The sequence below is a fragment of the Faecalicatena orotica genome (assembly GCF_905197545.1).
Lineage (GTDB): Bacteria > Bacillota > Clostridia > Lachnospirales > Lachnospiraceae > Faecalicatena_A > Faecalicatena_A orotica.
Map to the genome: position 1 here is coordinate 1 of NZ_CAJJZH010000003.1, position 57,671 is coordinate 57,671.

Annotated in this window: 48 protein-coding genes, 1 pseudogene and 1 riboswitch (1 of these 50 running past the window's edge); of the genes and pseudogenes, 39 read left to right on the top strand and 10 right to left on the bottom strand. The window is 46.6% G+C overall.

The annotated features are described in order from the left end of the window. Positions 1 to 121: 121 nt before the first annotated feature. The 5 genes from aroE to ABIN22_RS06810 all read right to left on the bottom strand — a co-directional run bounded on the left by aroE (position 122) and on the right by ABIN22_RS06810 (position 4,492). Complete coding sequence (aroE, locus tag ABIN22_RS06790; RefSeq protein ID WP_346907516.1) at positions 122 to 952, bottom strand: shikimate dehydrogenase; 831 nt, start codon at positions 950 to 952, stop codon at positions 122 to 124. Position 953: 1 nt separating this feature from the next. Next, a complete protein-coding gene (gene aroB, locus ABIN22_RS06795) occupies positions 954 to 2,009 on the bottom strand; it encodes a 3-dehydroquinate synthase (protein ID WP_346907518.1) in 1,056 nt (351 codons plus the stop codon). An 89-nt stretch (positions 2,010 to 2,098) separates the two neighbouring features. Next, the gene (gene aroF, locus ABIN22_RS06800; RefSeq protein ID WP_109731596.1) at positions 2,099 to 3,112 is read right to left on the bottom strand and encodes a 3-deoxy-7-phosphoheptulonate synthase; all 1,014 of its coding nucleotides are present in this window, start codon (positions 3,110 to 3,112) and stop codon (positions 2,099 to 2,101) included. A 140-nt stretch (positions 3,113 to 3,252) separates the two neighbouring features. Next, positions 3,253 to 3,492 carry a ribonuclease HII gene (locus ABIN22_RS06805; RefSeq protein ID WP_109731597.1) on the bottom strand — a complete coding sequence of 80 codons (240 nt, stop codon included), beginning with the start codon at positions 3,490 to 3,492 and terminating at the stop codon, positions 3,253 to 3,255. A gap of 91 nt (positions 3,493 to 3,583) precedes the next feature. Then, positions 3,584 to 4,492 (bottom strand): AraC family transcriptional regulator, encoded by a 909-nt coding sequence (locus ABIN22_RS06810; protein ID WP_109731598.1) that lies wholly within the window; start codon positions 4,490 to 4,492, stop codon positions 3,584 to 3,586. Positions 4,493 to 4,840: 348 nt separating this feature from the next. Between ABIN22_RS06810 and ABIN22_RS06815 the strand changes: the two genes are divergently transcribed. The 10 genes from ABIN22_RS06815 to ABIN22_RS06860 all read left to right on the top strand — a co-directional run bounded on the left by ABIN22_RS06815 (position 4,841) and on the right by ABIN22_RS06860 (position 14,025). Next, positions 4,841 to 5,200 carry a CidA/LrgA family protein gene (locus ABIN22_RS06815; protein WP_118620754.1) on the top strand — a complete coding sequence of 120 codons (360 nt, stop codon included), beginning with the start codon at positions 4,841 to 4,843 and terminating at the stop codon, positions 5,198 to 5,200. Further along, the gene (locus ABIN22_RS06820) at positions 5,200 to 5,877 is read left to right on the top strand and encodes an LrgB family protein (RefSeq protein ID WP_346907522.1); all 678 of its coding nucleotides are present in this window, start codon (positions 5,200 to 5,202) and stop codon (positions 5,875 to 5,877) included. Before ABIN22_RS06815 ends, ABIN22_RS06820 begins: the two co-directional genes overlap by 1 nt. Positions 5,878 to 5,968: 91 nt before the next feature. Next, on the top strand, positions 5,969 to 7,537 hold the full coding sequence (locus ABIN22_RS06825; protein WP_346907524.1) for a ClC family H(+)/Cl(-) exchange transporter: 1,569 nt from the start codon (positions 5,969 to 5,971) through the stop codon (positions 7,535 to 7,537). 69 nt (positions 7,538 to 7,606) lie between these two features. Next, positions 7,607 to 8,302, top strand: coding sequence for a UMP kinase (gene pyrH / locus ABIN22_RS06830; RefSeq protein WP_109731602.1), 696 nt, complete (start codon positions 7,607 to 7,609; stop codon positions 8,300 to 8,302). A 14-nt stretch (positions 8,303 to 8,316) separates the two neighbouring features. Beyond that, a complete protein-coding gene (gene frr / locus ABIN22_RS06835; RefSeq protein WP_118620751.1) occupies positions 8,317 to 8,868 on the top strand; it encodes a ribosome recycling factor in 552 nt (183 codons plus the stop codon). 87 nt (positions 8,869 to 8,955) lie between these two features. Next, positions 8,956 to 9,672 carry an undecaprenyl pyrophosphate synthase gene (uppS, locus tag ABIN22_RS06840; RefSeq protein ID WP_118620750.1) on the top strand — a complete coding sequence of 239 codons (717 nt, stop codon included), beginning with the start codon at positions 8,956 to 8,958 and terminating at the stop codon, positions 9,670 to 9,672. Further along, a complete protein-coding gene (locus ABIN22_RS06845; RefSeq protein WP_109731605.1) occupies positions 9,665 to 10,474 on the top strand; it encodes a phosphatidate cytidylyltransferase in 810 nt (269 codons plus the stop codon). Before uppS ends, ABIN22_RS06845 begins: the two co-directional genes overlap by 8 nt. Before the next feature lie 21 nt (positions 10,475 to 10,495). Further along, positions 10,496 to 11,638 carry a 1-deoxy-D-xylulose-5-phosphate reductoisomerase gene (gene dxr / locus ABIN22_RS06850; RefSeq protein ID WP_346907527.1) on the top strand — a complete coding sequence of 381 codons (1,143 nt, stop codon included), beginning with the start codon at positions 10,496 to 10,498 and terminating at the stop codon, positions 11,636 to 11,638. A 3-nt stretch (positions 11,639 to 11,641) separates the two neighbouring features. After that, entirely contained in the window at positions 11,642 to 12,676 is a 1,035-nt protein-coding gene (gene rseP / locus ABIN22_RS06855) for an RIP metalloprotease RseP (RefSeq protein ID WP_346907529.1), read from the top strand. Positions 12,677 to 12,762: 86 nt separating this feature from the next. Beyond that, on the top strand, positions 12,763 to 14,025 hold the full coding sequence (locus tag ABIN22_RS06860) for a peptidoglycan-binding protein (RefSeq protein WP_118620747.1): 1,263 nt from the start codon (positions 12,763 to 12,765) through the stop codon (positions 14,023 to 14,025). A gap of 113 nt (positions 14,026 to 14,138) precedes the next feature. Here ABIN22_RS06860 and ABIN22_RS06865 read toward each other — a convergent pair whose 3' ends face one another. Continuing rightward, a complete protein-coding gene (locus ABIN22_RS06865; protein WP_181368702.1) occupies positions 14,139 to 14,288 on the bottom strand; it encodes a hypothetical protein in 150 nt (49 codons plus the stop codon). Positions 14,289 to 14,821: 533 nt separating this feature from the next. Between ABIN22_RS06865 and ABIN22_RS06870 the strand changes: the two genes are divergently transcribed. The 3 genes from ABIN22_RS06870 to carB all read left to right on the top strand — a co-directional run bounded on the left by ABIN22_RS06870 (position 14,822) and on the right by carB (position 20,479). Next, positions 14,822 to 16,045, top strand: coding sequence for a transglutaminase domain-containing protein (locus ABIN22_RS06870; RefSeq protein WP_346907531.1), 1,224 nt, complete (start codon positions 14,822 to 14,824; stop codon positions 16,043 to 16,045). A gap of 160 nt (positions 16,046 to 16,205) precedes the next feature. After that, positions 16,206 to 17,276: a carbamoyl phosphate synthase small subunit gene (locus ABIN22_RS06875; RefSeq protein WP_109731675.1), complete on the top strand. Its 1,071-nt coding sequence runs from the start codon at positions 16,206 to 16,208 to the stop codon at positions 17,274 to 17,276. Beyond that, on the top strand, positions 17,276 to 20,479 hold the full coding sequence (gene carB, locus ABIN22_RS06880) for a carbamoyl-phosphate synthase large subunit (RefSeq protein ID WP_109731623.1): 3,204 nt from the start codon (positions 17,276 to 17,278) through the stop codon (positions 20,477 to 20,479). Before ABIN22_RS06875 ends, carB begins: the two co-directional genes overlap by 1 nt. Positions 20,480 to 20,569: 90 nt before the next feature. Here the strand turns inward: carB and ABIN22_RS06885 are convergent, their stop codons facing one another. Beyond that, positions 20,570 to 21,577, bottom strand: a complete 1,008-nt coding sequence (locus tag ABIN22_RS06885; protein WP_346907534.1) for a YeiH family protein — start codon at positions 21,575 to 21,577, stop codon at positions 20,570 to 20,572. A 222-nt stretch (positions 21,578 to 21,799) separates the two neighbouring features. Between ABIN22_RS06885 and ABIN22_RS06890 the strand changes: the two genes are divergently transcribed. The 5 genes from ABIN22_RS06890 to ABIN22_RS06910 are packed head-to-tail and all read left to right on the top strand — an operon-like array spanning position 21,800 to position 29,748. Beyond that, complete coding sequence (locus ABIN22_RS06890) at positions 21,800 to 22,693, top strand: LysR family transcriptional regulator (RefSeq protein WP_109731625.1); 894 nt, start codon at positions 21,800 to 21,802, stop codon at positions 22,691 to 22,693. A 27-nt stretch (positions 22,694 to 22,720) separates the two neighbouring features. After that, entirely contained in the window at positions 22,721 to 23,470 is a 750-nt protein-coding gene (locus tag ABIN22_RS06895) for an ABC transporter ATP-binding protein (RefSeq protein ID WP_109731626.1), read from the top strand. Then, positions 23,457 to 24,380, top strand: a complete 924-nt coding sequence (locus ABIN22_RS06900; protein ID WP_346907537.1) for a SufB/SufD family protein — start codon at positions 23,457 to 23,459, stop codon at positions 24,378 to 24,380. The genes ABIN22_RS06895 and ABIN22_RS06900 overlap by 14 nt, the downstream gene beginning before the upstream one ends. A 46-nt stretch (positions 24,381 to 24,426) precedes the next feature. Then, a complete protein-coding gene (locus ABIN22_RS06905; RefSeq protein WP_346907539.1) occupies positions 24,427 to 25,863 on the top strand; it encodes a DEAD/DEAH box helicase in 1,437 nt (478 codons plus the stop codon). Between the two features lie 24 nt (positions 25,864 to 25,887). Further along, positions 25,888 to 29,748, top strand: coding sequence for a PAS domain-containing protein (locus ABIN22_RS06910; protein ID WP_346907541.1), 3,861 nt, complete (start codon positions 25,888 to 25,890; stop codon positions 29,746 to 29,748). Between the two features lie 40 nt (positions 29,749 to 29,788). Here the strand turns inward: ABIN22_RS06910 and ABIN22_RS06915 are convergent, their stop codons facing one another. Continuing rightward, positions 29,789 to 31,492, bottom strand: coding sequence for a sensor domain-containing diguanylate cyclase (locus ABIN22_RS06915; protein ID WP_346907543.1), 1,704 nt, complete (start codon positions 31,490 to 31,492; stop codon positions 29,789 to 29,791). A 161-nt stretch (positions 31,493 to 31,653) separates the two neighbouring features. Continuing rightward, a riboswitch (TPP riboswitch) is annotated at positions 31,654 to 31,762 on the top strand. Between the two features lie 51 nt (positions 31,763 to 31,813). Here ABIN22_RS06915 and thiE point away from each other — a divergent pair. The 7 genes and pseudogenes from thiE to ABIN22_RS06950 all read left to right on the top strand — a co-directional run bounded on the left by thiE (position 31,814) and on the right by ABIN22_RS06950 (position 38,832). Further along, entirely contained in the window at positions 31,814 to 32,491 is a 678-nt protein-coding gene (gene thiE / locus ABIN22_RS06920; protein WP_346907545.1) for a thiamine phosphate synthase, read from the top strand. Positions 32,492 to 32,523: 32 nt separating this feature from the next. Next, positions 32,524 to 33,330, top strand: a complete 807-nt coding sequence (gene thiD, locus ABIN22_RS06925) for a bifunctional hydroxymethylpyrimidine kinase/phosphomethylpyrimidine kinase (RefSeq protein WP_346908163.1) — start codon at positions 32,524 to 32,526, stop codon at positions 33,328 to 33,330. A gap of 52 nt (positions 33,331 to 33,382) precedes the next feature. Next, positions 33,383 to 34,261, top strand: coding sequence for a DMT family transporter (locus ABIN22_RS06930; protein ID WP_109731632.1), 879 nt, complete (start codon positions 33,383 to 33,385; stop codon positions 34,259 to 34,261). Continuing rightward, positions 34,258 to 34,980: a FadR/GntR family transcriptional regulator gene (locus ABIN22_RS06935; RefSeq protein WP_346907547.1), complete on the top strand. Its 723-nt coding sequence runs from the start codon at positions 34,258 to 34,260 to the stop codon at positions 34,978 to 34,980. Before ABIN22_RS06930 ends, ABIN22_RS06935 begins: the two co-directional genes overlap by 4 nt. A gap of 156 nt (positions 34,981 to 35,136) precedes the next feature. Beyond that, a pseudogene (locus ABIN22_RS06940) lies at positions 35,137 to 36,390 on the top strand (alpha-L-fucosidase); the annotation flags it as partial. A 156-nt stretch (positions 36,391 to 36,546) separates the two neighbouring features. Further along, positions 36,547 to 37,611 (top strand): L-threonine 3-dehydrogenase, encoded by a 1,065-nt coding sequence (tdh, locus tag ABIN22_RS06945; RefSeq protein WP_118620736.1) that lies wholly within the window; start codon positions 36,547 to 36,549, stop codon positions 37,609 to 37,611. A 21-nt stretch (positions 37,612 to 37,632) separates the two neighbouring features. Next, a complete protein-coding gene (locus tag ABIN22_RS06950; RefSeq protein ID WP_109731636.1) occupies positions 37,633 to 38,832 on the top strand; it encodes a glycine C-acetyltransferase in 1,200 nt (399 codons plus the stop codon). 155 nt (positions 38,833 to 38,987) lie between these two features. Here the strand turns inward: ABIN22_RS06950 and pepI are convergent, their stop codons facing one another. Both pepI and ABIN22_RS06960 read right to left on the bottom strand, forming a co-directional pair. Then, positions 38,988 to 39,869, bottom strand: coding sequence for a proline iminopeptidase (gene pepI / locus ABIN22_RS06955; protein WP_346907550.1), 882 nt, complete (start codon positions 39,867 to 39,869; stop codon positions 38,988 to 38,990). 124 nt (positions 39,870 to 39,993) lie between these two features. After that, complete coding sequence (locus ABIN22_RS06960; protein ID WP_346907552.1) at positions 39,994 to 40,899, bottom strand: LysR family transcriptional regulator; 906 nt, start codon at positions 40,897 to 40,899, stop codon at positions 39,994 to 39,996. A 101-nt stretch (positions 40,900 to 41,000) separates the two neighbouring features. Between ABIN22_RS06960 and ABIN22_RS06965 the strand changes: the two genes are divergently transcribed. The 14 genes from ABIN22_RS06965 to ABIN22_RS07030 all read left to right on the top strand — a co-directional run. Further along, entirely contained in the window at positions 41,001 to 41,780 is a 780-nt protein-coding gene (locus tag ABIN22_RS06965; RefSeq protein WP_346907554.1) for a class I SAM-dependent methyltransferase, read from the top strand. A gap of 426 nt (positions 41,781 to 42,206) precedes the next feature. Beyond that, positions 42,207 to 43,118, top strand: a complete 912-nt coding sequence (locus ABIN22_RS06970; protein ID WP_346907556.1) for a hypothetical protein — start codon at positions 42,207 to 42,209, stop codon at positions 43,116 to 43,118. Positions 43,119 to 43,367: 249 nt separating this feature from the next. Further along, the gene (locus ABIN22_RS06975; RefSeq protein WP_109731641.1) at positions 43,368 to 44,384 is read left to right on the top strand and encodes a LacI family DNA-binding transcriptional regulator; all 1,017 of its coding nucleotides are present in this window, start codon (positions 43,368 to 43,370) and stop codon (positions 44,382 to 44,384) included. Between the two features lie 150 nt (positions 44,385 to 44,534). Further along, complete coding sequence (locus ABIN22_RS06980) at positions 44,535 to 46,055, top strand: sugar ABC transporter ATP-binding protein (RefSeq protein ID WP_243099315.1); 1,521 nt, start codon at positions 44,535 to 44,537, stop codon at positions 46,053 to 46,055. Further along, positions 46,045 to 47,031 carry an ABC transporter permease gene (locus ABIN22_RS06985; protein ID WP_207657862.1) on the top strand — a complete coding sequence of 329 codons (987 nt, stop codon included), beginning with the start codon at positions 46,045 to 46,047 and terminating at the stop codon, positions 47,029 to 47,031. Before ABIN22_RS06980 ends, ABIN22_RS06985 begins: the two co-directional genes overlap by 11 nt. A 17-nt stretch (positions 47,032 to 47,048) precedes the next feature. Further along, positions 47,049 to 48,065 (top strand): substrate-binding domain-containing protein, encoded by a 1,017-nt coding sequence (locus ABIN22_RS06990; RefSeq protein WP_109731642.1) that lies wholly within the window; start codon positions 47,049 to 47,051, stop codon positions 48,063 to 48,065. 46 nt (positions 48,066 to 48,111) lie between these two features. After that, positions 48,112 to 49,557: a M81 family metallopeptidase gene (locus ABIN22_RS06995; RefSeq protein WP_346907560.1), complete on the top strand. Its 1,446-nt coding sequence runs from the start codon at positions 48,112 to 48,114 to the stop codon at positions 49,555 to 49,557. Beyond that, the gene (locus ABIN22_RS07000; protein ID WP_346907562.1) at positions 49,554 to 51,677 is read left to right on the top strand and encodes a glycoside hydrolase family 20 protein; all 2,124 of its coding nucleotides are present in this window, start codon (positions 49,554 to 49,556) and stop codon (positions 51,675 to 51,677) included. The genes ABIN22_RS06995 and ABIN22_RS07000 overlap by 4 nt, the downstream gene beginning before the upstream one ends. 40 nt (positions 51,678 to 51,717) lie before the next feature. Continuing rightward, positions 51,718 to 52,050: an L-rhamnose mutarotase gene (locus ABIN22_RS07005; RefSeq protein ID WP_109731645.1), complete on the top strand. Its 333-nt coding sequence runs from the start codon at positions 51,718 to 51,720 to the stop codon at positions 52,048 to 52,050. Further along, positions 52,050 to 53,225, top strand: coding sequence for a M24 family metallopeptidase (locus tag ABIN22_RS07010; protein ID WP_346907564.1), 1,176 nt, complete (start codon positions 52,050 to 52,052; stop codon positions 53,223 to 53,225). Before ABIN22_RS07005 ends, ABIN22_RS07010 begins: the two co-directional genes overlap by 1 nt. 12 nt (positions 53,226 to 53,237) lie before the next feature. Next, positions 53,238 to 53,597, top strand: a complete 360-nt coding sequence (locus ABIN22_RS07015) for a sensory rhodopsin transducer (protein WP_181368705.1) — start codon at positions 53,238 to 53,240, stop codon at positions 53,595 to 53,597. Continuing rightward, the gene (locus tag ABIN22_RS07020; protein ID WP_346907567.1) at positions 53,598 to 54,782 is read left to right on the top strand and encodes an MFS transporter; all 1,185 of its coding nucleotides are present in this window, start codon (positions 53,598 to 53,600) and stop codon (positions 54,780 to 54,782) included. It abuts the gene before it with no gap. A 338-nt stretch (positions 54,783 to 55,120) separates the two neighbouring features. After that, a complete protein-coding gene (locus tag ABIN22_RS07025) occupies positions 55,121 to 56,692 on the top strand; it encodes a thioester domain-containing protein (RefSeq protein ID WP_346907569.1) in 1,572 nt (523 codons plus the stop codon). A 300-nt stretch (positions 56,693 to 56,992) separates the two neighbouring features. Beyond that, on the top strand, positions 56,993 to 57,671 hold the 5' portion of the coding sequence (locus ABIN22_RS07030) for a hypothetical protein (RefSeq protein WP_346907571.1). Its footprint extends 299 nt past the window's final position; 679 of the gene's 978 nt are visible here — the first part of the coding sequence; the start codon lies at positions 56,993 to 56,995; its stop codon lies off the right edge, out of view.

Below are 57,671 nucleotides of genomic sequence, written 5' to 3' on the forward strand. Positions count from 1 at the left end.
TCTCAACCATTTCTTTTGCCCGGTTTTGTATTATTTACATGGGTTAAAAAACCCCCGGGCAACGCGTTTAAAATTTCACCCATGGGCGCCAACGGGGGCCCCCCCCTTTTGCGCGCCATTGTCAGAATTGTTTTGCTAATTCGTCGTGAATATGATTTCCCATATTGTAATCCAGCTTTTTATTAAACCAGATTTCTTCTGATCCAATCGCCTGATCGACTAGCATCATCAGTCCGGTAACGATCTGCAGGCCTTCGTCTTTTGCGATTCTCAAAAATTCTGTTATCAGAGGATTATACACAATATCAGCAGCAGCATTGAATTGTCTGATAACGGAAGCATCTACAGGACTCTCACCGGCATTCGGATACATGCCGACAGGGGTAGTATTGATGAGAATGTCCCCCGCAGGAACCTGATCCAGATGACAGGTGTGTATATAAGGGAACAGGTCTTCCAGATATTGTGTTGCCTCATGGTTGCGGGCGGCGACAGTGATGTTGGAGGCCCCCTCCATGTGGAAACCGTAAATCAGGGCTTTTGCGGCGCCGCCGGACCCGAGGATAACAATATCTTTCCCGGACAGGCTGACCCCGGCCTTTTTAAACATGCTGACTACGCCGATGTAGTCTGTGTTATATCCGTAGAAAAGGCCGTCTTTCATGAAAATGGTGTTTACGGCCCCGATTTTTCTGGCATGTGGATCGAGTATGTCCACAAGGCGGTAAGCCACTTCTTTGTAGGGCATGGTTACGTTCATTCCGATGATGTTTTCCTCTTTCATGACGTCCAATATATGAAGGACTTCATTTTCATCCATCTCATATTTCTTGTAGATTCCCCGGATATTCTGTTGTTTCAGTAAGTCATAATGAATCTCGGGGGAAAGGCTGTGCCCTAATTTTTCACCCAGAACCCCGAGACGGAGTATGTTTTCATTTTCTGTATTCATATCAAATCATTCCTGCTGTTTTGAAAAAATCAAGGTTAGTCGGGTAAACATAGCTGTCACCAATGCTATGGAGGAGAACCACATTCAGATGATTATCCAGATTTTTTTTATCCAGTTTTATGGCATCTGTCAGGTCAGACACAGGCAGCCCGCACTGGAAGGGGAGCCCATATGTGTTCAGTACGCTTCGTATCCTTTCAGCCTCACCTGGCATGGTAAGTCCGGCTTTCTCAGATAATCTGGTGATCTGGTACATTCCTATAGCAACAGCTTCCCCGTGGCTTTCGCGTTCATAGTGGTAATATTGTTCTATGGTATGCGCCAGTGTGTGTCCAAAATTCAGAAGCATCCGCTCCCCGGTGTCGAACTGGTCATTTTCCACCACGGCACGTTTGATGTCCACGCAGCGGTAAATGATGGAAGAGAGCTGGTCCTTCAAGTCTTCGAAAGAGTGGCGGCTGTTTAATGTCTCAAATAATGCGGCATCCCGGATGCATCCGTATTTGATCACTTCGCCCATGCCGTCAGTAATATAACGTTCCGGCAGAGTATCCAGAACATCCGGATCAATCAGGACAAGTTTTGGATGATAAAAAGCACCGACCAGATTCTTGCCCTGAGGAAGGTCAACGGCCACTTTCCCCCCGACAGAGGAATCAACCTGTGCAAGGAGGGATGTCGGAATCTGTACCAGTTTTACACCCCTCAGGAAGCTGGATGCCGCAAAACCTGCCAGATCGCCTATAACGCCGCCGCCCAGTGCAATCACAAGGTCACTTCGCGTAATCTGGTTCTCCAGCATAGCCGTATATATCAGGGGAAGCGTCTTAAAACTTTTTGTCGTTTCACCATGAGGAAGAACAAGATGGCTGCACGCAAAAGACGGCAGTGCCTGAATCAGTTTCTGTCCATACAGGGGAAAGACATGGTCATCCGAAATAATCATGATCCGCTTTCCACGGAAGACTTGTGTGATATATTGTTCCGCTTTCTCAAGAATTCCAGATTCAATATAAATAGGATAGCTGTTTTTATCTAAATTAACTTTTAATTCCACAAATATTCTCCTTTTTATACAAAACGGTGTTCAAAGGGGTCAGACCCCTTTGCAGAAGGGTCTGACCCCAATGGCTCCCTGCAAGTTATTTAAACGATTTTTCCGACCACGGAAGCAATTTGTTTGATTTGTTTCAGCAATTGGTCATAATTTGAGGGCTTTAATGACTGGGCCCCATCGCAAAGTGCACTCTCCGGGTCGTTATGTACTTCGACCATGAGTCCGTCGGCCCCGGCTGCCACAGAAGCCTTTGCCATTGGTTCTACGAGCCACCACTTTCCGCCGGCATGACTTGGATCTATGATGACCGGAAGATGGGTCTTCTTTTTCAGGACAGGGATGCACTGTAAGTCCAGAGTATTCCTTGTATAAGTCTCGAAGGTACGGATTCCGCGTTCACAGAGGATGACGTTCTCGTTACCGGATGCCATGATATATTCAGCGGACATAATCCATTCTTCATAGGTTGCATTTAAACCACGTTTCAGAAGGATTGGGCGGTCGAGCTGCCCGAGCTGTTTGAGCAGGTCAAAGTTCTGCATGTTTCTGGCACCGATCTGGATCAGGTCAACCTTCTCGTTGAACACATCCAGATAGTCAGGAGACATCAACTCTGTTACAATAGGAAGACCGACTTCTTCTCTTACTGCACAGAGGATATCAAGACCTTCCATTCCCAGTCCCTGGAAAGAATACGGGCTGGTCCTTGGTTTGAAGGCACCGCCCCTTAACAGATTGGCACCGGATGCTTTTGCCGCTTTTGCGATCTCCAGAACCTGATCATGGGATTCTACAGAGCAGGGGCCCGCAATCAGGGCAAGGTGGTCGCCGCCCACTTTGACGCCGGATACATCAATGATGGAATCCTCCGGGTGAAAAGCGCGGTTGGCAAGTTTGTAAGGTTCCTGCACGTGCATAACCTTGTCGACGGATGCATCGACTTCAAACAGCTTCGCGTCGATTGCGGTTGTATCCCCAATACAGCCGATAATCGTCATCTCCGCGCCTCTGACGATGTGTGTGTCCAGTCCGCGCTTCTTAATCAGGCTTTCTACGCGGTTAACGTTATCTTCCGATGTGTGTGGTTTTAAAACGATGATCATATTTATTTCCTCCCAATTACAATGACTTCGCACTGTAAAATTTTAACTGTTTAAAGTGTGAAAACATATGTATCATAAAACATCCTTCGCAGAATGTCAATAAGTTTGGGGAAATAAAGTAGAAATATTTATCGGTCTCTTCAGCAGTCACCGGAGTAATAGTTTACAACATCTATGTAATCCCTTGGAACCGGGATATCGAGGCAGATTGTTGTGTATCTCTTGTTTTTCTCATGCTCTGACAGCAGGAGCTTCTGGATGCCGTATTTCTTATTGATATCAGTCTTTTTGCCATCCTGCGAGACCATATAGACGGATCCGGTACATGCGTTTACAGTTTCTAAAAATGATTTCATATTAATAATATTCATAATGATCATATTCATATCCTCCTGTCCATATCTTTTACTGCAATATCATTATAGTGCATAAAAAAACAGGAAGATATCAAATTACTGTACAATCATATCATTATTCCGCCATTTTCCTGCGGTACTCCATCGGCGTGCAGCCCATGCGTTCACGAAAGACCTTTCCGAAATAACTGCTGCTTCCCAGCCCGCAAAGCTGACAGATCAGGGTAACCGGTTCGTCCGTTCCGGCCAGCATATAGCAGGCCCTCTGCATACGGTATTCCAGAATATATTCTGCGGGGGAAGTGTTCAGGCAGTTTCTGAAAAGCCGGAAGCACTCGCGCTCACTGATAAAAGCAGCTCCGGCAATTTTTGCGACGGTGATTTTATCAGCATAATGTTCGTGAATAAAAATCAGCATGGCCTTAATCTTATCATTCACTCTGTCCGAATGCATGCTCCTTATACCAGAGTCTATCAGCGGGCGGGCCGTATCAAGCAGCTTACACCACATTTCTGAAAGAATGGTGCGAAGATGCAGCTCATAATCATAGCTCTTCTCGTCCAGCGAAAAAGATCCCTTCAGCATTTCAAGCAGGTGGCTGTGTGCCGGGACCTCTGGTGACAGACGAAAGATTTCCATCTGGGAGGCGGAGGTCAGCGGCAGGACGTATTTCTGGTCAATACGGCTGCCCTTTGATCCGCTGATCAGAACCGGATCGAATAAATGCAGCAGGGCAGTTACATTTGACTTGCTTCCGACACGGGTCATGTGCAGGACGTTGGAGTTGACGAAACCTCCTGAGCCGGCAGGGAAAAGCGTCTTTCCGCCGGGGCTGTTATATTCCACAGTTCCCTGTTCTACATAAAAAAGTTCGACTTCCTTATGCCAGTGCCACGGAGCAGAACCGCCGATGTAGCGGTCCAGTTCAACACGTGATGCAATATAAGGAAAATCTTCTGAAAAATCAGGGAGAACCTCTTCCTGGCTTCCCGGTTTTAATTCGATCCCCCGAATAATTTTCATAGCCATCCCTCCACGATAAATAAATCAGAAAAATAAGTTATTATAGAAAGAATAATCAATCATCATACGAAAAGCAAGCGAAAGTTGACAATTCCTTTCTACAGGTGTATTTTAAGTACTGTTCACAGGCAAGCCTGTAAACAGTAACACGCCTGCCCATTTAAAGTCGCCTTCGGCGAGGGGCAGGCTTATTGGCTGCTTTACGTTATTCCTCCCAGCCTATCACCGTAGTGATAGGCTGGGGAGTGAACATTAACATTTTAGTTTCTGTTCGTGAACATAGTCATGTACTATATTTACGATCCGCCGGCATCATACTTAAATATAAAACGAAAGAGAGTCTGAGGAATGAAAATTATTAAGCAAATCGGTATTATTTTTACAGTCTGCTGGCTGAGTCAGGTCATAGCACATTTCCTGCCGTTTGATTTTCCCGCCAGTGTGATTGGCATGATATTCCTGTTCCTGTGCCTGTTGACAGGGGTGCTGAAGATCAGCCACATTCAGGAAAAATCAGATTTCCTGCTGGGGAATATGGCGTTTTTCTTTGTGCCTGCAGGAGTGAGCATTATGAACTATTTTGACCTGCTTAAAAACAGTGCGGTCAAACTGATTATTATCTGTGTTGTATCAACAGTAATTACATTTGCGGTGACAGCATTCAGCGTCACATTTACAATAAAACTTATGAACAGGAGGAAGAAGTGATGGAAGTTCTATATACGTCCCCCTATTTTGGCGTGGCGCTCAGTGTCATTACCTTCGGGATTGGGGTGAAGCTGCAGCAGAAAACAAAATCAGCTGTCTGCAATCCACTGATTATTGCGATCGTTCTTACCATTGGAGTACTGCTCGTATTGAGAATTCCTTATGAATCCTACAATAAAGGCGGAGAGATCATCAACATGTTCCTCGCACCGGCCACGGCATGCCTCGCTGTTTCTATCTATACGAAGCTTTCTGTCTTGAAAAAATACTGGCTTCCTATTATAGTAGGATGTATAGCAGGTTCTCTTGCGTCTATGGGAAGCGTATATGTAATGTGCAGACTGTTTCGTCTGGATGAGAGCCTTACGATGTCCATGCTTCCGAAGTCTGTCACGACACCGATTGCGGTCGGCGTGGCGCAGGCCCACGGAGGCGTCATTCCGATTACGGTCGTTGCAGTTATTTTTACAGGCATTCTGGGGAGCATTCTGGCCCCCATGCTTATTCGACTGTTCCGTGTGTCCGACCCGGTGGCGGCCGGTCTGGCAATCGGGTCGTGCAGCCATGCCGTAGGAACGTCGAAAGCGATCGAGATCGGGGAAATAGAGGGTGCAATGAGTGGTCTTGCAATCGGCATCTGCGGGATCGTGACGGTTCTGCTCTCCATGTTCATCTGACGATGCCGCGGGGAAAATCCTTTCCCCGGACATCATCGGGTACAGGTATTGTAAAAGCAGGTTTCTAGGAAAAGATTAGGGGGAAAATATTTTGAAGAAGGATACTTCACATACGATTAAGAGGGCGCAGCGTTTTCCTGTGATTCTGATTAGTGAGGGGCTTCTGGTAGGCGCGGTCGGCGGCCTGATTGTGCTGTTGTATCGCGTTGCACTGACTTATGCAGGAATCTGGCTGGAAAAGATTCTTTCCTATGTGAGAGGGAACCCGCTGCGTATTGCGGCGTGGTTTGCGGTACTCATGCTGATGGCATTCATTGTGGGACGGCTCGTAAAATGGGAACCGATGATCTCGGGTAGTGGAATTCCGCAGGTAGAGGGGGAAGTAACAGGGAAACTGGCCCAGAACTGGAAAAAAGTGCTTCCGGCAAAGTTTATCGGTGGTTTTTTATGTCTGTTCGGCGGACTGTCCTTGGGACGGGAAGGCCCGTCTATCCAGCTTGGGGCGATGACCGGGCAGGGAATCTCCAGACTGCTTGACCGGGGGAAGACGGAGGAAAAATACCTGATGACATGCGGCGCCAGTGCAGGACTGGCAGCGGCCTTCCACGCGCCGCTCGCCGGGATGATGTTTGCACTGGAGGAGATCCATAAAGGGTTCTCGATGTCCATCCTGATCTCCGTCATGACGGCGTCTGTGACAGCAGATTATATCTCATCCTATATCATTGGTCTGGACCCGGTGTTCCAGTTTAGGCTTGACTATGTGCTGCCGCAGAGTTATTACTGGATGCTGATCCTTCTGGGAGCCATACTGGGAGTCATGGGGGCATTTTATAACTGGGCCATGTTAAAGGCGCAGGACCTGTATAAAAAGCCGAAATTCCTGAATGAAACAACCCGGCTGATGATCGCGTTTGCCGCGGCAGGGGTGCTGGGGCTTCTCATGCCGTCTGTTTTAGGCAGCGGGCACGAACTGATCGTTTCACTCACGAATGGGGAGATGGTTCTGGGACTGGTTGTCCTGACTTTTATTGTAAAATTCATTTTTTCGGCGGTCAGTTTCGGTTCCGGCGCACCGGGCGGTATTTTCTTCCCACTGCTTATTCTTGGGGCTATGATCGGCGGTATTTTTGCCATGACAGGGGTACAGTTTTTCGGTCTGGACCCGGTATACATCAATAATTTTGTACTGCTCGCGATGGCAGGATATTTTACGGCCATCGTGCGTGCCCCGATCACGGGGATTATTCTCCTGTTTGAGATGTCCGGTTCGGTCAGCCAGATGCTTTCACTTGCGATTGTGTCGGTTACCGCATATATTATCGCGACACTGCTGAAGTCGGAGCCGATCTACGAGAGCCTGCTCGACAGGATCCTGAAGAGCCATAAAAAGAATCAGGCAGGCGTCAAAGGGTCCAGCCAGAAGGTATTGAGCAATTTTGTCATCATGAATGGTTCCGTACTGGAAGAAAAAATGGTACAGGACATTACATGGCCGGATAACTGCCTTCTTGTTGCGCTTGAGCGCGGCGGAAAAGAGCTGATACCGAAGGGCAGGACGAAGCTGATGGCGGGGGATACGCTGACAACGATGACAGATGAAAGAGATGCCGGATATGTGCATGACAAAATGGAAAAGTTATGTTATACTTCATTTTAGAATAACTGTAACTGTCCAGAATTATGAACAGCTGCAGACTAACTACAGAATTTGAAGGAGCTAGGACATATGAAAAGAGTATTGTTAAAGCTGAGTGGAGAAGCACTTGCAGGAGATAAGAAGACAGGCTTTGATGAGGCTACCTGCATTGATGTTGCGAAGCAGGTAAAACAGCTTGCCGATGAAGGAATTCAGGTAGCGGTTGTGACCGGCGGGGGCAACTTCTGGAGAGGGCGCACGAGTGAGACAATAGACCGCACGAAGGCGGACCAGATCGGGATGCTTGCCACGGTTATGAACTGTATTTATGTATCAGATATATTCAGGCATGTGGGAATGAAGACAGAGGTTTTCACACCATTTGTATGCGGTGCATTTACATCTCTGTTTTCCAAGGACGCAGCGGTGGCTGCGATGGAAGAGGGAAAGGTTATCTTTTTTGCAGGAGGGACGGGACATCCGTATTTTTCAACAGATACAGGCGCCGTGCTCCGCGCAATCGAGATAGAGGCAGATGCCATGCTTCTTGCTAAGGCGATCGATGGAATCTATGACAGTGATCCAAAGGTAAACCCGGAAGCTAAGAAGTATGATGAGATCTCCATTCAGGAAGTCATTGACCAGAAACTTGCGGCAGTGGATCTGACCGCATCTATTCTCTGTATGGAGAACAAGATGCCGATGCTGGTATTTGGGCTGAATGAAGAGAACAGTATCGCAGAGACAATGAGTGGGACATTCACAGGGACAAAAGTGACAGTATAAGGAGGATATAAGACATGGATGAAAGATTAAACGTATATGAAGAGAAGATGACTAAGACACTGGCAAGTCTGGAGAGCGAACTGGTTACGATCCGGGCCGGACGCGCCAATCCGCACGTACTTGACAAGCTGGTAGTTGACTATTACGGATCACCGACACCGATCCAGCAGGTAGCCAATATTTCTGTACCCGAGGCGCGCCTGATCCAGATTCAGCCGTGGGAAAAGAGCCTGTTAAAGGCAATCGAGAAAGCAATCAATATGTCTGATATCGGGATCAACCCGACGAACGACGGTTCCACGATCAGACTGGTATTCCCGGAACTGACTGAGGAACGCAGAAAAGAACTTGTAAAAGACGTTAAGAAAAAAGGGGAGGCAGCCAAGGTTGCAGTCCGCAACATCCGCCGCGACGGTAATGAAGCCTTTAAGAAGCTCAAAGGCAGCGAGGTTTCCGAAGACGCGATCAAGGATATGGAAGATTCCCTTCAGAAGATGACTGATAAGTTTATCGAAAAGGTTGACAAGGCAATCGAAGCAAAATCCAAAGAAGTACTTACTGTTTAGAGAGTAGTCAGAGAATAAGAGGGGCTTGTAATATGCAGCCCCTCTTTTGCTCTTTGAAAAAACATACAGTTTTAGGAGGATATATCAATGAATGTACCGCAGCATGTGGCAATCATACTGGACGGCAACGGCCGGTGGGCAAAGTCCAAGGGGATGCCGAGAAATTACGGTCATGCACAGGGGAGCAAGAATGTAGAGCGCATCTGTGAGGAGGCATGGCGGATGGGGATTAAATATCTGACTGTCTATGCTTTTTCGACAGAGAACTGGAATCGTCCGAAAAGTGAAGTGGATGCTCTTATGAAACTGCTCCGCAATTATATGAAGACCTGTCTGAAGACTGCAGAGAAGAATGACATGAAAATCCGTGTAATCGGGGATGTTACTGCATTGGATGATGACATTAAGGGTAGAATAAAGGAACTGGAAGAAGCGAGTAAAGATAACGGCGGACTGAATTTTACAATTGCGATCAATTATGGAAGCCGTGATGAGATGATACGCGCAGTCAGGAATCTGGCACAGGACTGTGCTGATGGAAAGGTGGATCCGGCAGGCATCGATGAGGCGCTTTATGAGACGTATCTGGATACCCACGGGATTCCGGACCCGGACCTGCTAATCAGGACGAGCGGGGAACTCAGGCTTTCCAACTTCCTTCTCTGGCAGCTGGCCTACTCGGAATTTTATTTTACAGATGTTCTGTGGCCGGATTTCACAAAAGAGGAATTGGTCAAAGCTATCGGGCAGTATAATAGCAGAGACAGACGTTACGGAGGGATAAAGGAGGAACGGGATGTTTAAGACACGGTTATTGAGTGGAATACTTCTGGTGATCATTGCTCTTTTTACAGTTATTTCCGGCGGCAGCATCCTTTTTGCGACATTGTTCATCATCAGTCTGATCGGAATGTCAGAACTGTACAAGGTTTTTGATATCCATACAAAAGCACCGGGAATCTGTGGTTATCTGTTTGCGGCGGCATACTATGCGCTCATTTTTCTGAAGCCCGTCCTGCCGGAGACGACAGACTGGTTTTTGCTGCTGTTCATGGCGTTTTTAATCTGCATGATGGGAGTCCTTGTATTTTCTTATCCGAAGTACCGGACAGAACAGATACTGGCAGCATTTTTCGGGTTATTCTACGTGGCAGTGATGCTGTCCTATATTTACCAGACAAGGATACTTCCGGGAGGCGTCTTTACCGTATGGCTGGTATTCATCTGCTCCTGGGGCTGTGATACCTGTGCATACTGTGTGGGGATGCTCATTGGGAAACATAAGATGGCTCCGAAGCTAAGCCCGAAGAAATCCATTGAGGGCGGTATCGGCGGTATCGCGGGGGCGGCTCTTTTGGGAGTGCTCTATGCGTTGGCTATCAATAAGTGGGGGAATGCCGGAGCCGGTATTGTAAGATATGCCATCATCGGGGCGGCCGGCGGCGCGATCTCACAGGTTGGGGATCTGGCGGCATCCGCGGTCAAGAGGTTCCACGATATTAAAGATTACGGAAAACTGATACCGGGACACGGCGGTATTCTGGACAGATTTGACAGCGTGATATTTACGGCGCCGATCATTTACTATCTGGCAGTGCTGCTGTAGAAGACAAGAGAGGTTTTTGAGATGAAAAAGATAGCAATACTTGGCTCCACAGGTTCCATCGGGACCCAGACACTGGAGGTTGTAAGGGAGAACGGGGATATCGAGGTGACTGCGCTGGCTGCGGGAAGCAACATTGCACTTCTGGAACAGCAGATCCGGGAATTTTCCCCGAAGCTTGCGGCGGTATGGTCCGAGGAGAAGGCTCTGGAGCTGAAAGAGAAAGTCCGCGATCTGGACGTGAAGGTCTTATCCGGTATGGACGGACTTCTTGAAACTGCAGTGCAGCCGGATGCGGAGATTCTTGTGACGGCGATCGTGGGGATGATCGGGATTCTGCCGACCATTGAGGCAATCAAGGCAAAAAAAGATATCGCGCTGGCGAATAAGGAAACACTGGTTACGGCCGGTCATATTATTATGCCGCTTGCAAAGGAGTATGGTTCGGCCATACTGCCCGTGGACAGCGAACACAGTGCCATCTTCCAGTCCCTGCAGGGCGGACAGAGGAAGGCGCTGCACAAGATCCTGCTCACAGCATCGGGAGGTCCATTCCGGGGGAAGACAAGGGAAGAACTTGAAAACATTCAGGTTGAGGATGCACTGAAGCACCCGAACTGGGAGATGGGACGGAAGATTACGATTGACTCATCTACAATGGTCAACAAAGGGCTGGAAGTGATTGAGGCAAAGTGGCTCTTTGATGTGTCTGTCGACCAGGTGGAAGTGGTAGTTCAGCCACAGAGTATCATCCATTCGATGGTGGAATACGAGGACGGGGCAATCATAGCCGAGCTGGGAACGCCGGATATGAAGCTTCCGATACAATATGCACTTTATTATCCCGAGAGGAGATACCTGCCGGGTGACAGGCTGGATTTTTCAAGTCTCTCACAGATTACGTTTGAAAAGCCGGATATGGATACATTTTATGGCCTGAAGCTGGCATTTGAAGCGGGCAGACGGGGAGGTTCACTTCCAACTGTGCTCAATGCCGCTAATGAAAAAGCCGTGGCTATGTTTCTGGACAGGAAGATCCGCTACCTGCAGATTCCTGAAATCATCGGGACTTGTATGGAACATCATAAAATAATTGAGAATCCGTCCGTGGAAGAGATACTAAATACAGAACAGGAAACATATGAATTTATTAAAAACAGGTGGTAGTTTATGGGTATAATCTTAGCAATACTTTTGTTCAGCGCGATTATTATATTCCATGAGCTGGGGCATTTTACCCTGGCAAAGTTAAATGGAATACGCGTGGACGAATTTTCACTGGGACTTGGTCCTACAATCATAGGAAGGAAAATCGGGGGGACAAAGTTTTCATTGAAGCTTCTGCCGTTTGGCGGGGCGTGCATGATGGGTGAAGATGATGTGGATGACCAGTCGGAAGGCAGCTTTAATACGAAGTCTGTCTGGGCCAGAATCTCTGTTATCGCGGCAGGCCCTGTATTCAACTTCATCATGGCCCTGGTATTTTCCATCATCATGGTCGCATGGATCGGATATGATGCACCTGTACTGTCAGGGGTGGATGAAGGGTATTCGGCGATGGAACAGGGAATGAAGGAAGGGGACGTCATTACTGAGATGAACGGTAAGAGCATCCACCTCTGGAAGGAAGTGACCCTGTTTAATCTGATGAATGGAGACAGCGATTCAGTTACTGTAACTTACGAAAGAGACGGTCAGGAACATACTGTCACAGTGGAACCAAGGCAGCTGGAGGGTGATGCTAATAAGAGGCTCGGAATCCGGGGGACGGGAGAGTATACGAAAGCCGGTTTTCTGAAATCCGTGCAGTACGGGGCGTATACGCTGCGCTACTGGGTGGACTATACGTTTGACTGTCTGAAGCTGCTTGTGACGGGTCAGGTGGGCATCAAGCAGATGTCGGGCCCTGTGGGGATCGTCAACGTGGTAGATGGAATCTATAAAGAATCCGCCCCGGCAGGCTGGCAGGCCGTGGTGCTGAACCTTCTGAACATCGCGATTCTGCTGTCAGCCAACTTAGGGGTTATGAACCTGCTCCCACTCCCGGCGCTGGACGGCGGAAGGCTTGTGTTCCTTTTTGTGGAAGCTGTGCGTCGCAAAAGAGTGCCCCCCGAGAAAGAGGGTATGGTACATTTCGCGGGATTTGCACTGCTGATGATACTCATGGTTGTAGTTATGTTTAATGATATCCGGAACCTTTTCTGATGAAAGGGCTCCGGATTGTTTGAATTTGTAATCATGGGAAGGGATTCTGCATATATATAATAGAAATGATTTTTGCGAGGAAATCTATGACTTCTATAAAAGCAATGCAGAATAACGCCGTAGATAAAGGACGGCTGCAGATCAATGTGACATCGGACATTACATCTTTTCCTGTATCGGGTGCTAGTATCACGATATCATATACAGGAGTGCCGGACAGTACACTAGAACAGCTGAGCACGGATGCATCGGGTCAGACAGAAGAAGTGGAACTGGCTACACCGCCGCTTGAATACAGTCTGAATCCATCTATTGAAGAGATGCCATATGCTGAATACACATTTGATGTCAGCGCACCGGGATTTGAACCAGTCAGTATATCAGGCGCAGAGCTTCTGCCGGAAGTGAAGGCAATACAGAATGTAAGGCTGCGTCCGAGCGAACAGCAGCAAAATGAGGAAGTGTTCGTGATTCCCGCACATACCCTGTACGGAGAGTATCCGCCGAAGATAGCGGAGGAGGAGATCAAGCCGATCAATGAGACCGGGGAGATCGTGCTGAGCAGGGTCGTTGTGCCTGAATATATTGTTGTCCACGACGGATCTCCGAGAGACACCACGGCACAGAACTATTATGTAAAATATAAGGACTATATTAAAAATGTCGCATCCAGTGAGATCTACGCAACCTGGCCTGCCGACACCATACGGGCAAACGTGCTGGCTATTATGTCCTTTACATTGAACCGCGTATACACGGAGTGGTACAGGAACAAAGGATACGATTTTACAATTACATCCTCTACTGCATTCGACCACAAATGGATACCGGAAAGAAACGTATTTGATACGATTTCCGTGATTGTAGATGAGTTATTTGCCGACTATCTGTCCCGCCCAAATGTAAGACAGCCGATTCTGACACAGTACTGTGACGGCCGGAGGGTAAGTTGTCCAAACTGGATGACACAATGGGGTTCAAAAGCCCTTGGTGACCAGGGGTATACCCCGATCGAAATTCTCAGATACTATTACGGGGACGACATGTACATCAACACCGCTCAGGAGATATCCGGAATCCCGTCATCATGGCCGGGATATACCCTTGAGATAGGATCCAGCGGCGATAAAGTAAGACAAATGCAGGAACAGTTAAATGTCATAGCAGGGGCATACCCCGCAATTCCGAAAATAGAGGCCGACGGAATATACGGCCCGGCAACGGCAGCATCCGTAGAAGTATTTCAGTCCGTATTCGGATTACCACAGACAGGAACAGTTGATTACCGGACATGGTACAAAATATCCGAGATATACGTTGGAGTATCAAGAATAGCAGAATTAGTGTAAAAGAGTGTTATGGCTTCTTAAATACAACTAAGAAAAAACCTGAAAACGGAACATTTTCAAATCATCCGTTTTCAGGTTTTTTAAATTACACGGCCTGAACATGCGGGAGCGTACTACTCACCGCCAGGCCCCTCCCTTGGCGGCACTTCATCAGGAATGATATTCTTCAGACCATTCTTCCCGGGCAGGTCAATCTCCGGAATATTATCATCATCGTATACATTCGCTTCTGTAGCCTTGGAGGGCAGTTTGATTTCTCTCATAATCATTCACCTTACCTTTTTCATATATTGTGTACAAAAGCAGTGTGAATATGTATAAAAGGGTGAAAAAGTAAAACGATAGTCCTATTTTGCCAAAGAATAAAGCTGCAGAAAATTCTCTCGTTCACTCTTATTCATCCTGACAAATTCTGTGAAATCTACATCTACATAATACATGGGCTGTTCACAGCAAAGAGCGTGCGATTTATTATTAGTATAGTGGTATTTCTTGCATTTTATACAATAAAATACATGCATCATTGGTATCACCCCCTCACAGTATAATAACATAAAAATAACAGAGAGGAAATTAAAAAGTTGTTAAGAAAGGTGGATAATTGACACATTATAGAGAATAAAAAGTGGAAAAATAATAAAAAACTACAAATGGGTACACCACTGAAAGCGTTCTGGTACACCACAAAACTCAATTAGGGACGTAGTAAACTTGAACTTTATTACGTCCTGAACTATAATGATTGCAGGCAGCATTTTGTTGCGGTGAAGGCGGGGGTCCGGGAAGGGGTAAATATATGGCGAGAAGAAGGAAGAGAAGGAAATGGCCGGTGTTTCTGGCCATATTGATGATAGTTTGTATTTTTGTAGGCTTGGGGGGAGTCGTGAAGAGACTGCTCCCGGATATTTTTGCTTCTACAGGGGAAGTGATCCAGACGGTCAGGGAGAAGGCATCCGGGACGGCGGGGGTGCCTTTTGAGGCGGTCAGTGTCCAGGAAGAGGATGTTTCAGACGGGTATTATTACCGGCAGTTGAATGAAGAGGAACAGGCGCTGTATAAAGAGCTGTACCAGGGGCTGATGGATACTTCGGATGTGATATATATGCACACCCCGGATATGGAGGCAGTCAAGACGGTCAGCCGGTACATCCTGTGTGATATGCCCCAGCTGTTCTGGTGCAGCGGGGAGATGCAGATGACAGGTTACGAGGCGTATTCCGAGGTCCGGCCGGTCTATACTTATACGGGCGGGGAAAAGGACCAGAAGAAGGCGGAAATAGATTCGGCCGTGCAGGAATGTTTTACGGGGATCAGCGGGGACATGTCTGAATATGATAAGATCAAATATGTTTTCGAGTATCTCGTGAACACGGTGGATTATAATCTGGATGCTCCGGATAACCAGACGATTTACAGCTCACTGGCAGGCAAATCGTCTGTCTGCGCCGGGTATTCCCGGGGGGCCCAGTACCTGCTTAATAGGCTTGGCATAGAATGTATTTATGTAACAGGAAATATCCCGGGTCAGGGCGCACATGCATGGAATATCGTGAATTGCGGCGGGCAATACTATCAAATGGATGTTACTTTCGGAGACCCTGTTTTTATCGAGGCTGAGGGTGGCAAAGCGCCCCCGGAGCAGAGCATCAATTATGATTATCTGTGCTGCAGCGATGCGGAGATCATGAAGAACCATACGGCGGATACTTTTGTCACATATCCCCAGTGCAATTCGATGGATTTAAATTATTACAGACTGAACGGCATGTATTATGAAACATTTGACCCGGACCAGCTCCTTTTGGACATGAATAATTCTATCTATAATATGGAGAGTTCTTTTACCTGTAAGTTTGCCAGCGACAGTCTCTATGAGGAGGCGCATGACATGGTTCTGGATGACCTGGTGAAGAGGGCCGTGCAGAATCTGCTGGATTATTACGGACTGGTGTCTGTACAGTATACGTATATCGAGGATGCGGTAATGGACAAAATAACAATTTACTGGAATTATGAATAGCACGCAGGAACAGCATGGAAATAATTCACGTAAAAAAAATGTTGAAATATGATTTGAATTGTAGTATAATCTTTACAATTTGAGCACATGGGCGCTCTGGACACAAGAAGACTCCACGAGTGCCTTTGTTTTGTAAAATATGAAGGGAATAGGTGAACATATGAAAGCGTTTCTGATATTAGAAGACGGAACCGTGTTTACAGGAATAAGCATAGGTTCGAAGAGAGAGATGATTAGTGAAATCGTGTTTAATACCTCTATGACTGGGTATTTGGAAGTACTGACCGACCCTTCTTACGCGGGACAGGCAGTCGTCATGACCTATCCGCTGATTGGGAATTACGGGATTACGCCCGACATGGAATCTAAAAAAGCATGGCCGGATGGTTATATTGTAAGAGAATTATCCCGTGTGCCGAGCAACTTCCGCTGTGAAGGTACGATACAGGATTTTCTTGAGAAGCAGGACATTCCGGGAATTGCAGATGTAGATACCCGTGCACTCACCAAGATACTGAGAGAAAAGGGTACCATGAATGGGATGATCACGACGAATGAGAATTATGACCTGGAAGAGATCCTTCCGAGATTGAAGGCCTACAAGGTAGGGGATGTTGTTTCCAAAGTGACATGTTCTGAGAAATATGTTCTCGAAGGAAACGGGAAAAAAGTTGCTCTCCTTGATTTAGGCGCAAAGAATAACATTGCCAGCTCTTTAAATAAACGTGGTTGCGAAGTGACTGTTTATCCGGCCCGCACAACTGCTGAAGAAATCATTTCAGCTAATCCTGACGGTATTATGCTTTCGAATGGTCCCGGAGACCCTGCCGACTGCATTTCTATTATCGAAGAAATCAAGAAATTATACAATACAGATATTCCTGTTTTTGCTATTTGTCTGGGACATCAGCTGATGGCTCTTGCTACGGGTGCGTCCACACATAAGCTGAAGTATGGACACAGGGGAGGAAACCACCCGGTGAAAGACCTGAAGACAAACCGCGTGTATATTTCATCCCAGAACCACGGATATGTCGTGGATACAGACAGTGTGGATGAGAATGTGGCCGTGCCGGCATTCACCAATGTAAATGACGGGACAAATGAAGGCCTGGAATATCTGGGAAAGAATATCTTTACCGTACAGTTCCATCCGGAGGCATGCCCGGGACCGCAGGATTCAGGGTACCTTTTTGACAGATTCATAGAAATGATGGGAGGAACGAAATAATGCCAAGAGATAAAAGTATAAAGAAAGTATTAGTCATCGGTTCCGGTCCGATTATTATCGGACAGGCGGCAGAATTTGATTACGCCGGAACACAGGCGTGCCGTTCCCTGAAAGAAGAGGGAATCGAGGTTGTTCTTCTGAACTCCAACCCGGCTACCATCATGACGGATAAGGACATCGCGGACCGTGTATATATCGAACCGCTTACCGTAGAAGTTGTGGAACAGCTGATTAAAAAAGAAAAGCCTGACAGCGTGCTCCCGACACTCGGGGGACAGGCAGGCCTGAACCTTGCTATGGAGCTGGATGAGGCAGGATTTTTTAAAGAAAATAATGTACGCCTGATCGGAACAACATCAGAGACGATCAAGAAGGCCGAAGACCGTCTGGAATTCAAAGCGACAATGGAGAAGATCGGCGAGCCTGTTGCAGCCTCTCTGGTCGTGGAAAATGTCGAGGACGGCCTTGCATTTGCAAATGAGATCGGCTATCCGGTCGTACTGCGTCCTGCCTATACATTAGGAGGAAGCGGCGGCGGTATCGCAGACAACTCTGAACAGCTGGTAGAGATCCTTTCAAACGGACTCCGCCTCTCACGCGTGGGACAGGTTCTGGTAGAGCGCTGCATCGCCGGCTGGAAGGAAATCGAGTATGAAGTGATGCGTGATTCCAATGGAAACTGCATTACCGTTTGTAATATGGAAAATATTGACCCGGTCGGCGTACACACAGGGGACAGTATCGTTGTGGCCCCGTCCCAGACACTGGGGGATAAAGAGTACCAGATGTTGCGTACGTCCGCACTGAACATCATCAGCGAGCTGAATATCACCGGTGGGTGCAATGTACAGTATGCACTCCACCCGGAGAGTTTCGAATACTGTGTTATCGAGGTAAACCCCCGTGTAAGCCGTTCCTCTGCACTGGCATCCAAGGCGACAGGTTATCCGATTGCGAAAGTAGCGGCAAAGATTGCACTGGGATACACGCTGGATGAAATCAAAAACGCGATTACCGGAAAGACATACGCAAGCTTTGAGCCGATGCTGGATTACTGTGTTGTCAAGATCCCGAGACTTCCATTCGATAAATTTATCAGTGCCAAGAGGACACTGACCACACAGATGAAAGCGACAGGGGAAGTCATGAGTATCTGTGACAACTTCGAGGGCGCATTGATGAAGGCTATCCGTTCACTGGAACAGCATGTGGACAGCCTGATGTCATATGATTTCACAGGTCTGAGTGTGGATGGATTGACAGAGGAGCTTGCGATTGTGGATGATATGCGAATCTGGAGAATCGCGGAGGCACTGCGCCGTGGCATCAGCTATGAGACCATTCACGCTATCACGAAGATTGATAACTGGTTTATTGATAAATTAGCCATCCTTGTGGAAATGGAACAGGCCCTGAAAACGCAGGAGCTTACTCCGGAGCTTTTAAAACAGGCGAAGAAGATCGAATTCCCGGACAATGTGATTGCACAACTGACAGGAAAAACAGAGACGCAGATACACAACATGCGCCATGAAAACGGAATCGTGGCTGCTTATAAGATGGTAGACACCTGTGCGGCAGAATTCGCGGCAGCGACACCTTATTACTATTCCGTATATGGAAGAGAGAATGAGGTAGAAGAGACAAGGGACAGGAAGAAGGTGCTTGTACTTGGTTCAGGCCCGATCCGCATCGGTCAGGGAATCGAGTTCGATTTCTGTTCCGTTCACTGTACATGGGCATTTTCGAAAGAAGGTTATGAGACGATCATCGTAAATAATAATCCGGAGACCGTGAGCACTGATTTCGATATCGCTGATAAGCTGTACTTTGAGCCATTGACACCGGAAGATGTCAAGAGCATTGTGGATCTGGAAAAACCGGACGGCGCGGTAGTGCAGTTCGGCGGGCAGACAGCAATCAAGCTGACAGAGAGCCTGATGAAGATGGGCGTTCCGATCCTCGGGACCTCTGCCGAAAATGTAGACAAGGCAGAGGACAGGGAGCTGTTCGATGAGATTCTGGAAGAGTGTCAGATCCCGCGTCCGACAGGCGGAACCGTATATACGGCTGAGGAGGCAAAGGAAGTTGCAAACAGGCTGGGCTATCCGGTACTGGTAAGGCCGTCCTACGTACTTGGCGGTCAGGGAATGCAGATTGCCATCAATGACCATGATATTGATGAATTTATTGGAATCATTAACAGAATTGCACAGGATCATCCGATCCTCGTAGATAAATACCTGCAGGGCAAAGAGATCGAAGTAGATGCCGTATGCGATGGCGAAGACATCCTGATTCCGGGAATCATGGAACACATCGAGCGTGCAGGAATCCATTCCGGTGACAGCATTTCCGTGTATCCGGCACAGAGCTTAAGCAGTGCGGCAAAAGAAAAAATCGCCGAATACACAAGAAGGCTTGCAAAGTCCCTCCACGTGGTCGGACTGATCAATATCCAGTTCATCGTATGCGGGGAAGAGGATGTATACGTGATCGAAGTAAACCCACGCTCCAGCCGTACTGTGCCTTACATCAGCAAGGTGACGGGAATCCCGATCGTACCGCTTGCGACGAAGGTGATTATCGGAAGTAAGATCAGGGATCTGGGATATACACCGGGACTTCAGAGGGAAGCAGATTATGTGGCGGTCAAGATGCCTGTATTCTCCTTTGAGAAGATCCGCGGTGCAGACATCAGTCTCGGACCGGAGATGAAATCAACGGGAGAATGCTTAGGTATCGCAAAGACGTTCGACGAAGCACTATATAAGGCATTCTTAGGGGCAGGAATTAACCTGCCAAAATACAAGAACATGATCATGACCGTGCGTGATGAAGACAAGCCAGAGGCTGTGGAGATCGGACGCAGATTCGAAAAGATCGGGTACCGTATTTTCGCTACGAAGAGTACTGCCAAAGCTTTGAATGAGGGCGGAGTCAAGGCGATTCCGGTCCGCAAGATCGAACAGGAATCCCCGAACCTGCTTGATTTGATCTTAGGACATGAGATCGATCTTGTCATCGACACACCGGCACAGGGCGCGGAACATTCAAGAGACGGATTCGTGATCCGCAGAAATGCAATCGAGACAGGTGTAAATGTACTGACTGCAATGGATACGGCAAGGGCACTGATTACAAGTCTGGAGAATACAGATATCCAAAAACTGACCCTGATTGATATTGCTACCGTACAATAATAAGCAAAAAGATCATGAAGCTGACAGATAAAAAGAAGACCGGATTCAGACAATAACGTCTGATTCCGGCCTTTCTCTTATGCAGAATTTTTACCAGATACCCATGAAATGCTGCATCAGCAGACTGATCCCGGTAATCCCGACCCAGCAGCAGAACCCGGTGAAGATCGGTTTTGCCCCGGTCTTGACGAGCGTGACAATATTTGTATTCAGTCCGATTGCTGCCATCGCCATGATGATCAGGAACTTACTCAGTTCTTTTAACGGCGCTGTGACACTGACCGGAAGATGGAATACGGTCGTTACAACAGCCGCAAGGATAAAGAACAGGACAAAATACGGGAACGTTTTTTTGAGACTGAAGGAAGATCCTTCGGTCTTTTTTTCCTTTCTTTCCCCATAGATGGCAAGGGCAAGGGTGATCGGGATAATCGCCAGAGTTCTTGTCATTTTGACGATTGCGGCAGCTTCCAGTGTGTGGCTGGCATGAATGCCGTCCCATGCCGCAGCCGCCGCGGTGACGGAAGAGGTGTCATTGATGGCGGTTCCGGCAAAGAGCCCGAAGCCTTCATTGCTCATGTGGAGCAGCCCGCCCAATGTCGGAAAGATCAAAGCGGCCAGTACATTGAACAGAAAGATGACAGAAATAGACTGTGCGACTTCTTCATCTGTTGCGCGGATGACCGGCGCTGTTGCCGCGATGGCCGAACCACCGCAGATTGAGGAGCCGACTCCGACAAGGATGGCATTGTTCGGATCCAGTTTTAAAGCTTTATACAGGATAAAGGCAATAATCAGGGATGTGCTGATTGTGCAGATAATGATGGGCAGTGACTGCCGCCCTTTTGCAAGGATTTCTGTCAGGTTCATGCCGAATCCCAGAAATACGACGGCAGCCTGCAGAATTTTTTTGGAAGTATAGGTGATACCCGGTTGTACGGTATCCTTCTGCCTGATCAGAAGTGTTAAGACCATGCCGATTAATATAGAAAAAACAGGACCTCCGATGACCGGCACCGCTTTTCCTAAAAACCAGGATGGCACCGCAATCATCAGACAAAACAAAAGCCCCGGTCCGTTCTTTTTCAAAAAGTTCATAATAAATATCCTCCATTCCTCTTACTAAGATAACATTTAAATTTCGCGGCAGTTGAGCTGATGGTATACAGTAACCATATGCATAAACTGGATAATTCTGGATGTATCCTGCCGTGTTCTTATAGTAGCATAAAAAAATTATAAAATAAAATTATATATCTTTATTTTATCATAAAAATATATTATGATAGAAATAGAAAAGCAGTGAGACGAGGGGGAACTATGCAGGATTTCCGGATGGAGACATTTTTGACCGTATGCCAGTGCATGAATTTTACAAGGGCGTCAGAAGAACTGAATATCACACAGCCAGCTGTATCGCAGCATATACGGTATCTGGAGAAGCACTATCAGGTCAAGCTGTTCCGCTATGAGGGGAAGAAGCTGAAGATGACTCCGGCCGGAGAGATGCTGCGCAGTGCGGCTATGACTATGATGCATGACGAGATTTCTCTGGAAAACCAGATCCGGCATTTGTCGGAAGGATTTCAGGATATCCGGTTCGGCGCCACGATGACGGTCGGGGAGATCGTTATGGCGCGGATCTTGAAGCGGTATCTCAGCGTGTATCCGGATGCGCATCTCCACATGGAGGTTGCGAATACACAGGAGCTGCTCCACAAACTGGACCACGGAGACATCGATTTTGCAATTGTAGAGGGGTTCTTTAAAAAAAGCGAATATGATTTTCTGCATTATTCAACTGAAGATTACATCGCAGTGTGCAGTCCGTCTTATCCATTTCACAGAAAGGTGAAGAGACTGGAGGACTTGTTTGACGAAAGGCTGCTTCTTAGGGAGCCGGGATCAGGAACACGTGAGGTGTTGGAACGCTATCTTGACTCTAAGAACTTTTGTGTGGAAGATTTCGTGAAAACAGCAGAAATAGGGAGCCTCCATACGATTAAGGAGTTGACAAAAGAGGGCTTAGGGATTACATTTTTATATGAAGTCGCAGTTCGTGAAGAACTGGAAAACGGTGAATTAAAGCAGATTGAACTAAAGGATTTTCAGATCAGCCATGATTTTACATTTATCTGGAGGCGCGGAAGTATCTACGCAGATACTTATCAGGCTTTATTCAGGCGTTTTTCTGAATTGGAAGCCAAACTGTGATTATCATGGAGAAAAGGAAGTGCAAAGATGTTAAAGGTAGAACATTTATCATATGACGTATCCGAAGAAGGCCGGCAGTCTGAGATTCTCTCTGATGTCAGCTTCTCGGTGGAAGACGGAGAGATGCTCGTTATCACCGGCCCGAACGGGGGCGGCAAGTCCACACTGGCTAAGCTTTTGATGGGGATCAACAGGCAGACGGCAGGGAAGATTTATCTGGATGGGACGGATATTACGGACATGTCGGTCAATGAACGGGCAAAAGCAGGCATGGGGTTCGCATTCCAGCAGCCGCCGCGTTTCAAGGGGATGACCGTAAGACGGCTTTTATCTCTGGCGGCAGGAACAAAGCTTTCCGAAGATGAGTGCTGTTCACTCTTAAGCAGCGTGGGATTGTGTGCGATGGAATATATTGACAGGGAGGCAGATGCGACGCTTTCCGGCGGGGAGATGAAGCGTATCGAGATTGCGACGGTACTCGCAAAGAAACACGACATCTGTATCTTTGATGAGCCTGAGGCAGGAATCGATCTATGGAGCTTCTCCATGCTGATCAAACGTTTTGAGAAGATACACAAAGCCAAGAAGGAGAGCCTGATCCTGATTTCCCATCAGGAGCGTATCATCCAGATGGCTGACCGTATTATGGTCATTTCAGACGGAAAGGTAGAATCTATAGGGGCTGCCAAGACGGTCATGCCGCAGCTTTTTGGGCAGGAGGCAGAGTCATGCACATGCGGCATGCAAAAGGGAGGTGAGATCTGTGAAGCTGAATGAAGTAGCGGAAAACGTACTCAAAGTCATTGATTCTTATGGTTTTAAACAGGAAGGGGCCTTTAACCTCCGCCTGAACGGCATGGCAGTGTGCCACGGTGACAGCCGCCATATCAGGATCGTAAAAAAAGAAGATAAGCCGGGGATTGATATTTATATCAGTGGGGAGGCAGAACAGGAGCAGGTCCACATACCGGTCGTTATGTCCGAGCCGGGCATGAAGGATGTTGTTTATAATGACTTTTATATAGAAGACGGGGCGGACGTCACAATCGTGGCCGGCTGTGGAATCCATAACGACGGATGCAGCGAGAGCCGCCATGATGGAATACACGCCTTCCATGTAGGGAAGAAGGCGAATGTGAAATACGTGGAGAACCATTATGCGGAAGGAACGGGAAGCGGGGATAAGGTGCTGAACCCTGTCACCAAGATTTATGTGGGCGAGAATTCAGTATTTACGCTGGAGACCACGCAGATTAAAGGCGTAGATTCCACAGAGCGGGAAAGCTTTATCGAACTGGCAGAGGGAGCGAAGCTGTATGTAACAGAGAAGCTTATGACGCACCGGGCACAGACCGCGGTTTCGAATATGGATGTGCAGTTAAATGGTGAGAACAGTTCAGCCAGAATCGTTTCACGATCCGTTGCGAAGGGGACATCCAGACAGGTATTCCACCCGAAGGCAGTAGGAAATGCCCTGTGCCACGCCCATGTGCAGTGTGATTCCATCATCATGGATCAGGCCCGGATCAGCTCGATCCCGGAAATCAATGCGAATCATGTAGATGCCCAGATCGTGCATGAGGCCGCGATCGGAAGGATCAATAGTGAGCAGCTGACAAAGCTCATGACATTCGGACTGTCAGAGGAAGAGGCAGAGGCGGTAATCATAGAAACATTCCTGAACTGATCCATGCAGGAAGGAGCAGTGCCAGGAATGAAGAAGGAAAAAGTGAATGACAAATGAATTTAACAATTACAGGCTCTCAGAAGATATTCTGGAAGCACTAAACGGTCTGGGATACAGAGAACCGACCAGAATACAGCGGGAAGTGATTCCGCCTATGCTTGCGGGGAAGAATGTTATCGTAAAAGCCCCCACAGGCAGCGGGAAAACGGCCGCGTTTGCCATCCCTGTCTGTGAAGACATTAGGTGGGAGGAAAATGCACCCCAGGCACTGGTGCTGGAACCGACCCGTGAGCTGGCAGTTCAGGTCAGCGAGGAACTGTTCCATATCGGAAGAAAAAAGCGTCTGAAGTCAGTGGCAGTGTTCGGCGGTTTTCCCATCGACAAGCAGATCCGGTCGCTGCGCCAGAAGTCCCATATCGTGACAGGGACGCCCGGGCGTATGATGGATCACCTTGAAAGAGGGAGTCTGAAGCTTGCTAAAGTAGAATGGCTTGTAATAGATGAGGCGGACCTGATGCTTGACATGGGATTTATAGACGAAGTGAAGAAGATTCTCTCTCTGGTCCCGGCAGGCTGCAGGGTATCGCTGTTTTCTGCAACACTGAAACCGGAGATTCAGGAACTTGCCGATGGATATATCCCGGATGCAGATCTTGTGTTTCAGGAAGCAGAAAATGTGCAGGAACCAGTAATTACTGAGAAACTGTATGAGACAGACCAGGAATGCAAGTATGAAACCCTGCTTGATGTCCTTATCGACGAGAACCCGCAGAGCTGCATGATTTTCTGCGGTACAAGGGAGATGACAAATGTCCTTTTCCAGAAGCTCCGGAGAAGGCGGATATTCTGTGGGATGCTGCACGGCGAGATGGAGCAGAGGGAGCGCCTGAAGACAGTAGACGCATTTAAGAGGGGCTGTTTTCGTTTCCTGATTGCAACAGATGTGGCGGCAAGGGGGATTGATTTTGAACAGATCACCCATGTGGTGAACTACGATTTCCCGACCGGGAAGGAAACCTATGTGCACCGGATCGGCCGGACAGGCAGAAATGGCAGATGCGGTACGGCCGTCAGCCTTGTGACTGTTGATGACAGAAGGATGCTGGAACAGGTGGAGAGGTATACAGGGAGGGAGCTTCCGGTAATTAAGGTGCCTCTGGCAGGGGAAGAAAAGGAAAAAGCATTCTGGAAATCCCAGCGTATCAAAACAGAAGCAAAACCCAAAAAAGGAGCTGCCCTGAATGAAGGGATCACCCGCCTGTCAATCGGGGGCGGTCGTAAATCCAAGATGCGTGCCGGAGATATTGTAGGGACGATCTGTAGTATTGAGGGGATGGAGGCGTCCGATATCGGCATTGTGGATATCAGGGAGAGCATAAGCTATGTGGAAGTTCTGAACGGGAAAGGAAATCAGGTGTTAGAATCTCTGCAGGCGAAACCAATCAAAGGGAAGATACGTAAAGTCAGAAAAACAAGGCTGTAGCCAGCCTGAGAAAGAGGTGGGGATATGATCCAGCCAGGAGATGCAGTCAGAGCGGTCAAGAGGTTTTTCGACGCGTATCTGACCCAGAGAGATATAGAAGCAACAATGGACTGCCTGACAGAAGAGGTACAGTGGGTCGGGACAGGCAGGTCGGAAATGGTTTACGGAAGGGAACAGGCAAAGCAGGCTCTGCTTATGGAGTTCTCACAGGCACCGGGATCATGCCATATTGAATATGAAAGTCTGGAAGAGGTCCTGATCTCAGAACGCTGTGCCGCTGTTCTGCTTACAGCATCTGTATATCCGGACGAAATGGACGCGGATATAATCTGGTTCCGGGTCAGTGCGGTCTGTGTGTCACAGAAGGATGAAGAATGCCGGATTGCAGCGGTTCATGCGTCAACCCCCGACAGCCGGCAGGAGGAAGGGGAATTCTTCCCGGCCTCAGGTCTCAGCCGTTTCGAGATGGAATACCAGCTGGGGAGCAGGGCACTTGACATTATAGGAAGGAGCATCCCCGGGGGAATGATGGGTGCCTATATGGAGCCGCCGGATTTCCCTCTTTATTATATCAATGATTTTCTGCTGGATTATCTGGGATATACATATGAAGAGTACACAGAAGCCATTGATGGTAAACTGATTAATTGTGTACACCCGGAGGACCGCGGGCTGGTTGAAAGTATTGTGACAGATGCCTGTCTGGGGGACAGGCCTTATGAAGTGCAGTACCGGATGCGGAAAAAGGACGGCAGTTATATCTGGGTGAATGATGTAGGAAAACTGGGGCGTTCCGAGGACGGGCGTGATATCTGCCTCAGTGTAGTGCGTGACATTACTGTGGAAATAGAGTCGAGGCAGCGCCTTGAGGAGCAGGCAGAAGAACAGAAACGGCAGGCAGGACAGTATGACCATCTGTTCCAGTCAGTCCTGTGCGGGATCGTACAATACCGGCTCACTGACGGCCGGGTTGTTTTCATAAGGGCGAACAGGGAGGCAGTCCGTCTGTTCGGTTATACGGAAGAAGAATTCTGGAAGATCAAAGAGTGGGATCTGGCGGGCCTGGTTGTGGAGGAGGACCGTGACCAGGTTCTCCGGGAGGCACGCGGCCTGCAGAAGCCCGGTGATATGAGGCGGTTCGAGTACAGGGTACGCCAGAAGGACGGCACCCCCTGCTGGATCATCGGAAGTGCGGAGGTGCTGGAAGATAGAGAAGGCAATGTATATATCCAGAGTGTATATCTTGATATTGATGCCCGGAAAAAAGCGGAACTGCGCAGCAGCAGGCTGTCGGAGCAGGTAAAAGCCAGCAATGAGATCATCCACCTCGCACTGGAACATACGACCACCTGTGAATTTTATTACTATCCCGAGACAGAAAAATGTGTGGTACCGAAAAGAACATGCGAAATGTACCAGTGTCAGGAGCTTTACGAGAATATGCCTGAGAGTATCGCCCGGGATCTGGTGGACGCAGAATTCAGACCTGCTTTTTATGAGATGTACGAGAAGATTCATAAGGGGGCTAAGACAGCTTCCTGTGAATTCCGGGGGAGGAACGGCTCTTTCTGGTGCAGGGAGACCATGTCTGTAATTATAAGTGAGGAAGACAAAACCCCCAGACTTGTGATTGGGATTGTAGAGGACATCACCCGCCAGAAGGAGGCAGAGGCGGCCCTTCTGGAGACCCGTTCAAGGGACAGCCTTACCGGGCTGTACAAAAAAGAAATCGGCATTGCCTGTGTTCTGGACTTCTTAAACAACAGAGAACCCGGTGACCACGGGGTCATGATGCTGCTTGATATGGACAATTTCAAAGATATCAATCATAAGGAAGGCAGTATTTTTGCAGATGCCATCCTGCAGGAGGTCGCGGACATCCTCCGTGCGGAGAGCGGGCCGGATGATATTCAGGTTCGTCTCGGCGGTGACGAGTTTATGCTTTTTTATAAACACAGCAATAAGTGTGAGGCCACTGTCAACGGCCCGCGCATCGCAGGGTTGGTCCGCAATATCCTGACGAACACGGAAAAAGACGTTCATGTATCAGTCAGCATCGGAATGTGCAGTACCGAAGTCTGTGATGATTACAACGGGCTTTACCGGTGTGCAGAGAGTACCTTGAAATATGTAAAGGAAAATGACAGGGGCAAGGCGGCATGTTATCTGGATACGTCCAATGAACTGGGGGTTTTCTTAACGCAGCTGTACACAGAGGAACATCTGGTAAATGATATTGAGGCGGGAGGGCCTGCGGCTTCAGCCGATCTGGTATCCTTTGCGCTCGATCTGCTGGGAAAGGCGAAGAACCTGAATGACGCTGTTTTCCTGCTGCTAGCGAGAATTGGGAAGACTTACCATTTCGACAGGGTCTCGATTATTGAGGCAAGCAAAGCTTATTTAAGCTATCACTTTTCCTACCAGTGGGCACGTAACAGGGCTGACCTCCAGCTGGGGCAGGATTTTTATGCTTCGGAAGAAGACTTTGATATCTGTGCACATATGTATGATGAGGATGGTCTGGCTCAGGAGAATGTAAGAGAGGGAATTTCCCGTTTTCCATCCTGCCTTCATGCGGGTATCTGGAATTACGGGGAATATGCGGGGTCAATGAGCTTCGAGGTGGATCAGGAAGGGTATGAGTGGACGAAAGAGCAGAGAAAGCTTTTGAAGGAACTGGTCAAGATTGTCCCGTCGTTTATCATGAAATCAAAAGCAGATGCGGTCAGTCAGGCAAAAACGGATTTCCTTTCCAGAATGTCCCACGAAATCCGGACTCCCATGAACGCGATCAGCGGCATGACAACGATTGCAAAAAGTGTGCTCGGTGACAGGGAAAAGACGCGGGAATGCCTGGAGAAAATCGAATCGGCCAACACGTACCTGATCGAGCTTATTAATGACATACTGGATATGTCACGCATTGAGAGCGGCAAAATGGAATTGGGCTACAGTGCCGTGGATCTGTCAGAACTGCTTAAGAATCTGGAGTCCATGTTCCGTGTGCAGGCGGCAGAAAAGCATCTGTCTCTGCTGTTTGAAAATGAATATCGTAAGAGATGCTGTCTGGCAGCGGACAGCCTGCGGCTGAATCAGGTACTGGTCAACATTATCGGAAATGCAATTAAATTTACAGATCAGGGAAGTGTAGTTGTGCGCGTAGAGACACTGGAAGAGGAGCCGAAAGCGGTGCTGCGTTTTTCCGTGACAGATACCGGCATCGGAATAGAAGAGGCAGCGATGTCGCGCATTTTCAATGCCTTTGAACAGGCAGATTCTGCAACGGCGGCTGTGTACGGCGGGACGGGGCTGGGCCTTTCCATATCCAGCCGTCTCATTCAGATGATGGGCGGGACACTGGAAGTACGCAGTGAAGTTGGAAAAGGATCCGAATTTTTCTTTACCCTGATACTGGATTATGCAAAAGAAGAGAAAAAAACGGATGAACAGGATGAGCAGCAGGGTCCGGTTATGGACTTTACTGGATGCCATATTCTTTTAGCAGAAGACAATGAAATGAACAGTGAGATCGCAAAGACGATCCTCGAGATGCATGGATTCACAGTCACCTGTGTATCTGATGGACTTGGGGCGCTGGAGGCATACTGCCGGGCAGAGCCTGGGACGTACGATGCGGTGCTGATGGATATCCGTATGCCTGTAATGGACGGTCTGGAGTCTGCCCGCAGGATCAGGACATCCCGCCGGGCGGATGCCAGATCAATACCGATCATTGCACTTACTGCCAATGCATTTGATGAGGATACGAAAAAATCAATGGACAGCGGTATGGATGGACACTTATCAAAACCGATTGACGTAGATAAGATGATGGAGCTCTTAGGAAGATGCATTTCAAGGAAAAAGAAGTTAAATCAGATATAAAACGGGCCCCGGAGTGTATCCGGGGCCTTTGCATTACTGTTTAATTTTCATCAATACACCTGTGTATCTGCTCCCGGTATACTGCCTTATCCTTGTACATTTCCATGTCTGATTTCCTCAACAGCAGATTCATGGCATTCCCACAGGCGGCCTCAGATGATGCATAGCCTGAAGAAACGGAAAAGGAAAATTCACAGGTTTCATTTTCCCTGTCGATCCGGTCTTTTAGTTTCTCAATGAGGCCGGGCAGATCCACGCCCGGGGACTGAATGACCACGACAAATTCATCTCCGCCTATGCGGAAGACCCGTCCCAGTCCCTGAAAAGTATCTGTAATGCACAGGGCTGACGCCTTTAAGATGATGTCGCCGGCTTTATGTCCGAAGGTATCGTTCGTAACTTTTAAATTATTGAGGTCAAAGGAACAAAGCGAAATAGGAACAGGCGTATCAAACCCCCGCATTTCGTCCATCAGGTTTTCAAACGCAAGACGGTTCTCAACCCCGGTGAGGAAATCTTTATAAGCAAGATCCTTGAGAATCTGGTGCTCTGTGTAATCACGCATGAAGGCTAGCATAACCCGGATACAGATATAAACCATGATTCCGATAAACATCAAAAAGCCATACCGCAGAAACCGGCTGTTGTCCGTCTGGGGCGATATGTAGAACTGAATCAGAGAAAGTAAGGCTGATACGATCAGCACGATCAGAGCTGCCAGCATAGGCCGGGCGTATGGCGACCGGTCCTTCCTGTAACGTTTCAACAGGAATATGAGAAGTACAATTACACTGAATACAATCAGGAAATGTGTAACAGGGAGCATTTCTACAAAACTGAAGATATTGAGTGAAAATAAAACACCCTGTACCATTATATTAAGCAGCAGAAGGAATTGTATCCTGGTCAGTATGCCGTATTTATCGGGGCAAAGTTTACCGACAAATGAAAATACAGGAATTGGCAGAGACATAAAGCTATAAAAGGAAAGTACACATACAATGACCGGGTTCTTCCAGAATAACTGCGGCAGCTGGGAATCTGTGAAAACCCAGATTACAGATAATAAAAGAAGAAATGCCAGAGGACGCAGCATGCTGCAGCCCTCCCATCTGCCTCTGTTCTTCTGCCACAGATAAAGGGCCAGCAGGCATATGCCGGTAATGAGCATGAAAAACAGGCTTATAATCAATTCTATATGAGAAAAAAGATAGTCTGTGATGTAAGCGCTCCCCGTGCCAAGTTTAATGGAATTCAAGCCGGTTTGAAGAAGCTTGTAAGGCTGATAGACTTCAATCGAAACGGTCTGTCCGCCCATGTCTGTATTCAGGGGAATCTGGGCAGTAAAATGTCCTGTCATACCTGATGGCGCCTGAATCTTGCCGGCAGAATAGTCATAGATACATAAATCATTGACAAATACTTTGATATAGGTGTAGTTCACTTCAATGAAAAGGCAGTCATAGTCCGTGAGCTCCGGCAGTGTTTTAGAAAATGTCACGGGACCCTGAGAATCTTCTTTCCATTTACTGATCTCGGGAATTGTTGTTATAGTTCCTGAACTGTCGGCAATGTACCAGTCTTCAGAAAAAGAACGAATTCCGGAGTCCTGAAACCGGCTGTATGGTGCATCATTCTGTAAACAGGAGGACACGATTGAAAAAGTATATATAAGAAGGGTGAGCAGGATGACTCCCAAATAGATATGCCCGGACTTATTTACTTTTTGGCCTGGTTCATTCATGAATGCTCCTCCTTTCTACTGCAATTCGCTTTGACTGATATTATATCATACTTTCGAACCGGTGTGAAATGAAAATAGAGGCAGGCAGAGTTTCATAATCTTAAAAAACTATTGAGTCTGTGGTTGAAAATATTGATGGAAAGTGTATAATTAAGAACGATGATATGAAAAAGGGGAGCCTGCGTAAGCAGGCTGAGAGTAAGCTGGTATTGCTTAGACCCGTAACCTGATTTGGATAATGCCAACGTAGGGAGATATGGAAGCAGACTTTGCGGATATACCTGTTTTGGTATATCTGCTTTTTTATTAAGGAGGAATTGTATGGAAAGGATTTTGGGAACAGCTAAAGGGAAGAAGACTAGGTGCCGCAGGGAAAGCATGCTTTTGTACGCGGTGACTGACCGCACATGGCTTGGGGACGCCACGCTTGCAAAACAGGTCGGGGCGGCCATAAAAGGGGGAGTTACTTTTATCCAGTTTCGGGAAAAACATCTGGATAAGGAGGCTTTTATCAGAGAGGCTAAAGAAATAAGGGAGGTCTGTATGAACTATCAGGTCCCCTTTGTGATCAATGACCATGCAGATATTGCTGCTGCGATTGATGCAGACGGCGTGCACGTCGGCCAGAAGGATATAGATGCCCTGGATGCGCGCAGGATACTGGGGGAGGACAAGATCATCGGGGTGACGGCCCGGACTGTGGAGCAGGCCCTGCGGGCGCAGGAACACGGGGCAGACTATCTTGGGGTCGGGGCAGTTTTTCAGACAAACACGAAAGCAGATGCCGTAGAGGTGAAAAGAGACACGGTAAAGGCAATCTGTGAAGCCGTGGATATCCCTGTCATTGCAATCGGAGGAATCGGGGAGGACAATGTACTTCAGCTTGCGGGAAACGGGCTGTGTGGAATCGCGGTGGTAAGCGCCTTGTTTGCCCGGCCGGATATTGAACAGGCCGCCAGAAATCTCAAGCGGCTGTCTGAAAAGATGGTAAACCAATGAGAAACGGACAGGATAAGAAAGGAAGTACGGCTATGAAGACCGCATTAACAATCGCAGGGAGTGACTGCAGCGGCGGTGCTGGTATACAGGCGGATATTAAGACGATGCTGGCAAACGGGGTATATGCCATGAGTGCGGTCACGGCGCTGACGGCCCAGAATACGACCGGTGTGGCAGGAATTATGGTGGTGGAGACGGAATTTCTGAAGAAACAGATCGACTGCATTTTTACGGACATCCGGCCAGATGCGGTAAAGATCGGGATGGTGCCCACTGCAGGGCTCATAGAAGCAGCAGCAGAAAAACTGAAGGAATACCGGGCCGGTAACATCGTCGCAGACCCTGTCATGATTTCAACAAGCGGGGCAAGGCTGATCGATGAAGACGCAGAAGCTGTTTTAAAAGAAAAGCTGCTCCCTGCGGCAGCACTTGTTACCCCGAATATTCCTGAGGCAGAGGTCCTTTCCGGCCTTACGGTCCGGTCAGAAGAAGACATGGTGCACGCTGCTGGAATCATTTACCACAGGTACGGATGCGCGGTCCTTTTAAAAGGCGGCCACAGGACCTGCGATGCCAATGATCTGCTGTATCAGAAGGACGGGACACGGTGGTTTTTTGGAAAAAGGATTGAAAACCCAAATTCACATGGAACAGGATGCACCCTGTCCAGCGCGATAGCCTCAAATCTGGCAAAAGGATATGATCTGGAGACGTCTGTTGAACGGGCAAAAGAATACCTGTCAGGCGCACTTAGGGCCATGCTTGACTTAGGAAAAGGAAGCGGGCCTCTGGACCATGCCTTTGTAATGGGTTGCAGAAATTCAAAAAAGAACATATAATAATATATCGGCTCCGAAAATGCCGGTCAGACTATTGAGTGGGAGACGGTATATGAAGAAAAAATATTTAGGAATTATTTACATTGTATTATCCGCTTTTTGTTTTGCACTTATGAATATGTTCGTACGCCTGTCAGGTGACCTGCCGTCCGTACAGAAAAGCTTTTTCAGAAATCTGGTGGCGCTTGTCTTTGCATTCGCCATCTTAAAAAAGGACAGGGTCTGGTTTTCCGGAAAACGGGAAAATATCAAGTACCTGTTTCTACGCTCCGCAGCAGGGACGGTCGGGATACTCTGCAACTATTATGCGATTGACAGGATGGTCCTGTCAGATGCCTCTATGCTGAATAAGATGTCCCCGTTTTTTGTCATCATCTTCAGTTTCTTTATATTAAAAGAAAAAATAAAACCCCCGCAGATTCTAATTGTGGCCGGGGCGTTTCTGGGAAGCCTTCTGATCATCAGGCCGACGGCACATATTTTCCAGTCCCCGGCGGCACTGGTCGGACTCTTAGGCGGGCTCACGGCCGGACTGGCATACACTTATGTCAGACTGCTGGGTGAGAAAGGGGAGAAGGGACCGTTTGTCGTATTCACCTTCTCCACATTTTCCTGTGTTGTAACGCTGCCGTTCCTCATTTTCCAGTATCATGCGATGAGTGCCATGCAGCTTGTTTATCTGCTGTTTGCCGGTCTTTGTGCGGCAGGCGGGCAGTTCAGCATTACAGCGGCATACTTCCATGCCCCGGCACGGGAGATTTCCGTCTATGATTATTCACAGATTGTATTCTCCGCACTGCTGGGATTCTTCGTGTTCGGACAGATTCCGGACGTGTTAAGCTGGATGGGGTATGCTGTGATCTGTGTGATGGCAGTATTGATGTTCCTGTATAATAACCGTGGGAAAGACGAAGGGAGGACGCATGCATGAAAAATGGGATTTCATTAATTACACCGGTATCCAAAGACCTGCTGTATACCAAGATAGCAGATGCAGTCTCAGACTATATCAAGAATAACCACCTGATGCCGGGGGATAAGCTCCCTTCTGAACGGGAGCTCGCGGCAAGCTTCCAGACCAGCCGCCACACTGTTCGTGAGGCACTGAGGGTTCTTGAGAACCAGGGGATCATCTCTTCACAGATCGGCAGCGGGACCTATGTTGCACACGTCGAGGAGGAATCTTCCCTGTATCTGGAATCTGTTAAGATCAACTATCTGGAAATGCTGAATATTAAAACCGAGCTTGAAAAATACGCTATCAGTCTGGCTGCAGAGCGTGTAGCTGCAAAAGACTTAGAGGAACTGGAGAGCCTGCTTGGCCGGATAGAGGACAGCAGCCAGAGGGGTGTCTTTGAATCTGACACGGATAAACAGTTTCACTACCGTTTATCAGAACTTTCCGGCAATAAGATGCTGGCCCAGATGATTAAAAAAATGATAGAGGCATTTGATGAATATTACAGCATCCTGCCGCAGTCCACACAGCTGTGCTTAAGAACAGTTGCAAGGCATCGGGAACTGCTGGATGCGATCAGCCGGAAGGATACCGAAGCCGCAGCAAAGGCATGTGATGAAATTCTTCTGATCGACCAGACTCTGATCATGGAAAATAGGGGCTCACGGGACAGAAAAATGGAGGAAAAATGAGGGCAAATATGTTGACAAAAGAACAAACAATGAGTATGATAACTTTATAGAACAATTGGTTGGACCACTCAACCGGTATGACAAGTTAGGAGCGCCGCCCGGACATGTAAAACCGGAGTAAGGCGGGCAGAAAGTGGTGAAAGGAAGAGAAAGGAAGAAAGCATGAAAGACACGAGGCAGAAATGGTTTAAAGATGCAAAATACGGCCTGTTCATACACTGGGGACTGTATTCCCTTCTGGGAGGGGAGCACAAAGGGCAGAAGACAGAGCATATTGCGGAATGGATCATGAATTATCTTGACATTCCGGCAGAAGAGTACAGGGAGCTTGCGAAGTCGTTTCGCGGGGAGAATTTCTCGGCTGAAGATATTGTAAGGCGTGCGAAGGAAGAATGGGGAATGCAGTATCTGGTGTTCACGTCAAAACATCATGAAGGATTCGCCATGTGGGATTCCAAATGCAGTGATTACAATGTTGTGAAAGCTTCACCGTACGGAAAGGATGTCTTAAAAGAATTCCAGCTTGCATGCAGGAAATACGGCATGAAGTTCTGTCTGTATTATTCTCAGGCACAGGATTGGGATGATCCGGACGGATATGCATACGGCAAAGACAACAGTCATAAGAATTTCAGAAAGTATATGGACAACAAGTGTATTCCCCAGTTAAAGGAACTGCTTACAGAATACGGGGAGATTTCGATACTCTGGTTTGATACTCCTATGGATATGAAAGAGGAAGAATCCCGGGAGCTCATCGAACTTGTAAAATCATACCAGCCTGCATGTATTATCAGTGGCAGAATCGGAAACGGCCTGGGAGAATATCTTTCCACCGGAGATAATTTTATTCCGAGGCTCCCATATGAAGGTGACTGGGAAGTACCGGCTACATTGAATGACACATGGGGATTTACCAAAGATGACGAGAACTGGAAAGAGCCGGACGATATCCTGAGGCTCCTCTTAAAGATTGTAAGCAGGGGCGGCAACTATCTGCTGAATATCGGACCGGACGGGACAGGTAAGGTGCCGGAAAGATCCTGTGAGATTCTAAGTGAAGTAGGAAAATATGTCAGGGAGAATGCAGAAGCCATTTTCGGCACGAAACGTGTCGATCTGTACCCGTACGATCTGGAATGGGCCCAGCTTACCCGAAAGGACCATAAACTCTATGTACATGTGTTAAGGCCCCAGATGAGGATTGAACTTCTCAATGTTGCCAACAGGGTAAAGGGTGCATATCTGGTCAGAGATGGGCAGAAGCTTGTATGCCGTGCAAGAAAAATCTGCGAAGGAGACAGTATGGTTGAGGTAGACCTCCCGGCTGACCTGAAACGCGGGAGAAAATACGCGGTATGTATCGAACTGGAGGAAGAGGAACCAATATTCGAACCAATCCGCGGATAGAAAGCGGACAGAATCATTTATCAAGTCTTTCACGGGAAAAAGATTCGTGATATAATATAGGGCGTAGCAAGACTGCCTGAAGGGGATACATAAACGGCAGGATGCCGGAGTATTTTCATAAAAGAGGCAATTTGCAGAAAGAGAGGTGTTTTTCAAATGGAGCAAAATGGAAATCTGATGTGGGCACTGGTCAAGGAAAAGGCGGAGCAGGGCCTGTGGCTCAGACAGCGGGAAATCCCCGCAACAGGGAAGAACGATGTCAAGATTAAGATCCATAAGACTTCAATCTGTGGAACCGACGTACACATTTATAATTGGAACGAGTGGGCACAGAACACAATTCCGATCGGTCTCACGGCCGGACATGAATATGTCGGGGAGATCGTTGAGATCGGGGAGAATGTAGAAGGATTTAAGATCGGCGAGATGGTCTCAGGGGAAGGCCATATCGTATGCGGGAAGTGCAGGAACTGTCTGGCAGGACTGCCGCATCTGTGCAGGAACACGCAGGGCGTAGGCGTGAACCGCGACGGAGCATTTGCCGAGTATCTGGTAATACCGGCGAAGAATGTATGGAGATGCAGTTCATCCATTGAGGAAGAGTTATATTCCTGCTTTGACCCGCTCGGAAACGCAGTACATACTGCTCTGGCGTTCAACATGATCGGGGAAGATGTGTTAATCACAGGAGCCGGACCGATCGGCTGTATGGCGGCAGCAATCAGCAGACATGTAGGAGCCAGACACGTAGTCGTGACCGACATGAACGAATACCGTCTGGAACTTGCGAAAAAGCTTGGTGCAACCAGAACTGTGAACATTGGGAAAGAAAAGCTGGAAGATGTAGAGCATGAACTCGGTATGAAAGAGGGCTTTGATGTAGGGCTTGAGATGTCCGGAAACCAGGCCGGTTTCAATGACATGGTCAACCACATGAAGAACGGCGGAAAGATTGCGCTTCTGGGACTTCAGAAAGCAGATGCCCGCATCAACTGGGAGAAGGTCATTTTCAACGGGCTGACAATCAAAGGAATCTACGGAAGAGAGATGTGGGAGACATGGTATAAGATGACGACCATGCTCCAGAGTGGTCTTGACATCAGCGAGATCATTACACACAGATTCGACATCCGTGATTACGAAAAAGGATTCGAAGCCATGAACAGCGGCAATTCAGGCAAGGTAGTCCTGGACTGGACCCATATTCACGAAGAACGATAATAAAAGAGGGAGATTTTGGAAATGGAACAATGGAAGAACGGCTTATTAGACATTTACAGAAACGAGATCAAAGGAATTACAGACGACGGTCTGTTAAAGAATGAAACTCCCCTCTGCTCACCTCAGGGAAGAGAGATCAGTCTGGAAGACGGCAGAAAAGTAATCAATATGTGCGCCAACAACTATCTTGGACTGGCCGACGACCCGAGGATTATCGAAGCTGCAAAGCAGGCATATGACGAAAGAGGCTACGGCCTGTCATCCGTACGTTTTATCTGCGGAACACAGGACATCCATTTACAGCTGGAAAAGACAATCAGCAATTTCCTTGGAATGGAAGATACGATACTGTACTCCTCCTGTTTTGATGCCAACGGAGGTCTCTTCGAGACAATCCTGACAGCGGACGATGCGGTCATCAGTGACGAGCTGAACCATGCGAGCATTATCGACGGGGTACGTTTGTGCAAGGCAAAACGTTTCCGTTATAAAAACAACAACATGGAAGACCTGGAGGCAAAACTGAAAGAAGCCGATGAAGCGGGCGCGAGAATCAAGCTGATTGCGACAGACGGTGTATTTTCAATGGACGGCATCATTGCCGACTTAAAAGGCGTATGCGAATTAGCAGAGAAATACCATGCACTTGTCATGGTAGATGACAGCCACTCAGCAGGCTTCGTCGGAAAGACAGGACGCGGGACGGCAGAGTACTGCGGCGTGACAGATAAAGTTGATATCATCACGGGAACGCTCGGCAAGGCATTAGGCGGGGCATCAGGCGGATACACAAGCGGAAGAAAAGAGATCATCGACTTACTCCGCCAGAGAAGCCGCCCGTACCTCTTCTCCAATACTCTGGCACCGGCGATCGTAAAGGCAAGTATGGAAGTCTTCAAAATTCTTGAAGCGGATACCTCTTTGAGAGATCATCTGGAAGAAGTCACTGCATACTACCGTGAGAAGCTGACAGAGGCTGGGTTTGACATTATCCCGGGAGTACACCCGATCGTGCCGATTATGCTCTATGACGAGCGCAAGGCAACCGAGATGGCGTCCCGCATGATGGCAAAAGGAGTCTATGTAGTAGCATTCTCCTATCCGGTAGTACCGAAAGGAAAAGCAAGAATCAGGACACAGGTATGTGCGTCTCATACGAAGGAAGATATTGATTACATTGTAAAATCTTTCATAGAAGTAAGAGATGAAATGCAGGCATAATGCGTAACGGTCATGGCCGAAAGTTATCCGGTATTTGTTTAAATGAATAAATACCGGGTATTCTAAAAACAAAGAAAAACGGGAACTTTACACCATATAGTCTTAGGTGAAAGTTCCCGTTCTTTTTTGAAAAGCTGTCCCAATCAGATCACTGATTAGTCGTACTTCTCCATCCATTCGTTAACGAGCTTGCAGTACTTATCATTTTCTTCTACAAAGCACATATGTCTGCATCCGTCAAACAGCTCCCATTTGGAGTTCGGGATCAGGTCATACATTGTCTTTGCTACAAACGGTGTACAAAGGTCATTTGTTCCGTTGATGATCAGGGCAGGTTCTTTGATATCGCCAATCTTATCACGGTACTCCCATCCGCCGAGGCTTCCTGTCGGGTTGTACTCATTCGGTCCCCATCCCGCAACATAAGCTTCTGTACCGGATTTCTTCGGGCGGCGCAGGCATTCCGGAGAATCCTCTGTCACTTCACCTGCACAGTGGAGCAGCATGAATCTCTCATTAGCAGCAAGATATGCAGGATCATCGAAATTACCTGTCTCTTCAGCCTTTGCGATCGCATCCTGATCTTCCTGTGACATGAACTTAATCATACGGTGCTGCTCGTGAGCCCACAGCTCAGCAGCCGGAAGTGTACTGGAAAGGATAACGGACTTAACACCTTCTGGTTTGTAATCGCAGAGGTATTCAATTGCCAGCATTCCGCCCCATGACTGTCCTAACAGATGCACTTCGTCCAGTCCGAGATGCTTTCTCAGCTCGATCAGCTCATTGTCCCATGTCTTTGAGCACCATAGTTCCGGATGTCCGTCCACGTAAGAATTACCGCAGCCGATCTGATCGTAGGAGATGATAGCGCGTCCTTCCTCAGCAAGTCTGTCCAGTACTTCAAAATAGTTGTGTGTGGAGCCAGGACCGCCGTGCAGTAAAACAAGCGGCTTCTTGTTACCTTTGCATTCCCCAACGATGCGGTAGTAAGTCTTGTACCCCAGATACGGCATATAACCTTCAATGACTTTCATATATGTACCCTCCTTGCCGTTTTACGGCTCTTTTTAATACTTCTCCATTATAGCAGACTTGTCTTAGAGTTTCAATTCTACGCATGGGAAATCTTTCACAAAATAACCGGCTGGTTTACTCCTTTCAGATGCACCCGGTAACGTCATCCAGGCTGTTAATACCTGTGTTTATAAATTTCCGGATATTATCATTAAAAGGTTTTAACCGGTTGTATAGAAAACCTATTTCACGAGGCAGGATTGGATTCGACAGTTTTATTTCTGTTAGAATTCCAGATGTTAACTCAGACATAACAAATTGTTTTACAACGCAGGATATTCCTATGCCCATTTTAGCAAATTCAATCAATACGTCCATTTCATTCGCTTCGAGAATGTGAGATGGATATATATTATTTCGGGCATAATATGCGTTGATATGCCTGCGGGAAATATTATCTTTATTAAGAAGCATGATGTTTCCATATTCAAATATTTCATCATTCCTGCAATTCAATCTGACAAAATATGAGGGAGTACAAACAAATATATATTCAATTTTTCCCAGAGAATAGTAATTGGCATCACCTATATTTTCGGGCTTTGCTGCCAGAGCTAAATCTATGCTGCATTCATTAAGCATTGCACACGCTCCTGCTGAGGAAGTGCAGGTAATAGAAACATCAGTATTTGGATATGAATAGATGAATGCTTTAAGATAAGGAATTAAAAAATATTTACATAATACGTTACTGGAAGCAATTCGTAATTGTCCTGTACTTTCTGGGAATCTGAGGCTGTTTTCTGTATCTGACAGTATATTGAATGCCCTTTTTACACTGTCATATAATATTCGTCCACTCTCTGTCAATTCGACACCTTTTGATTTCCTTATAAATAGCGTGGTATTAAGATTATCTTCAAGTTTTTTTATCGCAATGCTTATAGCAGGCTGGGATATAAATAGTTGATTGGCAGATTTAGAGATACTGCCATTCTCTGCAACAGAAAGAAATATTTTATATTTAGAAAAATTATCAAATGTATCCATATATTCTCCCATAAATTTGATTTATATATTATATAAAAACCATATATTTGAATTATATCATTGCGAATAGTATAATTCAATCAAAACAAGGAGGACGTATTATGGAAATATTTGAATTTGATGGTCAGAAATATAAGCAATCGTCTAAACATCAAAAAGAATGGGGAAAAGAATTGATTTCCCAGTTAGCATTAAAAGGAGATGAAACTATTTTAGATTTAGGTTGTGGAGATGGTATCCTTACAGAACAATTATCATCATTTGTGCCTAATGGAAAAGTTATAGGTATTGATGCTTCCACAGGAATGATTGAAACAGCGAAAGAAATTAAAAAAATCAATCTAGAGTTTATACAGATGGATATTAACAATCTGTCTTTTGTAGATAAATTTGATATTATCTTTTCTAATGCTGCATTGCATTGGATAAAAGACCATAATAAACTTTTAAGAAAAGCTTATCAAGCATTAAAAACGAATGGGGTTATATTATGGGACTTTGGAGCTTCTGGTAATTGTTCTAATTTTTTTGAGGTTGTTCAAAATAAAATAAAAGATGAAAGATATACACAAAATTTTGAAAATTTCGAGTGGCCGTGGTATATGCCATCATTATCTGAATATGAAAATCTGGTTTCTTCGATTGGCTTTTCTGATACTTCAATTTCTGAAATAAATAGAGACAGATTCTTTTCAGATTCTTCTGAAATGATAAAATGGATAGATCAGCCTAGCATTGTTCCATTTTTACAATATCTTCCAGATGATTTGAAAAATACTTTTCGACAAGAAGTAGTTGAAGAAATGATTAAAAAGACACAACAGAAGGATGGTAGTTGCTTTGAAACATTTCGCAGAATAAGAGTATATGCTGTTAAATAGGGTATTGTGAAAACTTGATTTCCACTGTTGGCCCTGCTTCAATTTGATGCAGGGCATCCAATAGCGGAAACTTTGTCTTGTATAAAACACCAGGCAGTGCTATACTGACTTCACATCAAAATCCCAGACTGTTTTATTCATAAAATTCTAAGGTCTGAATCTTATTTTTTACATGGTGTAGAAGATAAATCTGATTTCCTTGGCGGTTCAGCCGGAAATTACCAGTTTTGATGAACTAAAAATTAAATAAGGTGGATCTGGTCAGTGTCCAGACAATGTACTCTGCTTTATGTTATCATATAAAATTTTGGACTTTTTGTATGGTAATACTAGATTGAAACAGTACGGAACTGCGTATATAATAAAAATAGAAGAGTACGTCTAACGTGGCATCTGACATATCTACCAGAAAGAAGGAGGACATTTATGTCAGAAGAAAATCATGTTGCGTATCAGAACAAAGACATTGCGGCAAAGTATCTGGCTGAACATTTTTCAGACAAGTCATTTGCTGCCTATGGGGTGAAGGTGCCCCGGATTGTAAAAGTACTTCCTACAAACCTGCCTGTGATAGAGGCAAACGAACTGCGGCTGGACAACCTGTTTTTACTGGAGGATGGCTCACTCGCGCTGGTCGATTATGAGAGTTCATATGCAGATGCGGATAAGATAAAGTATCTCAACTACATTATCCGTACATTAAAAAGGAGTATGACAGAAGATAATATCATGCGCAGGATCAGGATGATCGTGATTTACACGGCGGACATAGATCCGGGGCAGACAAGGCCATGTCTGGATATCGGCTGCCTGCAGTTTCAGCTGGAGGAAGCATTCCTGATGGAACTGGATTCTGTGCAGATAGAAGACGGAATCAGACAGAAGCTTAACCGCGGCGAGCCTTTAACGGCGGAGGAACAGATGCAGTTTATAATCCTCCCGCTGACGCATCGGGGAAAGGAAGAGAAAGAAGCGTGTATCCGGCGTTGCTTCGATCTGGCGAAGCAGGTAGAGGACGAACAGGAGCAGGTATTTATACTTTCCGGTATACTGGTATTTGCAGATAAGGTGATAGATAACGAAGATTCTAAGGAAATGAGGGATTGGATTATGATGACAAAGGTATCAAGATTATTTGAGGAAGAAAAGATTGAGTATGGGAAAAAAGTGGCTGCGGAGGCGGCAGAGAAGGCCGCTAAGAAAGCCGCTAAAGAAAATGAAATCGAGATTGTAAAAAGGATGCTGTCTAATGGGATTTCTTTGGAACAGGTTAAAGCGGTAGTGACTATTTTAACGGAGAAAGAGATAAAGGACTTGCAAAAGGAAATTAATAGTTAAGTTGTGTATAAATGTATGCGCCCCATATACTTGATGTGGGGCGTTACTATTTACAGATGTGCATCTGTCGCAGATACAAATATTAGATAATAACAAAAGTAAAAGAAAAATAACAGAAAATAATACGACAATTTTGTGTATATTTTACAAAAAAGAATCTTAAAGGGGATATGTATTGACAGATAAAATAAAAGGTGTTAATCTCAAATTGTAAACGTTATCAGAAAACGTTTGCAAGAGGAGGAACTTATGAAATCCAGCACGTTAAAGGATATCGCCCAGAAATTAAATATGTCAGTTGCGACAGTATCGAGGGCGGTTAATAATAAAGAGTATGTGAAGGAAGAGACCCGGAAAAGGGTACTTGAAGCACTGGAAGAATATAATTATGTTCCCAACGAAGTAGCACGTTCTTTGAAGCTTCAGTCCACCAAGACTATAGCCGTTATCCTTCCTGATATCTGCGAGGCATTTTTTGGGGAGATTATAAAAGGGATTGACCAGATTGTTTCACCAAAGGGATATACGATTATCGTAGCCGACACAAACGAGAAGAAAGAGAATGAAGAGAAATATCTGTCACTTCTGCAGCAGAAAAGAATAGATGCCCTGGTGTTTGCAACAGTAGATCTTTCAGGATGTAATGTGAAGAAGTACCTTCCCAGCCTTCCTGTAATTTTTATAGATAATATACCGGAACTTCAGGGGATTGACTCGGTTACGATTGATAATGTGCAGGCCAGCAGCATGGCGGTTGATTATCTGTTCGAACAGGGACATGAGCGGATTGCCACGATTATCGGTTCCGTGAAGGAGACGACTGGTTTTGCAAGGCGTGAAGGATATCTGAACGCTCTCAACAGACGGGCGGTGCCTGTGGACGAACATTTGATACAGTATGGGAATTATAAGGAGAATGACGGATTCAGGTGTATGGAAAAGTTAATTCAGAACATTGAGGAGCATCCGTTTACCTCTGTTTATGTAACGTCTGAAAAGATGACCTTTGGGGCTATTAAAGCACTTCGGGAATATGGACTCCGTATCCCCGAAGACATCTCACTTGTCGGCTTTGATGTACAGGATAAAGCTCAGCTGATCAGTCCGAGTATCACGACGATACGGCAGCCTGAGAATCTGATCGGCAGCCGGGTAGGAGAACTGCTTCTTAAGCGTCTGGAGGAAAAGGAAGAGGAGAAGCGGGTGCCGCAGCAGATACTTTTAAGACCGTCTATTGTAGTGGGGCAAAGTGTAAAGAAGATATAACGGTTTCCTGCTTTTGGGCTGATTTAAGAGGTAAGCGAAAGGGATGCCGGAGGACGTTTATGGGGGATCAACTCCATAAACGTTTTCCAGCAAAATTTTTTACCAAAATATGTAAACGTTTGCAGAAATTGAAAAGGAAGGGAAAATGAGGTGAAGAATTTGCAAGAAGAGCTATTAAAGATGGAAGGGATCTGTAAGGCATTTCCCGGGGTCAGGGCACTGGATGAAGCCGCAATCACCGTGAAAAGAGGAGAGATTCATGCATTGATGGGAGAAAACGGTGCAGGCAAGTCAACGCTGATGAAAGTACTAAATGGGCTGCTCTCGCCTGACAAGGGGCATATCTGGTTCAACGGAGAGGAGATCCATGTGGAAAATCCGGCCTCGGCACTGAAAAAAGGAATTGCAATGATCTATCAGGAATTGAATCCCGTAAGAGACATGACAGTGGCAGAGAACATATTTCTTGGCAGAGAGTTTACAAGGGGAAAGGGCATTTTTGTGGACAGGAAGAAAGGGGAGGAGGAAGCTGAAGTACTTTTAAAGAAGTTTGAGCTGGATATCAGGCCCGGTGCAAAGATGAGGGGGCTTTCCCTTGCAAAGATGCAGATGATTGAAATTGTGAAGGCTGTTTCATCAGGGGCAAAGCTAATCGTCATGGATGAACCTACCTCTTCACTGACAGATGATGAAATAAGAGTTCTTTTCAAAAAGATTCTGGAGTTAAAAAAGGAACAGGTTTCGATCGTATACATATCACACCGCATGGAAGAAATATTTGAGATCGCGGACACAGTTACTGTCATGCGGGACGGAAAATATATTGATACAAAGAGAGTGGGTGAGATTGATAAAAACACCCTGATCCATATGATGGTTGGACGTGAGCTTTCCAATATCTTTCCAAAAGTACCTGTGGAGATTAAAGAACCTGTGTTAGAAGTGAAACATTTTAATTCCCGGCGTTTTTTTGATATTTCATTTCATGTCAGAAAGGGAGAGATCCTTGGTTTTTACGGATTGGTCGGTGCAGGGAGAAGCGAGGTATTTAAGAGCATATTCGGTATGGACCCCTATGAAAGCGGTGAGATCATTGTAGACGGAAAGACACGGGATATCAAGAATCCCCATCAGGCAATCGAGGCGGGGATTGCGATGGTGACAGAGGACAGGAAAGAGTATGGACTGGTGCTTTGCAGGTCGATCCGGGAAAATATAGCTCTGCCAAATCTGGACAGGTTTGCAGGAAAGCTGTTTCTTGACGGCCGGAAAGAAGAAAAAGAGTGTAAGGATATTGCAGGGAAGATATCAGTAAAGATGAGCAGTATGAACCAGCTTGCGGGAAATCTGTCCGGCGGCAACCAGCAGAAGGTTGTGCTTTCCAAATGGCTGATACAAAACCCGAAAATTCTGGTATTGGATGAGCCGACCCGCGGAATTGATGTCGGGGCAAAGGCAGAGATTCATTCTCTGATGTGTGAGTTTGCAAAACAAGGAATGGCGATTATTATGATTTCCTCGGAGCTTCCGGAAGTGATGGGGATGAGTGACAGGATCATGGTAATGGGAGAAGGCAGGATCAAAGGAGAATTCCGATATGGTGAATATTCTCAGGATGAGATACTTGCGTGTGCTTTGGGCGGGAAGGAGTATGTGAACAATGAAGAATAAGAAATCGGTACTAAGTAATGAGAATATTGCATTATATGTCAGAAGCTATGCCTTAATGGGGATATTCCTCCTGATGTGTATCGCATTTGCGATTGCTTCCCCGACATTTTTGACAATGTCCAATATTATAGGAGTTTTCAGGCAGATCTCCACGAACGGCATTCTGGCAATCGGGATGACACTGGTTATTATCACCGGGGGAATCGACCTTTCTATCGGGCCGCTGGCCGCAATTGCGGGAGTGGTGTCAGCTATGATTCTGGAAAAATATCCGGATCTGCTGCTGCCGGCTCTGTTATCCGGGATTATTGCTGCGGCAGTAATGAGCATGTGGACAGGACTTCTGGTTGCTAAGATGCGGATTGCCCCATTCATTGCATCTCTGTCGACGATGTCCATTGCAAAGGGCATTGCGCTTCTGGCTGCGGATGGTGTTCCGCATACGATATCTAATGCTGCCTATATCAAGATCGGCAACGGATATCTTTGGGACCCGAATAAGACAGGCGGTTTAAGTATCCCGACACCAGTGCTTGTTATTTTTATCGTGGCTGTTGTGATCTGGATTGTCTTGAACAAAACAAAATACGGACGCCATATATATGCTGTGGGAGGGAATGAAAATGCTGCGATTGCTTCAGGAATTAATGCAGCGAGGGTCAAATTCTGTACCTATGTACTAAACGGGCTGCTGTGTGGTATTGCAGGAATCGTGCTCGCCGGGAGAATTACATCCGGACAGCCGACTGCAGCAGCGGGGTATGAGATGGATGCGATCACGGCCGTCATAGTAGGCGGGACAAGTATGACAGGCGGTGTTGGCAAGATAGGCGGAACAATAATTGGCGCACTGATAATCGGAGTTCTCAACAACGGACTGATTCTTATGGGAGTGTCGTCCTACTATCAGCAGATTATCAAGGGTATCATTATTGCCGTCGCAGTGTTACTGGACATGAAAACAAAGAAGAATTAGAAAAGGAGAGCCGTGTTATGAAAAAGAGATTATTGAGTCTGCTGCTTTGTGCAGCAATGGTTATGGCAATGCTGGCAGGATGTGGAAATTCAAAGGATTCCGGAAATGACAGCGTGGATGACAAAGGTACGGACAGTAAAAGTGAGGACGGGCCAGACAGTGGAAAGGTGTATAAGATCGGTGTATCCACACAGGCCTGGAAGTATGAGTTTATTAAAAACATGGTAAATGCACTCAATAAACTGGATGATGATATGGACCAGGTAGAACTTGTCATGGTGGACAGCGAGGATTCTGTGGAAAAACAGCTCAGTGACGTCGATACAATGATTGCACAGGGTGTAGACGGTATTCTTCTGAACTGCTTAAGCTTTGAAGGAAGTTCATCCGCAGTGGAGGCATGTAAAAATGCCGGAATTCCTCTGGTCGAGTTTATCTCTTATACGGAAAACGAAGATTACGCCACATTCGTAGGCACAGACGTAAAGTCCTCCGGTATTATGGCAATGGACCTGATTGCAGATGCGATAGATGAAAAAGGAAAGCTGTTTGAAATTCAGGGCGTTATCGGGCATACGGCACAGATTAACAGAGGAGCGGGAATCGCAGAGGAATTGAAAAACTATCCTGACATTGAACTTGTAGAGTCACAGTCAGGAGAATTCTCAAAGGATAAGGCGATGGCTGTAACAGAGGCCTGGCTGGCAAAATATCCGGCAGGAGAGATCGATGCGATCGTAGCCCATAACGACCAGATGGCGTTAGGTGCGTTAAACGCGTGTCAGGCAGCAAATAGGACAGAGATTAAGATTGTCGGGATTGACGGAGATGCTGAAGCACTTCAGGCGGTTATGGACGGGAAAATGGCGGCAACCGTTGTTGATTACTGCGAGGAAGAGTGCAAGCTTGCCGTAGAAGAGATGGTAAGCATACTGGACGGAAATGCCCCGAAGAAAGAAATACTCGCAGATTATGTACCAGTCAGCACGAAGGAAGAGGCACAGAAATTCATGGATCTTCGTTCAGGAAACTAAAGAAGGTTTTATGACACTCCCAAAGAATCAGTAAAGGAAAAGACAGATGAAAATACTGGAAGGTTCGTTTCAATGTGAAGCAAATACGTTTTGCAGACAAAGAACAGAAACAGAAGATTTTGAGGTTTTTACAGGGGATGCGCTGCTTGAAAAGATGGCGGCTACCCCGGTATTTTGCGAAGCAGGAGCACAAGTTGTCCCGCTGCTCTATGCAAGTGCCCTGCCGGGCGGGATGGTATCACGGAAAGCTTTTGAGCATTACCGTACAATTTTCATAGAACTCATACAGAAAAACAGAGACGCAGACGGAATTTACCTGTATCTCCACGGGGCGATGTATGTAGAAGGACTGGGGAGCGGGGAAGAGCAGCTTGTGAAGTCGATCCGCGAAGTGGTTGGTGACGGGGTCCCGATATCTGTGGCACTTGACTATCATGCCAATCTTTCTGACGGATTTATGAAAGCTGTCAATGCCATCCAGGGATTTCGGACAGCCCCTCATGTCGACCATGATGATACGGAGAGGCGGGCCGCAAAGTCACTGCTGAAGTGCATCAAAAGGCACATATGCCCGGCACCGGTATTTGTCCGGGTACCATATTTAGGAGGGGATGCCGCGACAACAGACAAAGAACCATTTGTTACTATCACAAAATATTTACAACATATGGATGCGTCGGAAGACGTGATATCCTGCGCATTTTTCAACGGACAGCCCTGGTATGATTCCCCATATACAGGAAACTGTGCAGTGGTTTCCGGTACAGACAGGCAGAAAAGTTTTCAAGCGGCAGTAAAGCTCGCAAAGACTTTCTGGGATGGAAGGGAGAATCTTAAGATTGAACAGGCAATGAGCACAGATCAGGCAGTGGAAGAGTCACTTCAGAATCAGAAGGGCGTTCTTTTTGTCACAGATTCCGGGGACAATACAACGGCCGGGGCAGACGGGGAGGGAACTCTTCTTTTGAGAAAATATCTGGAACAAAATCAGAAAGGTGTCCTGGTCTGCGGGATTCACGCCCGGAAGGCGGTCGATGAGCTTTTGAAATCAGAAGCAGGCGAAAGCCGGGATATCGTGTTATGCCGTGGACAGTGTGAGAAACAGGAAATAGAAACGCCATGCCGGGTTATTTTGAGGAAAAAAGGAATCGTCTATGGCTGGGCAGGAGATGAGGTTGGTGAGGGGGTCTTAGTGAGCTGTGGGAATACGGATATTGTGCTCACAAATGCACGTGCTGCATTTACGACACCGGAACACTTCAAAAAAATGGGCATACGGCCGGAAGACTATCAGGTCGTTGTGATAAAGATGGGATATCTGTTTCCGAAATTAAGGGAAATATCAAACCGTTTTATTTTTGCCATGACGCCGGGAATCAGCAGCAATGATTTTACACAGATCGATTATCAGAATCTGAAGAAACGAGTGTATCCGATTAATAACGACATTACATGGGAAGAGATTATGGAAGAAGCGGAGGTGAGAACATGAAACAGATAATCCCGGAAGTAAAGCAGATCAGGAAAAAGAGGGGGTACACAAAATCATTTTCAGGAGTTTCCTTGTCTGCCGGGGTACCTTTTGGGAAGGAAGCAGAAGAGATTCTACACTTAAAGCTGTGGAATTATGAGGAGCTGGAGTGCGGGCATGATACTATCAGGATAATCTTAAGGAATCTGGAAGATGCCAGAAAACTCCCGGATGTGTGTATGGAGCTTCACGAAATGGAAGGAAGCATACCAGAAGAATCGGCAGAGCTCTTTTCCAGGCAGGGGTATTTGCTGGATATTACAGAAGACGAGGTGCGGGTCTTTACAGATACACAGGAAGGCTTTGCATATGCACTGTCCACGGTGAAACAGCTGCTAGAAGGCGGTGAGCAGTTTTATCTGCCGCAGATATGTGCAGCAGACTGGCCTTCCATAGAGTACAGAAGCCTGTCCGTGACTTTTGCATGGTATGCCGGTTACGGAAGATTCGGCTTTGATATGCAGCTCTGGGGCCTGAAGGAATGGAAACAGTTTTTGGATATCTGTTCTGATTATAAGATGAACCAGCTCAATATGTGCCTTTACGGTTACTGGCCGTTTCGTATGGAGGGGTATCCGGAAGCAGAACTTCGGGGACTTAAGATGAAGCTGTGGAATCCGGAGAGTGAAAACTGGGTGGAGGTCGAATATATGCATCCGAATCTTGCGGAAGAGTTCCTGCCGCAGCTGATCGAGTACGGGCATAAGCTTGGGATCCGGTTCTATGCGTACATTGGGCTGAACAGCTATAGCGGGGGATACTCGAATGCCCATAAGGAAAAACGGATGAAAATGCAGAAGGACAGCCATTTTATCAATGATTTTGACAGTCTGTGCCTTAGTGATGAGGGGACGGTCCAGTATTTAAAGAAGAGTATGAGAAGTATTGTCTCACAGGGATTCGACGGAATTGATTTTGAGGAAAGCGAGGAGGCATTCTGGTATTGTAATTGTGAAAGGTGCAGGGAAACATTCTGGAAAGGATGCAGTACGCCGGAAGAGACACTCCATGCGGCAAATACCTGGCTGCTCCAGATTCTTTACGAGGAACTAAAGGCAGCGAAGCCGGATATTACGATTGGAATCCGGGCGTGGAGACAGCCTCCGCTTGTGCGCCCGGAGGAACTGATTGCTAAAATGAAGGCAAGTATTCCGGATGATGTCGTATTATTCTGGGCACCGGGACAATATGTTGAGGAAAGTGAGTTTGAGAAGTGGATTCATGCCTTCGGCAGAGAAAGGATACGTGCAAGAGATACCGAGGCAATTGGATTTGCGGCCGGTCTGGGACGACTGATCCGTCCGCTGAAATGCAATGGGCTGCGCTGTGAAGAGGAACCAATTACACAGTATATTGACGAGGATATCCGGCAGCATAAGGGGTCTGTCAGGATGCATGCGGCCGGGATTAATGGGTACCTGTTTGAGTGGTATGGATTTTTTATGGCTTTCTTTGCCCACGCATATTATGGCTGGGGCGGTGAAAAAGAGACAGAGGCATTTTACAGATATGCTTTGGAGACCGTGTTTGGGGATCTGGCGGATGACATTTATTTCGTTATGACAAACATGTTTACGATACACGAGAGCCAGCTGAACATATTTGAACTGGAATTCCCATTTGCAAAAAATAAAGTTGAAAAAAGAGATATACCCCGGATTCAGGAGGCTGTCAGGCTTTATCCGGATCTCATGCAGAAGCTGGATCATATTATAGAAGAATTACGTTCTGATAAAAGACATTATGAATTTGCACTGCACTTTAAGAAATGGAAAATTTCTGTGATGCGCAGCAGAATCATATATGATATGGCTCTGGAGTCACTGAAGTTTGAGGAAGCAGAGTCGGAAGAGGAAAAGCAGGACTGCTTAAGGAGAATGTATCTGGATAATGAAAGAGAGTTTGAAATTATCCGTGAAAATTATTTTGATGTGAACCCGGTTTTGGAGACGGGAACAGCATCCTGCATGATTCCTTATCATGAACTGAAGAGGTGCATATTAAACAGACTGTACCCTGACAAGAAACAAGAAAGGCCGGTTTATCTGGGGGTAGAATCTCTGGGATGGATGTGGTTCTAGCCGGGGAGAGATACGGTTAAAACAGGGCAGGTGCAAAGTGATGAAACGAACTGGAATATATTTTGAAGTAAGAGAGAATAAGAGAGAGGCTTATATTCAGGCACATGAAAACATATGGCCTGAAATGCGTGAAGTGCTTAATGAGGCGGGAATCCGGAATTATTCCATCTGGAATCTGGGAAGGAAGCTGTTTGCTTATTATGAGACAGACGATGAAGAAAGGATGCAGGCAGTTCTTGATTCCAGTAAAGTCTACGCAGACTGGAGGGAAAGGATGGAGGAATTCGTCTATATTGAGGAAACAGCCGGCAGGAAAGAATGGCCAATGGAACTGGTATTTTTTAATCAGGGAGAAGAAAAGGAGGTTTTGTAATGTCATATTTTAATCAGGGAGAAACAGACAGTAGAATGGAAAAGGTCCGCGCGATCTTAGAGGAAGGCGGGCTTGATGCTGCTTTGATTTATTACGATGAACTGAATATTGCGAACGGGTGGTATGTAACAGGCTGGTGCCCGCAGTTTGAAAAGGGAGCAGTTTTTCTCCCTGCTAAGGGAGAAGCAATCCTGCTGGGTGGTCCGGAAAGCGAGCCGTTTGCAAAGATGAGCAGTGCAGTGCGGGAAACACGCAATTTTACAGTATTTATGGTGCCAGATGAAGAGTATCCAAATGCCAGCATTATAGATTTTGAAAAGTTATACGAGGAACTTAACGGAAAAGGAATTTCATTAAAGCGGATTGGTGTCGTCGGGACGACTGTGATTCCCCATGCCGTTTACACACAGTTTGCAGAAGGGTTCAAAGGCGTGGAACTGGTGGATATCACAGATGAATATGAGGCTCTGCGTTCCCATAAGTCAGAGTGGGAACTGGATAACGTAAGACAGGCGACGGCACTATCATACCAGGCGTATCTGGAAATGAAGGAATTAGTAAAACCGGGTACATATGAACACGAGATTGCAGCCGCCGGTGAGTATGTATGCCGGAAAAATGGTGCAAACAGCTTTGCATATGCAACGATTGTCGGAAGTGGGGAAAGATCCAACGCTGTGGTACCGACTGCGATCAACAAGGAATTAAAGGACGGCGAATGGGTCATGCTTGGAATTGCGCCGAGAGTCAATGGTTATGCGGGAACATTTGGAGAAACGGTGCCCGTATCAGGTACGTATACGGAGGAACAGAAATGGGCGGTTAATATTTTGAGGAAGGTACTCAGGGCGACGAAGGCCATGCTGAAACCCGGAGTATCCGGAAAAGAGATTGATGTGCCCGGACGTGAGATCTTTCAGGAGGAAGGGCTCCTTCCCTATCTCGTCTGCCCGTTTGCACATACAATCGGACTGATGGAGGCAGAGGCTCCTTTCTACGGCCCGAACTCTGAAGATGTACTGGAACCGGGGATGACGGTATGTGTTGATGTGAGTTTCTTCGGACATCCAACACTGCATGGGGCAAGAATCGAAACTGTTTATACAATCACAGAAGATGGATGCAGACCGCTTTGCCCGGAACTGGATGCATGGTTTGAAGAGGATGTAAAATAGGAGGGAATGAAAATGGAGATTGGAAAAAAGACATGGGTGTTTGCTGACGGAGATCTTCCGCCCAGAGGTGAGGAGGAGCCTTTCGGCCACGAGGCTCTGATGATTGTGAATGCGGGAAAAGAGGATGCCGGGATCAGGCTGGACCTGCTCTTTGAAGCTGAGGAACCAAAAGAAGGGATTCTGCTGAATGTACCGGCAAAACGTGTCTGCTGTTTTCGTATGGATGAACCACTGGGGGAAGAACAATACCAGATCAGGCCGGGGCAGTTTGCGGTCATTGTAAACAGCAGTGTACCAGTTGTGGCGGTCTACGGCCGTCTTGACAGAAGGAAAGACATGGCATACTATCCGGTTGCCGGCTACAGTGTTTAGATGAAGAAGCTGAAACTATTTCTGATATCACTGGTACTACTGTTTCTTCTCGGAATTGAATCCGGCGGATTCCAGATTTCACTGCTTAAAATGGCGAAGGACTTCGGCCTGTCAGGAACCGGGAATGGAAGTCTGGTTGCGGCACAGTACAGTGCGATAATTATGATGCCGTTTTTGTTTGGAATGGTGGCAGAACGTGCGGGGAAGATAAGAATTCTCCGCATATTCTGCCTTGTCTTTGCTGTCGGATGTGGAATTGTTGTATCGGCACATGCCTATGAGATACTTCTCCTGGGAATCTTTCTGATCGGTTCAGGATATAGCGTGTGTGAAAGCCTGGTTTCGGCTGTTTTGACGGAGCAGTACCGGGAAAAAGCGGGTTTGTATCTGAACCTTGTACAGGGTGCGTTCAGCCTTGGGGCAGTGGCAGGGCCCCATCTGATATCATGGGCCGCAAAGCAGGGAGCAGGCTGGAATATCCTGTTTATTATCTGTGGTATTGGATTTCTCGTTCTCTGTGGCTGCTTACTTTTAAAGAGAAGCAGTGGAAACCATTGTATAAGTCAGGGAATATGCAGCAAGCTGCCGGATATTAAAACAGCAGCGCCGGCAGTTAAAAAAAATGTGAATGCAGGTAGTGCAATAAAGTTCCCACCCATTTTTTCCCTGCTCGTGTTTTCTTTTTTCCTTTACGGAGGCCTGGAGGTTGGAGTCAGTTATTATATTGATTCCTACATGCAGATCGAATTAGGAGGAGCGCCGTTGTCTGCGTGGGCAGTTTCTTCTTTCTGGCTTTTTATGGTCCCGTCCCGTTTCGCATCGGGACTTTTGTATCGGTACAGGCGGTTCCTCCTTCCATCCTGTTTCCTTCTGTCAGTACCTGTTCTGTTTTGGATTTCTATGACAGAAAGGGCAGAATCAGCTGTGATTTTGTTTTCCATTCTGGGATTTTTACTTGGGACACTTTGGCCTAATCTCATGGGGACTGCGACGGAGGATTTCAAAGAAAGAGCGGCAATGGCAGCAGGTATCATGTCTGCCGGCTGCGGGATGGGGGCAGTTTTGTCTCCACTCATTCTTGGAAAACTGGCAGGAGCCGGTGAGTTAAGATACGGATTTACACTGCTGGCTGTATGCAGTCTGGCAGGAGGAATCCTGTGTATCTGTTATCTGAAAAAGCGTTGATTTCTTGAACATGAAATATATTGCAAGCTATATGGTTTCCGCTGTTGGGCCTGCTTCAATTTGATGCAGGGCATCCAATAGCGGAAACTTTGTCTTGTATAAAACACCAGGCAGTGCTATACTGACTTCACATCAAAATCCCAGACTGTTTTATTCATAAAATTCTAAGGTCTGAATCTTATTTTTTACATGGTGTAGAAGATAAATCTGATTTCCTTGGCGGTTCAGCCGGAAATTACCAGTTTTGATGACTAATAAATACTGTTTTTTTGAAGTTGGAACATATCTGAAAACCGAACATACCGTATCATAAGAACAAATTTACCGGAGATCAAATTATGATACAAGTCATCAATCAGCAGACTGTCCGGATCGTATCGCGTCCTTTTACGATTTACCCTGGTACCGATCTGACAGGGACTGCGACAGGTGATCCGGAAGTGCGCAACTACTGTTCACTGCCTTCTACTACTGAATCCAGATATCATCTGGACCGGCCGGATCACAACAATATATTTCAATTCAGACTGACTCAAAATGGAACGACGGGTTTTGCATATTGTCTGGATAAATTTGCGGATGGACCATATGGGGATATTCCCTATGTAAGTGCTCCGTTTGAATCTATTTTCGAAACAGCCACGGAGAGACAAAAGCAGATGCTTGCCTGGATACTGGCAAATACTTTTCCAACGGTCAGCGCGGCACAGACATTTGCACTAGCGGGGGGAGATCCAACAGCAAACCCTCCATTGGATGACAATGATGCCTACGCTGCTGTTCAGGTGGCCCTGTGGGTTTTATTGGGGCAGATTGCGCCTGATGAAGTATATTTTTTAGATTGTACTACAGATGAAGCACATCCGAAGTCAGCAAGAATGCGTGCTGCCGTCCTGCGTCTTCTGGAACTTGCAGGAGAATTTGCAGACTCAGCAGCAGTACCGGCGCCCCCAAAGGCGGCAAACCAGAACTGCTGCAAAAATACAGGGATTGACTGCTGCAATACGGGAGAAATTCCATCAGATGTAAGCGTACCATATCTGGTATTTTCAGGCTGTCCGAATGAATTAAGGACAGTATGTGGAAGACTATTGATAGGCCCTTTCAGACTTCAGTCCGGACTGACTGGGCAGCCCAGTATTACGATAGAACCTTTATGCACATGTCAGGATGATTTTTCAGCAGTATTTATGGATTTCTGCGGAAATAGTATCGAAACACCGTCTATAGGAGACGAATTTTATCTGGCTGTCAGAACGATGAAGGATTATATATGCTTTACGTTAAGTGCATCATTTACAACAGATGTAACACGTGTGGTTACCATGAAGCCTGAGAGTTCACCAAATTATCAGCCGATTGGAACCGGGCTGCTTAATGAAAGAGTTACAGTTACAGCAGAAATTTGTGTATGCGCGGCAGCAGGTAAAGTAAAAGAGAAATCCTGCAGACCGGGGATAAACATTAATAATAATACTTCAAATAATAATAACAATAATAATAATAATAATAATAGTAATTCAAATCAGGGGGGCGGAATGTATCCTTATCCGCCATGTATATGCGGGTATCCTCCGTATAACGGATATTGGCCAAGACCGCCGTATTTTCAGGAACCACCGTACCCACCATATCCACCATATCCGCCGGAACCACCGTATCCGCCATATCCACCGTATCCGCCATATCCACCGAGGCCGCCGTATCCGCCATGTCCGCCGGAACCACCGTGTCCGCCACATCCGCCATGCCCGCCAAAGCCGCCGTGTCCGCCGGAACCGCCATGCCCGCCAAAGCCGCCGTGTCCCCCATGTCCACCGAAACCGCCCTGTCTTCCAAAGCCCCCTTGCTGCTGTAACCAGTCATGCAGCTCAGAGGAAGAGAAGCATACAGGAACAGCGGAGAGGTAGAGTTTGGACGAAAAAGAAAAAATAACAGGGATTTATAAAATATCTGCCAATAAATCGTAAAAGGGCACATAGTGTAAGTATTTATATTATGCTATACTGAATAAGTAACACAGCGGCGCAGCTGCTGTGTTACTTTCTAAATAAACCAGTTTATTATGAAAAAAGCCCTGCCGGTATCCATCTGTAATAAGTCTGCAACATCTCCTGTTTATGATGAGTGTGTAAGGAACAATAGTAACAAAAGAGTACTGTACTCACCGGTTTATACGGCATTATGACAGGAGAAAGGAGATATGGGTTATGAAAGAGATATGGAGGAAGTACAAGGCTGCGGTTATTGCGGGAGGTCTGGTTGTATGCATGACAGCCGTGCTGGGCGCCGGAATGAAACTTACGAACACGCTGGCTGTCAGTGAGATTGTAAAGGCGGCAGATAAAGAAATGGATGAGCCGTCAGATATAGTCAAAATATATTATGAAGTATGGGATCAGAATGCACCATATAAAGAGTATAATCAGGATCAGGAGACTGCCGCAAAGGTATGTGAAAAGTACGGGTTGGATTATGATACGGTTACGCTGGAAGAAATCACACCAGAAATGTCCTCTTATGCGGAAGCACTGAGGCTTTTAAAAGATTTAGGTAATTCCCCCTTGCTCGAGGAAAGTATTAAGGATGGTAAGGCAGGTCCTGTGCAGTCACTGGAGATGTATATCTGTGAGATTTATGCATTTTCCGGAGGGAAAGATGTGATAGAAGCATACTGCGGGGACCACGGCATTAATCCGGACAAGTCTGTAGTTTCTGATTTAACGGCAGAGGAATTGATTGAAATTGGGAATCTGGCTTTTGATACTTCAGACCACGGGACAGAAAAAGAGAAGGACCGAATTAACAACAGACTGTATAAAGAGCACCAGCTTGACAAGAAGATTGCAAAGCAGGTATGTGAGAAATATAATCTGAATTACGATACCG

Bases quoted from the DNA above. Each gene is read 5' to 3' on its own strand.
- aroE (WP_346907516.1), bottom strand. From the start codon at position 952: ATGAATACAGAAAATGAAAACATACTCCGTCTCGGGGTTCTGGGTGAA.
- aroF (WP_109731596.1), bottom strand. From the start codon at position 3,112: ATGATCATCGTTTTAAAACCACACACATCGGAAGATAACGTTAACCGC.
- ABIN22_RS06805 (WP_109731597.1), bottom strand. From the start codon at position 3,492: ATGATCATTATGAATATTATTAATATGAAATCATTTTTAGAAACTGTA.
- ABIN22_RS06810 (WP_109731598.1), bottom strand. From the start codon at position 4,492: ATGAAAATTATTCGGGGGATCGAATTAAAACCGGGAAGCCAGGAAGAG.
- ABIN22_RS06815 (WP_118620754.1), top strand. From the start codon at position 4,841: ATGAAAATTATTAAGCAAATCGGTATTATTTTTACAGTCTGCTGGCTG.
- ABIN22_RS06820 (WP_346907522.1), top strand. From the start codon at position 5,200: ATGGAAGTTCTATATACGTCCCCCTATTTTGGCGTGGCGCTCAGTGTC.
- pyrH (WP_109731602.1), top strand. From the start codon at position 7,607: ATGAAAAGAGTATTGTTAAAGCTGAGTGGAGAAGCACTTGCAGGAGAT.
- frr (WP_118620751.1), top strand. From the start codon at position 8,317: ATGGATGAAAGATTAAACGTATATGAAGAGAAGATGACTAAGACACTG.
- uppS (WP_118620750.1), top strand. From the start codon at position 8,956: ATGAATGTACCGCAGCATGTGGCAATCATACTGGACGGCAACGGCCGG.
- ABIN22_RS06845 (WP_109731605.1), top strand. From the start codon at position 9,665: ATGTTTAAGACACGGTTATTGAGTGGAATACTTCTGGTGATCATTGCT.
- dxr (WP_346907527.1), top strand. From the start codon at position 10,496: ATGAAAAAGATAGCAATACTTGGCTCCACAGGTTCCATCGGGACCCAG.
- rseP (WP_346907529.1), top strand. From the start codon at position 11,642: ATGGGTATAATCTTAGCAATACTTTTGTTCAGCGCGATTATTATATTC.
- ABIN22_RS06860 (WP_118620747.1), top strand. From the start codon at position 12,763: ATGACTTCTATAAAAGCAATGCAGAATAACGCCGTAGATAAAGGACGG.
- ABIN22_RS06865 (WP_181368702.1), bottom strand. From the start codon at position 14,288: ATGAGAGAAATCAAACTGCCCTCCAAGGCTACAGAAGCGAATGTATAC.
- ABIN22_RS06870 (WP_346907531.1), top strand. From the start codon at position 14,822: ATGGCGAGAAGAAGGAAGAGAAGGAAATGGCCGGTGTTTCTGGCCATA.
- ABIN22_RS06875 (WP_109731675.1), top strand. From the start codon at position 16,206: ATGAAAGCGTTTCTGATATTAGAAGACGGAACCGTGTTTACAGGAATA.
- carB (WP_109731623.1), top strand. From the start codon at position 17,276: ATGCCAAGAGATAAAAGTATAAAGAAAGTATTAGTCATCGGTTCCGGT.
- ABIN22_RS06885 (WP_346907534.1), bottom strand. From the start codon at position 21,577: ATGAACTTTTTGAAAAAGAACGGACCGGGGCTTTTGTTTTGTCTGATG.
- ABIN22_RS06890 (WP_109731625.1), top strand. From the start codon at position 21,800: ATGCAGGATTTCCGGATGGAGACATTTTTGACCGTATGCCAGTGCATG.
- ABIN22_RS06895 (WP_109731626.1), top strand. From the start codon at position 22,721: ATGTTAAAGGTAGAACATTTATCATATGACGTATCCGAAGAAGGCCGG.
- ABIN22_RS06905 (WP_346907539.1), top strand. From the start codon at position 24,427: ATGACAAATGAATTTAACAATTACAGGCTCTCAGAAGATATTCTGGAA.
- ABIN22_RS06910 (WP_346907541.1), top strand. From the start codon at position 25,888: ATGATCCAGCCAGGAGATGCAGTCAGAGCGGTCAAGAGGTTTTTCGAC.
- ABIN22_RS06915 (WP_346907543.1), bottom strand. From the start codon at position 31,492: ATGAATGAACCAGGCCAAAAAGTAAATAAGTCCGGGCATATCTATTTG.
- thiE (WP_346907545.1), top strand. From the start codon at position 31,814: ATGGAAAGGATTTTGGGAACAGCTAAAGGGAAGAAGACTAGGTGCCGC.
- thiD (WP_346908163.1), top strand. From the start codon at position 32,524: ATGAAGACCGCATTAACAATCGCAGGGAGTGACTGCAGCGGCGGTGCT.
- ABIN22_RS06930 (WP_109731632.1), top strand. From the start codon at position 33,383: ATGAAGAAAAAATATTTAGGAATTATTTACATTGTATTATCCGCTTTT.
- ABIN22_RS06935 (WP_346907547.1), top strand. From the start codon at position 34,258: ATGAAAAATGGGATTTCATTAATTACACCGGTATCCAAAGACCTGCTG.
- tdh (WP_118620736.1), top strand. From the start codon at position 36,547: ATGGAGCAAAATGGAAATCTGATGTGGGCACTGGTCAAGGAAAAGGCG.
- ABIN22_RS06950 (WP_109731636.1), top strand. From the start codon at position 37,633: ATGGAACAATGGAAGAACGGCTTATTAGACATTTACAGAAACGAGATC.
- pepI (WP_346907550.1), bottom strand. From the start codon at position 39,869: ATGAAAGTCATTGAAGGTTATATGCCGTATCTGGGGTACAAGACTTAC.
- ABIN22_RS06960 (WP_346907552.1), bottom strand. From the start codon at position 40,899: ATGGATACATTTGATAATTTTTCTAAATATAAAATATTTCTTTCTGTT.
- ABIN22_RS06965 (WP_346907554.1), top strand. From the start codon at position 41,001: ATGGAAATATTTGAATTTGATGGTCAGAAATATAAGCAATCGTCTAAA.
- ABIN22_RS06970 (WP_346907556.1), top strand. From the start codon at position 42,207: ATGTCAGAAGAAAATCATGTTGCGTATCAGAACAAAGACATTGCGGCA.
- ABIN22_RS06975 (WP_109731641.1), top strand. From the start codon at position 43,368: ATGAAATCCAGCACGTTAAAGGATATCGCCCAGAAATTAAATATGTCA.
- ABIN22_RS06985 (WP_207657862.1), top strand. From the start codon at position 46,045: ATGAAGAATAAGAAATCGGTACTAAGTAATGAGAATATTGCATTATAT.
- ABIN22_RS06990 (WP_109731642.1), top strand. From the start codon at position 47,049: ATGAAAAAGAGATTATTGAGTCTGCTGCTTTGTGCAGCAATGGTTATG.
- ABIN22_RS06995 (WP_346907560.1), top strand. From the start codon at position 48,112: ATGAAAATACTGGAAGGTTCGTTTCAATGTGAAGCAAATACGTTTTGC.
- ABIN22_RS07000 (WP_346907562.1), top strand. From the start codon at position 49,554: ATGAAACAGATAATCCCGGAAGTAAAGCAGATCAGGAAAAAGAGGGGG.
- ABIN22_RS07005 (WP_109731645.1), top strand. From the start codon at position 51,718: ATGAAACGAACTGGAATATATTTTGAAGTAAGAGAGAATAAGAGAGAG.
- ABIN22_RS07010 (WP_346907564.1), top strand. From the start codon at position 52,050: ATGTCATATTTTAATCAGGGAGAAACAGACAGTAGAATGGAAAAGGTC.
- ABIN22_RS07015 (WP_181368705.1), top strand. From the start codon at position 53,238: ATGGAGATTGGAAAAAAGACATGGGTGTTTGCTGACGGAGATCTTCCG.
- ABIN22_RS07020 (WP_346907567.1), top strand. From the start codon at position 53,598: ATGAAGAAGCTGAAACTATTTCTGATATCACTGGTACTACTGTTTCTT.
- ABIN22_RS07025 (WP_346907569.1), top strand. From the start codon at position 55,121: ATGATACAAGTCATCAATCAGCAGACTGTCCGGATCGTATCGCGTCCT.